The organism is Kribbella steppae (assembly GCF_004342025.1).
GTDB lineage: Bacteria > Actinomycetota > Actinomycetes > Propionibacteriales > Kribbellaceae > Kribbella > Kribbella steppae.
The window spans coordinates 233,569-289,681 of the sequence record NZ_SLWN01000008.1; the positions used below are offsets into that span (position 1 = coordinate 233,569).

At 67.9% G+C, this 56,113-nt stretch carries 58 protein-coding genes, 2 tRNA genes and 2 pseudogenes (1 of these 62 cut by a window edge); 34 read left to right on the forward strand and 28 right to left on the reverse strand.

All coding sequences use genetic code 11. The features are described from left to right. Positions 1-360 precede the first annotated feature (360 nt). From EV652_RS24410 to rpmH, 8 genes and pseudogenes are all read right to left on the reverse strand, one after another. On the reverse strand, positions 361-1,314 hold the full coding sequence (locus EV652_RS24410) for a ParB/RepB/Spo0J family partition protein (protein WP_132211535.1): 954 nt from the start codon (positions 1,312-1,314) through the stop codon (positions 361-363). 285 nt (positions 1,315-1,599) lie between these two features. Next, positions 1,600-2,535 carry a ParA family protein gene (locus tag EV652_RS24415; protein ID WP_199238374.1) on the reverse strand — a complete coding sequence of 312 codons (936 nt, stop codon included), beginning with the start codon at positions 2,533-2,535 and terminating at the stop codon, positions 1,600-1,602. A 683-nt stretch (positions 2,536-3,218) separates the two neighbouring features. Further along, positions 3,219-3,890 (reverse strand): 16S rRNA (guanine(527)-N(7))-methyltransferase RsmG, encoded by a 672-nt coding sequence (gene rsmG / locus EV652_RS24420; RefSeq protein WP_242001965.1) that lies wholly within the window; start codon positions 3,888-3,890, stop codon positions 3,219-3,221. Positions 3,891-4,040: 150 nt separating this feature from the next. Continuing rightward, complete coding sequence (locus EV652_RS24425; RefSeq protein WP_199238375.1) at positions 4,041-4,568, reverse strand: Jag family protein; 528 nt, start codon at positions 4,566-4,568, stop codon at positions 4,041-4,043. Positions 4,569-4,876: 308 nt separating this feature from the next. Continuing rightward, positions 4,877-5,851: pseudogene (gene yidC, locus EV652_RS24430) on the reverse strand (membrane protein insertase YidC); the annotation flags it as partial. A gap of 9 nt (positions 5,852-5,860) precedes the next feature. After that, the gene (yidD, locus tag EV652_RS24435) at positions 5,861-6,157 is read right to left on the reverse strand and encodes a membrane protein insertion efficiency factor YidD (protein WP_242001966.1); all 297 of its coding nucleotides are present in this window, start codon (positions 6,155-6,157) and stop codon (positions 5,861-5,863) included. Positions 6,158-6,168: 11 nt separating this feature from the next. Continuing rightward, positions 6,169-6,516 carry a ribonuclease P protein component gene (gene rnpA / locus EV652_RS24440; protein ID WP_132211538.1) on the reverse strand — a complete coding sequence of 116 codons (348 nt, stop codon included), beginning with the start codon at positions 6,514-6,516 and terminating at the stop codon, positions 6,169-6,171. Between the two features lie 26 nt (positions 6,517-6,542). Further along, positions 6,543-6,680: a 50S ribosomal protein L34 gene (rpmH, locus tag EV652_RS24445; RefSeq protein ID WP_130386492.1), complete on the reverse strand. Its 138-nt coding sequence runs from the start codon at positions 6,678-6,680 to the stop codon at positions 6,543-6,545. 1,300 nt (positions 6,681-7,980) lie between these two features. Here rpmH and dnaA point away from each other — a divergent pair. The 6 genes from dnaA (at position 7,981) to EV652_RS24475 (ending at position 15,285) form a co-directional block, all read left to right on the forward strand. After that, positions 7,981-9,582 (forward strand): chromosomal replication initiator protein DnaA, encoded by a 1,602-nt coding sequence (gene dnaA / locus EV652_RS24450; protein ID WP_132211774.1) that lies wholly within the window; start codon positions 7,981-7,983, stop codon positions 9,580-9,582. A 517-nt stretch (positions 9,583-10,099) separates the two neighbouring features. After that, positions 10,100-11,245, forward strand: coding sequence for a DNA polymerase III subunit beta (gene dnaN / locus EV652_RS24455; RefSeq protein WP_132211539.1), 1,146 nt, complete (start codon positions 10,100-10,102; stop codon positions 11,243-11,245). 27 nt (positions 11,246-11,272) lie between these two features. Beyond that, on the forward strand, positions 11,273-12,190 hold the full coding sequence (gene gnd, locus EV652_RS24460; RefSeq protein WP_132211540.1) for a phosphogluconate dehydrogenase (NAD(+)-dependent, decarboxylating): 918 nt from the start codon (positions 11,273-11,275) through the stop codon (positions 12,188-12,190). A 1-nt stretch (position 12,191) separates the two neighbouring features. Beyond that, the gene (gene recF, locus EV652_RS24465; protein ID WP_132211541.1) at positions 12,192-13,331 is read left to right on the forward strand and encodes a DNA replication/repair protein RecF; all 1,140 of its coding nucleotides are present in this window, start codon (positions 12,192-12,194) and stop codon (positions 13,329-13,331) included. Then, entirely contained in the window at positions 13,324-13,890 is a 567-nt protein-coding gene (locus EV652_RS24470) for a DciA family protein (protein WP_132211542.1), read from the forward strand. The genes recF and EV652_RS24470 overlap by 8 nt, the downstream gene beginning before the upstream one ends. Before the next feature lie 66 nt (positions 13,891-13,956). Next, positions 13,957-15,285 carry a hypothetical protein gene (locus tag EV652_RS24475; RefSeq protein WP_132211543.1) on the forward strand — a complete coding sequence of 443 codons (1,329 nt, stop codon included), beginning with the start codon at positions 13,957-13,959 and terminating at the stop codon, positions 15,283-15,285. 18 nt (positions 15,286-15,303) lie between these two features. Here EV652_RS24475 and EV652_RS24480 read toward each other — a convergent pair whose 3' ends face one another. From EV652_RS24480 to EV652_RS24490, 3 genes are read right to left on the reverse strand one after another with little or no spacing between them, the layout of a single operon-like run. Further along, positions 15,304-15,873: a hypothetical protein gene (locus EV652_RS24480; protein ID WP_132211544.1), complete on the reverse strand. Its 570-nt coding sequence runs from the start codon at positions 15,871-15,873 to the stop codon at positions 15,304-15,306. Further along, positions 15,870-16,472, reverse strand: a complete 603-nt coding sequence (locus tag EV652_RS24485) for a hypothetical protein (protein ID WP_132211545.1) — start codon at positions 16,470-16,472, stop codon at positions 15,870-15,872. The genes EV652_RS24480 and EV652_RS24485 overlap by 4 nt, the downstream gene beginning before the upstream one ends. Then, positions 16,469-17,107, reverse strand: a complete 639-nt coding sequence (locus EV652_RS24490; RefSeq protein WP_132211546.1) for a hypothetical protein — start codon at positions 17,105-17,107, stop codon at positions 16,469-16,471. Before EV652_RS24490 ends, EV652_RS24485 begins: the two co-directional genes overlap by 4 nt. 353 nt (positions 17,108-17,460) lie before the next feature. Here EV652_RS24490 and gyrB point away from each other — a divergent pair, with 353 nt between their 5' ends. The 8 genes from gyrB to EV652_RS24525 all read left to right on the forward strand — a co-directional run bounded on the left by gyrB (position 17,461) and on the right by EV652_RS24525 (position 24,835). Next, on the forward strand, positions 17,461-19,497 hold the full coding sequence (gene gyrB / locus EV652_RS24495) for a DNA topoisomerase (ATP-hydrolyzing) subunit B (RefSeq protein WP_439649079.1): 2,037 nt from the start codon (positions 17,461-17,463) through the stop codon (positions 19,495-19,497). 143 nt (positions 19,498-19,640) lie between these two features. Continuing rightward, the gene (gene gyrA / locus EV652_RS24500; RefSeq protein ID WP_439649085.1) at positions 19,641-22,235 is read left to right on the forward strand and encodes a DNA gyrase subunit A; all 2,595 of its coding nucleotides are present in this window, start codon (positions 19,641-19,643) and stop codon (positions 22,233-22,235) included. A 276-nt stretch (positions 22,236-22,511) separates the two neighbouring features. Then, positions 22,512-23,231, forward strand: a complete 720-nt coding sequence (locus EV652_RS24505; protein ID WP_132211548.1) for a DUF3566 domain-containing protein — start codon at positions 22,512-22,514, stop codon at positions 23,229-23,231. 105 nt (positions 23,232-23,336) lie between these two features. Next, positions 23,337-23,413: transfer RNA gene (locus tag EV652_RS24510), tRNA-Ile, on the forward strand. 33 nt (positions 23,414-23,446) lie between these two features. Continuing rightward, the gene (locus EV652_RS45415) at positions 23,447-23,578 is read left to right on the forward strand and encodes a DLW-39 family protein (RefSeq protein WP_233712472.1); all 132 of its coding nucleotides are present in this window, start codon (positions 23,447-23,449) and stop codon (positions 23,576-23,578) included. Positions 23,579-23,591: 13 nt separating this feature from the next. Then, a tRNA-Ala gene (locus EV652_RS24515) sits at positions 23,592-23,667 on the forward strand. 237 nt (positions 23,668-23,904) lie between these two features. Continuing rightward, complete coding sequence (locus tag EV652_RS44125; protein ID WP_158441234.1) at positions 23,905-24,144, forward strand: HAD family hydrolase; 240 nt, start codon at positions 23,905-23,907, stop codon at positions 24,142-24,144. 166 nt (positions 24,145-24,310) lie between these two features. Beyond that, the gene (locus tag EV652_RS24525; RefSeq protein WP_132211550.1) at positions 24,311-24,835 is read left to right on the forward strand and encodes a GNAT family N-acetyltransferase; all 525 of its coding nucleotides are present in this window, start codon (positions 24,311-24,313) and stop codon (positions 24,833-24,835) included. Here EV652_RS24525 and EV652_RS44695 read toward each other — a convergent pair. The 4 genes from EV652_RS44695 to EV652_RS24545 all read right to left on the reverse strand — a co-directional run bounded on the left by EV652_RS44695 (position 24,810) and on the right by EV652_RS24545 (position 27,242). Continuing rightward, positions 24,810-25,016: a hypothetical protein gene (locus EV652_RS44695; RefSeq protein ID WP_199238378.1), complete on the reverse strand. Its 207-nt coding sequence runs from the start codon at positions 25,014-25,016 to the stop codon at positions 24,810-24,812. The genes EV652_RS24525 and EV652_RS44695 overlap by 26 nt on opposite strands. Before the next feature lie 169 nt (positions 25,017-25,185). Next, positions 25,186-25,650: a DUF6228 family protein gene (locus EV652_RS24535; RefSeq protein WP_132211551.1), complete on the reverse strand. Its 465-nt coding sequence runs from the start codon at positions 25,648-25,650 to the stop codon at positions 25,186-25,188. Between the two features lie 388 nt (positions 25,651-26,038). Next, positions 26,039-26,452 carry a VOC family protein gene (locus tag EV652_RS24540; RefSeq protein WP_132211552.1) on the reverse strand — a complete coding sequence of 138 codons (414 nt, stop codon included), beginning with the start codon at positions 26,450-26,452 and terminating at the stop codon, positions 26,039-26,041. 10 nt (positions 26,453-26,462) lie between these two features. Beyond that, on the reverse strand, positions 26,463-27,242 hold the full coding sequence (locus EV652_RS24545) for a VOC family protein (RefSeq protein ID WP_132211553.1): 780 nt from the start codon (positions 27,240-27,242) through the stop codon (positions 26,463-26,465). A gap of 75 nt (positions 27,243-27,317) precedes the next feature. On the opposite strand from EV652_RS24545, the gene EV652_RS24550 reads away from it, so the two are divergent. The 5 genes from EV652_RS24550 to EV652_RS24570 all read left to right on the forward strand — a co-directional run bounded on the left by EV652_RS24550 (position 27,318) and on the right by EV652_RS24570 (position 31,022). Continuing rightward, entirely contained in the window at positions 27,318-27,734 is a 417-nt protein-coding gene (locus EV652_RS24550; RefSeq protein WP_132211554.1) for a ParB N-terminal domain-containing protein, read from the forward strand. 82 nt (positions 27,735-27,816) lie between these two features. Beyond that, on the forward strand, positions 27,817-28,614 hold the full coding sequence (locus tag EV652_RS24555) for an LLM class flavin-dependent oxidoreductase (RefSeq protein WP_132211555.1): 798 nt from the start codon (positions 27,817-27,819) through the stop codon (positions 28,612-28,614). Positions 28,615-28,678: 64 nt separating this feature from the next. Then, positions 28,679-29,314 (forward strand): SDR family NAD(P)-dependent oxidoreductase, encoded by a 636-nt coding sequence (locus EV652_RS24560; protein WP_132211556.1) that lies wholly within the window; start codon positions 28,679-28,681, stop codon positions 29,312-29,314. Positions 29,315-29,406: 92 nt separating this feature from the next. Continuing rightward, positions 29,407-30,021: an FMN-binding negative transcriptional regulator gene (locus EV652_RS24565; protein ID WP_132211557.1), complete on the forward strand. Its 615-nt coding sequence runs from the start codon at positions 29,407-29,409 to the stop codon at positions 30,019-30,021. 227 nt (positions 30,022-30,248) lie between these two features. Further along, the gene (locus EV652_RS24570) at positions 30,249-31,022 is read left to right on the forward strand and encodes a VanZ family protein (protein ID WP_132211558.1); all 774 of its coding nucleotides are present in this window, start codon (positions 30,249-30,251) and stop codon (positions 31,020-31,022) included. Here EV652_RS24570 and EV652_RS24575 read toward each other — a convergent pair. Further along, positions 30,996-31,601 carry a pentapeptide repeat-containing protein gene (locus tag EV652_RS24575; protein WP_132211559.1) on the reverse strand — a complete coding sequence of 202 codons (606 nt, stop codon included), beginning with the start codon at positions 31,599-31,601 and terminating at the stop codon, positions 30,996-30,998. The genes EV652_RS24570 and EV652_RS24575 overlap by 27 nt on opposite strands. A 148-nt stretch (positions 31,602-31,749) precedes the next feature. On the opposite strand from EV652_RS24575, the gene EV652_RS24580 reads away from it, so the two are divergent. Together EV652_RS24580 and EV652_RS24585 are read left to right on the forward strand one after the other, a co-directional pair. After that, positions 31,750-32,640 carry an NAD-dependent epimerase/dehydratase family protein gene (locus EV652_RS24580; protein WP_242001967.1) on the forward strand — a complete coding sequence of 297 codons (891 nt, stop codon included), beginning with the start codon at positions 31,750-31,752 and terminating at the stop codon, positions 32,638-32,640. Positions 32,641-32,652: 12 nt separating this feature from the next. Next, on the forward strand, positions 32,653-33,411 hold the full coding sequence (locus EV652_RS24585; RefSeq protein ID WP_242001968.1) for a protein phosphatase 2C domain-containing protein: 759 nt from the start codon (positions 32,653-32,655) through the stop codon (positions 33,409-33,411). Here the strand turns inward: EV652_RS24585 and EV652_RS24590 are convergent. From EV652_RS24590 to EV652_RS24600, 3 genes are all read right to left on the reverse strand, one after another. Continuing rightward, complete coding sequence (locus tag EV652_RS24590; protein ID WP_132211560.1) at positions 33,402-34,382, reverse strand: DUF4328 domain-containing protein; 981 nt, start codon at positions 34,380-34,382, stop codon at positions 33,402-33,404. The two genes, EV652_RS24585 and EV652_RS24590, sit on opposite strands and share 10 nt — an antisense overlap. A gap of 79 nt (positions 34,383-34,461) precedes the next feature. Continuing rightward, entirely contained in the window at positions 34,462-36,003 is a 1,542-nt protein-coding gene (locus EV652_RS24595) for a glycerol-3-phosphate dehydrogenase/oxidase (RefSeq protein ID WP_132211561.1), read from the reverse strand. Beyond that, a complete protein-coding gene (locus EV652_RS24600) occupies positions 36,000-36,632 on the reverse strand; it encodes a TetR/AcrR family transcriptional regulator (RefSeq protein WP_132211562.1) in 633 nt (210 codons plus the stop codon). Before EV652_RS24600 ends, EV652_RS24595 begins: the two co-directional genes overlap by 4 nt. Positions 36,633-36,750: 118 nt before the next feature. Between EV652_RS24600 and EV652_RS24605 the strand changes: the two genes are divergently transcribed. From EV652_RS24605 to EV652_RS24615, 3 genes are read left to right on the forward strand one after another with little or no spacing between them, the layout of a single operon-like run. Continuing rightward, positions 36,751-38,316 (forward strand): FAD-binding oxidoreductase, encoded by a 1,566-nt coding sequence (locus EV652_RS24605; protein ID WP_132211563.1) that lies wholly within the window; start codon positions 36,751-36,753, stop codon positions 38,314-38,316. A gap of 23 nt (positions 38,317-38,339) precedes the next feature. Beyond that, positions 38,340-39,059 (forward strand): SDR family NAD(P)-dependent oxidoreductase, encoded by a 720-nt coding sequence (locus EV652_RS24610; protein ID WP_132211564.1) that lies wholly within the window; start codon positions 38,340-38,342, stop codon positions 39,057-39,059. Further along, positions 39,056-40,087 (forward strand): S-adenosylmethionine:tRNA ribosyltransferase-isomerase, encoded by a 1,032-nt coding sequence (locus tag EV652_RS24615; protein WP_132211565.1) that lies wholly within the window; start codon positions 39,056-39,058, stop codon positions 40,085-40,087. Before EV652_RS24610 ends, EV652_RS24615 begins: the two co-directional genes overlap by 4 nt. Positions 40,088-40,542: 455 nt before the next feature. Here EV652_RS24615 and EV652_RS24620 read toward each other — a convergent pair whose 3' ends face one another. Both EV652_RS24620 and EV652_RS24625 read right to left on the reverse strand, forming a co-directional pair. After that, positions 40,543-41,484, reverse strand: coding sequence for an aldo/keto reductase (locus EV652_RS24620; protein ID WP_132211566.1), 942 nt, complete (start codon positions 41,482-41,484; stop codon positions 40,543-40,545). Continuing rightward, positions 41,484-42,086, reverse strand: a complete 603-nt coding sequence (locus EV652_RS24625) for a TetR/AcrR family transcriptional regulator (protein ID WP_242001969.1) — start codon at positions 42,084-42,086, stop codon at positions 41,484-41,486. The genes EV652_RS24620 and EV652_RS24625 overlap by 1 nt, the downstream gene beginning before the upstream one ends. 45 nt (positions 42,087-42,131) lie before the next feature. Between EV652_RS24625 and EV652_RS45420 the strand changes: the two are divergent. Then, positions 42,132-42,254 (forward strand): annotated as a pseudogene (locus EV652_RS45420) (pyridoxamine 5'-phosphate oxidase family protein); the annotation flags it as partial. Positions 42,255-42,406: 152 nt separating this feature from the next. Here the strand turns inward: EV652_RS45420 and EV652_RS24635 are convergent. Both EV652_RS24635 and EV652_RS24640 read right to left on the reverse strand, forming a co-directional pair. After that, on the reverse strand, positions 42,407-43,150 hold the full coding sequence (locus tag EV652_RS24635; protein WP_132211568.1) for a rhomboid family intramembrane serine protease: 744 nt from the start codon (positions 43,148-43,150) through the stop codon (positions 42,407-42,409). 67 nt (positions 43,151-43,217) lie between these two features. Beyond that, complete coding sequence (locus EV652_RS24640; protein ID WP_132211569.1) at positions 43,218-43,760, reverse strand: peptidylprolyl isomerase; 543 nt, start codon at positions 43,758-43,760, stop codon at positions 43,218-43,220. A 296-nt stretch (positions 43,761-44,056) separates the two neighbouring features. Here EV652_RS24640 and EV652_RS24645 point away from each other — a divergent pair, with 296 nt between their 5' ends. Then, positions 44,057-44,863: a hypothetical protein gene (locus tag EV652_RS24645; protein WP_132211570.1), complete on the forward strand. Its 807-nt coding sequence runs from the start codon at positions 44,057-44,059 to the stop codon at positions 44,861-44,863. 137 nt (positions 44,864-45,000) lie between these two features. Here the strand turns inward: EV652_RS24645 and EV652_RS24650 are convergent, their stop codons facing one another. Next, complete coding sequence (locus tag EV652_RS24650; protein WP_242001970.1) at positions 45,001-45,345, reverse strand: hypothetical protein; 345 nt, start codon at positions 45,343-45,345, stop codon at positions 45,001-45,003. 192 nt (positions 45,346-45,537) lie between these two features. Further along, positions 45,538-46,011, reverse strand: a complete 474-nt coding sequence (locus tag EV652_RS24655) for a methylated-DNA--[protein]-cysteine S-methyltransferase (RefSeq protein ID WP_132211571.1) — start codon at positions 46,009-46,011, stop codon at positions 45,538-45,540. A gap of 126 nt (positions 46,012-46,137) precedes the next feature. On the opposite strand from EV652_RS24655, the gene EV652_RS24660 reads away from it, so the two are divergent. The 3 genes from EV652_RS24660 to EV652_RS24670 all read left to right on the forward strand — a co-directional run bounded on the left by EV652_RS24660 (position 46,138) and on the right by EV652_RS24670 (position 50,294). After that, positions 46,138-46,854 carry a DUF4328 domain-containing protein gene (locus tag EV652_RS24660; protein WP_132211572.1) on the forward strand — a complete coding sequence of 239 codons (717 nt, stop codon included), beginning with the start codon at positions 46,138-46,140 and terminating at the stop codon, positions 46,852-46,854. Positions 46,855-47,080: 226 nt separating this feature from the next. Further along, positions 47,081-49,465: a DUF4328 domain-containing protein gene (locus tag EV652_RS24665; RefSeq protein WP_242001997.1), complete on the forward strand. Its 2,385-nt coding sequence runs from the start codon at positions 47,081-47,083 to the stop codon at positions 49,463-49,465. A gap of 13 nt (positions 49,466-49,478) precedes the next feature. Continuing rightward, positions 49,479-50,294: a sugar phosphate isomerase/epimerase family protein gene (locus EV652_RS24670; protein ID WP_132211574.1), complete on the forward strand. Its 816-nt coding sequence runs from the start codon at positions 49,479-49,481 to the stop codon at positions 50,292-50,294. A gap of 3 nt (positions 50,295-50,297) precedes the next feature. On the opposite strand, the gene EV652_RS24675 is transcribed toward EV652_RS24670, so the two are convergent. Continuing rightward, positions 50,298-50,849 carry a TetR/AcrR family transcriptional regulator gene (locus EV652_RS24675; RefSeq protein WP_132211575.1) on the reverse strand — a complete coding sequence of 184 codons (552 nt, stop codon included), beginning with the start codon at positions 50,847-50,849 and terminating at the stop codon, positions 50,298-50,300. Between the two features lie 93 nt (positions 50,850-50,942). On the opposite strand from EV652_RS24675, the gene EV652_RS24680 reads away from it, so the two are divergent. From EV652_RS24680 to EV652_RS46215, 3 genes are all read left to right on the forward strand, one after another. After that, positions 50,943-52,088: an FAD-dependent oxidoreductase gene (locus tag EV652_RS24680; RefSeq protein ID WP_242001971.1), complete on the forward strand. Its 1,146-nt coding sequence runs from the start codon at positions 50,943-50,945 to the stop codon at positions 52,086-52,088. A 26-nt stretch (positions 52,089-52,114) separates the two neighbouring features. Then, positions 52,115-52,237, forward strand: coding sequence for a hypothetical protein (locus tag EV652_RS45845; protein ID WP_255512622.1), 123 nt, complete (start codon positions 52,115-52,117; stop codon positions 52,235-52,237). An 80-nt stretch (positions 52,238-52,317) separates the two neighbouring features. Continuing rightward, positions 52,318-52,527: a M14 family zinc carboxypeptidase gene (locus EV652_RS46215; protein ID WP_369410042.1), complete on the forward strand. Its 210-nt coding sequence runs from the start codon at positions 52,318-52,320 to the stop codon at positions 52,525-52,527. On the opposite strand, the gene EV652_RS24690 is transcribed toward EV652_RS46215, so the two are convergent. Together EV652_RS24690 and EV652_RS24695 are read right to left on the reverse strand one after the other, a co-directional pair. Beyond that, complete coding sequence (locus tag EV652_RS24690; RefSeq protein ID WP_132211576.1) at positions 52,524-53,525, reverse strand: LacI family DNA-binding transcriptional regulator; 1,002 nt, start codon at positions 53,523-53,525, stop codon at positions 52,524-52,526. The genes EV652_RS46215 and EV652_RS24690 overlap by 4 nt on opposite strands. Before the next feature lie 100 nt (positions 53,526-53,625). Further along, complete coding sequence (locus tag EV652_RS24695; RefSeq protein WP_132211577.1) at positions 53,626-54,006, reverse strand: VOC family protein; 381 nt, start codon at positions 54,004-54,006, stop codon at positions 53,626-53,628. 93 nt (positions 54,007-54,099) lie between these two features. Here EV652_RS24695 and arfA point away from each other — a divergent pair, with 93 nt between their 5' ends. Continuing rightward, the gene (gene arfA, locus EV652_RS24700) at positions 54,100-55,605 is read left to right on the forward strand and encodes an arabinosylfuranosidase ArfA (RefSeq protein ID WP_132211578.1); all 1,506 of its coding nucleotides are present in this window, start codon (positions 54,100-54,102) and stop codon (positions 55,603-55,605) included. Beyond that, positions 55,602-56,113, forward strand: partial view of an ABC transporter substrate-binding protein gene (locus tag EV652_RS24705; RefSeq protein ID WP_132211579.1) — the start only. The gene runs 817 nt beyond the window's last position; the window shows 512 of its 1,329 coding nt (coding positions 1-512); it begins with the start codon at positions 55,602-55,604; its stop codon lies beyond the right edge, outside the window. Before arfA ends, EV652_RS24705 begins: the two co-directional genes overlap by 4 nt.

The window sequence follows — 56,113 nt, forward strand, 5'->3', positions numbered from 1 at the left end:
ATCGGGGTCGGGGTGCCGGACGGCCTGCCCACGCTCCGGACGGCCCGCCGCACGCGCCGGTGCGGTTGGGATCGGGGTCGGGGTGCCGGACGGCCTGCCCACGCTCCGGACGGCCCGCCGCACGCGCCGGTGCGGTTGGGATCGGGGTCGGGGTGCCGGACGGCCTACCCACGCTCCGGACGGTGCACCCGCCACACTCCGGGCGGCGACGGCTCGACGCCAGACTCCCGGCGGGTGCTGGCTCCGGCCTCCTGCGTCAGGCGCAACTCTCCGCGGCGGCTGTGCTGGGGGCGGCGTGGCTTGGGGTCCATGCAAGCGGCCCCGAACCGGGAGGGTTCGGGGCCGCTGGGAAGGGCTGGGTTAGGGGGTGGGCTTGTTCGGGTCCATGAGGGTGACGATTCGTTCCAGGTCGTCCAGGGAGGCGAACTCGACAGTGATCTTGCCCTTGGTCTTGCCGAGGTCGACCTTGACTCGGGTTTCGAAGCGGTCGGACAGACGGTCGGCCAGGTCGACGAGGCGCGGGGCGACCGGCTTGTTGCGGCGGCGCTGGGCGGGGGTCGCGTCGTCGGAGTTCATGTCGCCCAGGGCGACGATCTCTTCGACGGTGCGGACCGAAAGGCCCTCGGCGACGATGCGCTGGGCGAGGCGTTCGATCGCGTCGCCGCTCGGCAGGCCGAGGAGTGCTCGGGCGTGCCCCGCGGACAGCACGCCGGCGGCGACTCGGCGCTGGACCGAGGCCGGAAGCTTCAGCAGCCGGAGCGTGTTGGAGATCTGCGGACGCGACCGGCCGATGCGAGTCGCGAGGACTTCCTGCGTGCAGCCGAAGTCGTCGAGCATCTGCTGGTAGGCGGCCGCCTCTTCGAGCGGGTTCAGCTGGCTGCGGTGCAGGTTCTCCAGCAGCGCGTCCCGGAGCATCACGTCGTCCGAGGTGTCGCGCACGATGGCCGGGATCGTGGCCAGCCCGGCCTGCTGGGTCGCGCGCCAACGACGCTCGCCCATCACCAGCTCGTACTTGTCCTGCTCCAGCCGCCGTACGACGATCGGCTGCAGCAGGCCGATCTCCTTCACCGAGTGGACCAGCTCGTCCATCGCGTCCTCGTCGAAGACGGTGCGCGGCTGCTTCGGGTTCGGGGTGATCTTGTCGACCTCGATCTCCGCGAACGACGCCCCCGGCACGGCGGCCAACTCAGGACCCGCCTTGATCGGCGGAGCACCGGGAATCGAACTGGACTTGCTTCCGAGTGTCGTCGTGCTACCGGGAGCGGGCGTGCTGGGGATCAGCGCACCAAGTCCGCGTCCGAGTCGGGTGTTCATCGCGCTCCCTCGAGTTCGACAACCTGCTGAAGTTCTTCCAAGTACTGCTTGTGCCGCCAACCACCGACCCTGCTCGTTTCACGTGAAACGCCGCGCCGACACCTGAACAGCACTAGCTGCCTGAGCAACCGTAACTGGTCACGACCGCCACTTCGACGCACGCCCCGTTTCACGTGAAACGTGGTCGGCGGAGTTTCAGGTGGACCTACCAGACACAGACGTCCACGAGGCCTACATGCAACGCGCCGGCCGAGAGGTACTCGGCCGGCGCGCGGTCGGTTCGGGTCAGGCGTTGTTGCGCATGGCAATCTCACGGGAGGCCTCCAAGTAGGAGAGGGCTCCAGCGGATGCCGGGTCGTACGCCAGCACCGTCTGCCCGTGGCTCGGAGCCTCCGAGATCCGGACCGAGCGCGGTACGGCGGTGCGCAGTACGGCGTCCTGGAAGTGACCACGTACCTCGGCTGCGACCTCACCGGCCAGCTTGGTGCGGGCGTCGTACATGGTGAGGAGGATCGTGGAGACGTCGAGGCCGGGGTTCAGGTGCGACTTCACCATGTCGATGTGGCGGAGCAACTGGGACAGACCCTCGAGTGCGTAGTACTCGCTCTGGATCGGGACCAGTACCTCACGGGCCGCGGTCAGCGCGTTCACGGTGAGGAGGCCGAGCGACGGCGGGCAGTCGATGAAGACGTAGTCGTACTTCTCGCCGGCGGCTTCGGTCTCCTCGAGGTGCGCGTCGAGGGATCGCTTCAGCCGGCTCTCGCGGGCCACGATGCTGACCAGTTCGATCTCGGCACCGGCCAGGTCGATGGTGGCCGGGACGACCTGGATGCCGGGGTGCTCGGCGCATGGCTGGAGCAGTTTGCCCAGCGACTCCCCCTCGATGATCGCCTCGTAGACACCCGGGGTGCCTTCCGAGTGGTCGATCCCCAGCGCGGTCGACGCGTTGCCCTGCGGGTCCAGATCGATCACCAGGATCCGGGCGCCGTACAGCGCAAGGCCGGCGGCGACGTTCACGGTCGTCGTCGTCTTCCCGACGCCACCTTTCTGGTTGGCGACCACGAAGACTCGGGTTTCGGCGGGCAGCGGGAACTCCCGGCCCATCGTGCGTCCTTCATTCACCAGCAGGGTCCGTTCGGTGGCGGCGGCGATCGGAGTCTCGAGAAGTCGTCGCTGAAGCTCGTCCGAGGTGGCCCGCGCGGCGATCTGTGCGGCAGTCATAGCGCCCATTCCGATAGGTGCGGGACTTGGCCCGAAGAGGATGTCAGTGGGGGTCGGGGCGGGTCTGCCCCCAGCTTCGTCCACAGGCCTCTGTGGACGAATTCCCGTGTGCGAGGGCAGTTTCGGGGGGTCGTCATCCACAGGTCGTGGAGACTCGTCGAAGTCATGGTCGGCGTCCACGAGCGACGCCGATTCACCCCGATCACCATCATCTCGCGACTGCTCCGTTTCACGTGAAACGGGTGCCGCGTCGGTGGGTGGGGTGAGGTCCAAACCGGTCACCGCAGCCGCCCGAAGAGCAGAGCTGTCCACCGCAGGCCGGTCATCAGGGGCCGAGGTCGCAGCGGTCGACACCGCTGGGGCGGAGGACTCAGAAGCAGAGTGAGCCGACGGCGCGGAGGGCGCGGGGGCCGGTGCGCTGGGTAGGGCGTTGGACGGCGCGGAAGCCGGGGCGCCGGGGGCACGGGTCGCGTCCGGGACCGGTTCGTGGGTGATGGTCGGCGCAGCAGATGAAGCGGCGGCAGGGGCAGCGGCAGGGGCAGTGGGAGGAGTGTCTGTGGACGGGTCGGAGGTGATCAGGCGGATGGCTGTCTGAGGGTCTGATGGCCAGCCGATGCCCTGCGCTGTCTTCGGCTCACCGGTGCTCTTTTCTGGCCATCCGAGGGCACGACTCACCAACCAGCTCACCTCCCGCGTCTTCCGTGCCGGGATCCCCCTGCAGCACGTCCGGCCACAATACTCACGACAGTCGTCGGCTGGGCCAGTTCATCCACACCGAGTTGATGAATGTGCCAAACCTCGGCCCCGAGGGACTCCAGTTCGTGCTCGGATGCGTCCAGTTCCTCCTCAGCGGACGAACCCTTCATCGCCAGCATCAGTCCCCCTTCGGCACACAACGGCAGGCACCACCCGGCCAGTTTGCCCAACGGAGCAACGGCTCGCGAAGTCACCACGTCGTACGACGCACGCGGAAGATCCTCGGCCCGGGAACGGACGACGGTGGCGTTGCCGAGGTCGAGTTGCTCGACCGCCTCCTGGAGGAAGGTGATGCGCCGGAGCAACGGCTCGACGAGCGACACCTGGAGATCTGGACGGACCAGGGCGAGCACGATCCCGGGCAGGCCGGCGCCGGTACCGATGTCGGCAACCGTCGACTCCTCCGGAATCAACCGCTCGAGGACGGCGCAGTTGAGTAGATGCCGATCCCACAGTCGCGGCACCTCGCGCGGGCCGATCAGGCCGCGCACCGTTCCCTCGGTTGCGAGTAGCTCGGCGTACGCCGCAAGCCGGTCCGCCGCCCGCGGAAAGAGCTTCTCCACGAGCGGCGGCGTTTCACGTGAAACGTGTTCGGTCACAAGCCAACCACTCCCGAGCCCAAGGCTCTGTCAGCCGTCGAAGGTACGGCGTCCCAGCATGGCCGACGCAAGACAAGAACGGGCCCGGCCCTCCGTGCGGAGGATTGCCGGACCCGGCCTCGAAGTGGCGTGGCCATACACAGCATGGGTTCAGGACGGCTGAACCACGACGCGGCGGCGGGGCTCCTCGCCCTCGGACTCACTCGTCAGGCCGGCGGCCGCAACGACGTCGTGGACGACCTTCCGCTCGAAGGGCGTCATCGCGTCGAGGCGCACGGGCTCGCCAGTGGCCTTCGCCTCCTCGACGGCCTTGCGACCGACCTCCTCGAGTTCGGCCTTCCGGTTCGCCCGGTAGTTCGACACGTCCAGCATCAGCCGGGACCGCTCGCCGGTCTCCCGGTACACCGCCAGCCGGGTCAGCTCCTGCAGCGCCTCCAGCACCTTGCCGTTCTCACCGACGAGGTTGTTCAGCTCCGCGCCGACGATCGAGACCGCCGCCCGGTCGCCGTCGATGTCCATGTCGATGTCGCCGTCGAGATCGGCGATGTCCAGCAACTCCTCGAGGTAGTCGGCCGCGATGTCGCTCTCCGCCTCGAGTGCCTTCAGACGCTCGTCCGGGGTGCTCGTCTTGACGTCGGACTGCTCCGCCGCCTCGGTGTTCTGCATGCCGTCGGTCACGGCCAACTCCTTCACAATCTCGAGATCCGCCCCACGGGGACCCAGGTGTACAAGCAGGCAGGGTTACCGGCGCAGGCCGGTCAGCGGGAACCGCCGGGCTTCTTCTGCGCAGCCTTCTTCTGCGCGGCTGACTTCGCCGCGGGCTGGCGCTTCGCCGTCGAACCCTTCTTGCCGGCCGGCTGTTTCTTGGCAGCACCGGCCTGAGTCTTCTTGGCCGCTTCCGGCTTGGCGTTCGAGGACGCCTGACCGTTGCTCGCGGCGGGCTGGTCGTCGGCCGGACCCGTGGTCGCGGGCTGCGGACCGCCGCCCTTGCGGTTACTGCGGGACTGTCGCTTCGGCTGCTGCCGCTGCGCCGGACGACGGTCCGTCACGGTGTCCGTGTCACCCTCGGCGCCCGCCAGGCCCTCGTCGGCGGGCCGGCCGGCGCGCAGGTTGTGCTCGCGCTTGCGGGCCTCCATGGCGTCGTACGCCGGGGTGCCGGGAGCCGGGTTGCGGCGGATCACGTAGAACTGCTGTCCCATCGTCCACACGTTCGAGACGAACCAGTAGATGAGGACACCGATCGGGAAGTTGAAGCCACCGATGAGGAAGAAGATCGGGAAGACGTAGAGCATGATCTTCTGCATCTGCGCGGCCTGGCCCTCGAGGGCCTCCTTCGGCATGTTCTTGCGCATCAACTGGAGTTGCGTGATGAACATCGTCGAGGTCATCAGGATGATCAGGACCATCGCGACGATCTTGACGTTCAGGGCGCCTTCACCGCTGGCCCGCAGGAAGGTCTGCGAGATCTCGGCGCCGAAGATCTTGGCGTGCCGCAGCGACTCGACGTGCGGCTCGATGATGCTGCTGTGAGCCTCACCCTTCGAGGCGCCGTCGAGCACCCGGAACAGCGCGAGGAAGACCGGCGACTGGAGCAGCAGCGGAAGGCACGAGGAGAACGGGTTGGTGCCCGTCTCCTTGTACAGCTTCATCATTTCCTGACCGAGCTTCTCCCGGTCGTGGCCGTACTTCTTCTGCAGCTCCTTCATCTTCGGCTGCAGCAGCTGCATGTTCCGGCTGGAGCGGATCTGCCGCACGAACAGCGGGATCAGCAGGGTCCGGATGACGATGGTCAGACCGGCGATCGACAACGCCCAGGCCCAGCCGCCGTTCGGATCCAGCACCAGGCTCAGCAGCCAGTGCCATCCGACGAGCAGGGCCGAGACGGCCCAGTACAGCGGCGTCATGACGGCGTTGAACAGGTCTACGATCCCGTCCCACAACGCGAGCTGGGGGATGGCCAGAAGAGTCACTCAAGCACCTCGCTGCACGGGCCCGGCGTCGGGTGACGGCCCGGGCTGGTTGGCGGAGATCGAGTCTCCGCTCTGGTTGACATCTTTGGGTGGAACGGGGTCGTAGCCGCCGGGGTTCCACGGGTGGCAGCGGACGAGCCTTCTCGCCGCCAGCCAGCAACCGCGCACCGCACCGTGGCGTTCGACCGCCTCCAGGGCGTACGCCGAACAACTCGGGTAGAACCTGCACACCTGCCCGTACATCGGGCTGACGAAGGTCCGGTAGAGCTTCAGGAAACCGATGATCCCGCTCTTCACGGGATTGATCCTCATCGTGGCCCCAGCAGCCGGCTCAGCGCGCCGTCCACATCCGCGACCAATTCGTCGTACGACGCCGAAGCGGACGACGGCAGGGCTCGGACGACGGTCAGGCTGCCAGCCGGCAGATCAGGGAGCCGCGTGGCCATCACGGCACGCAGACGGCGGTGGACCCGGTTCCGCAGAACCGCGTTGCCCACCGCCTTGTTCACCACGAATCCAATACGAGCGGGCTCGGCCATGGCCTCGTCCCGCCGGAACAGATGGACCACCACCGCGCGCCTGCCTGCCCGCCGTCCGGATCGGACAGCGCGCCGGAAGTCGTCGGACCGGCGCAACCGGTTCGACGCAGGTAACACGGGGTGGTCACCGTCGAGGAGGACGCTCAGGCCGCGAGGCGCTGGCGACCCTTGCCACGGCGGGCGGCGATGATCGCGCGACCCGCACGGGTACGCATCCGAAGACGGAAGCCGTGCTTCTTGTGCCGACGACGGTTGTTCGGCTGGAACGTCCGCTTGCTCACTGGAATGACTCCGGTTACTCGAGATCACAATTGTCGACAAATCCACTGATAGATCTGCCGCTGGTGTAGTCCTGCACACCACTCAAGAACCGATTGTGGTCCCGCAGGGAGCGCAGCACGAAAGGGCCGGCTCAACACCGACTGATCCACGGTACGTGGCCGCCTGTGGACAGGTCAAACCAGTCATCCCCAGGGTTTTCCACAGGCTTGTGGACAGAATAGTCGTCCCACGATCGGTCAGGTGGTCGTCACCGTCGGCTCTCTCAACATGACTACGCTCCGGCGTCTACCCGACACGCCGCAGGTTGCCCCCAATTTTGGGTTCATAGCCTGTGGATGACGGCTTGAAGCAGCGTGGGCGGACTTGTTAGCGTCAGCCCCTCACACCAGAGGTCCCACATCCCGCAAACGGTAACCAACCTGCTCCACCCGTCGTTCACAACTGTGGACAACCGTGTGGACAGTACGGCGACCGACTGCGGACAAGTGCAGCCGCGCCGGACAACCGGCCAAGGAAACGGCCGCACGGTGTCGGGTCTAACGGTCGCGCCGCCCGGGTCACCGGAAACGCGCCGGCCACCGCAGCGATGGAATTCGGGGAGCACGCGTGGTCGAGGACCATTCCGCCAGTGCGGAATTCACAGGAGCTGAGCTCACAGGCGACGGCGCAGCGGAATTCAGGCCGGGGGTCACCCCGGAGCCAGGTCCGGTGCCACGGGCCGAACCCGTCGCCGATCCAACCCCATCACGTCCGAACCTCCCAGCACAGGAGGACCTCGGCTACCCGGCGCCCCGTCTCGACGGGTACCGCTCTGACGGCTATCGCTCCGATCTCGAGCGCGCGGCCACGGGTCTCCCTGGCGCGACGCCCGAGCCGGCCGCGGGTACGCCGTACTTCGGTGCCGCACCGGCGGTCGCCGACAACCTGAGGTACGCCGACGTACAGAACGACAAGTACTCGGTCGACCTCCCTAGGGCAGAGCGCTTCGGCGCTGCGCCGGACCGTCGTCCCGCGAGCGAGAGCGCAGCCGGCTTCGGCAGCGACCGGCAACCCACCTTTGGTGGCGAGCAGCACCAGGCACCTCAATACAACGTTGGCGACCACCAGGCCGCCGGGTACGGCGGCGACCAGCCGGCGGCTCAGTACAGCGGCGCCCCCCAGCCTCCTCAGCACGGCGGTGAGCGCCAGGCGCCGGGGTTCGCGAGTGGGGAACCGGCCGGAGCGGTGCGGAATGAGGGTGATGAGCGTGTGGACAACAGGAGCACTACGGACCAACAGGTGGAAGCGGCCGGACCGGTGATGGATCTCGGTGACGCCTGGACCCGCGTGCTCGCGGGCCTCCCGCCGAACCAACGCGCCTGGCTGACCAACTCGCGGCCGGTCACGCTGCACGAGAGCACCGCCATCGTCGCGGTGCCCGACGACTTCACCCGCGGTCAGCTCGAGACCCGGCTCCGCCCGGACCTCGAACGGATACTGACCGAGAGCTTCGGCCGTGACATCCGGATCGCAGTGACCGTCGACCCGTCGCTCGACCCCGAGCTGCGCGAACAGCAGTCCCAGCAGCAAGCACCGCAGCAGCCGCTTCAACAGTCGCAGCCGCAGCCCGTCGTCCGCGAGCCGCTGCGGACCGACGGCGCGTACCAGCCGACGATCCAGTCCGCGCTGACCGAGCCCGACGCCGGGCAGCAGTACGGTCAGCCCGCCCCGCAGCGCCAGGAGCCAACCCAACACTTCGACCAGCAGACCGGTCACGCGCCTCAGCTCGGTGCACCTCAGCGGCCGTTCGGCCACCCACTCGGCTCGGTCGCACCGCCGCCGAACGGATCGGTCCCGACCCAACCGGCTACCGAAGCACAGGGTGAGGCCCGGCTGAATCCGAAGTACACCTTCGAGACCTTCGTCATCGGCAGCTCGAACCGCTTCGCCCACGCCGCCGCGGTCGCGGTCGCCGAGGCGCCGGGCAAGGCCTACAACCCGCAGCTGATCTACGGCGACTCCGGTCTGGGCAAGACCCACCTGCTGCACGCGATCGGGCACTACGTCCGCAGTCTCTACACCGGGGCCCGGGTTCGGTACGTCTCCAGCGAAGAGTTCACCAACGACTTCATCAACGCGATCCGCGACGACAAGGCGTCCCAGTTCCAGCGCCGGTACCGCGATGTCGACGTCCTGCTGATCGACGACATCCAGTTCCTCGAGGGCAAGATCCAGACCCAGGAGGAGTTCTTCCACACCTTCAACACGCTGCACAACGCGAACAAGCAGATCGTGATCAGCTCCGACCGGGCGCCGAAACGCCTGGAGGCGCTGGAGGACCGGCTGCGGAACCGGTTCGAGTGGGGTCTCATCACCGACATCCAGCCGCCCGACCTGGAGACCCGGATCGCGATCCTGCGGAAGAAGGCGGCCACCGAGCGGCTGACCGCGCCGCCGGAGGTGCTGGAGTTCATTGCCAGCAAGGTGCAGACGAACATCCGTGAGCTCGAGGGCGCACTGATCCGGGTCACCGCGTTCGCCAGCCTGAACCGGCAGCCGGTCGACCTGAGCCTGGCCGAGATCGTGCTGAAGGACCTGATCCCGGAAGGCAGCAAGCCCGAGGTGACGGCGAGCATGATCATGGGCCAGACCGCCTCGTACTTCGGTCTGTCGATCGACGACCTGTGTGGTTCCAGCCGGAGCCGCGTACTGGTGACCGCCCGGCAGATCGCCATGTACCTGTGCCGCGAGCTGACCGATCTGTCGCTGCCGAAGATCGGCCAGCAGTTCGGCGGCCGCGACCACACCACCGTGATGCACGCCGAGCGGAAGATCCGTCAGCTCATGTCGGAGCGGCGCAGCGTGTTCAACCAGGTGACCGAACTGACCAACCGGATCAAGCACCAGGCCAAGCAGCAATGAGCCTCGCGGTCGTGGATCGCGTCGAAGTGCTTTGTACTCCGAGCGCTACGACGCGGTCACACGAACCACACAGGCTGGGGATACGTCTGTGGATAACTGTGGGTATTGCGGTGGACACATCGGTGTGTGCTGTGGATTCGCTGTGGGGACAGAATCCGTCATCACCAGGCGTCCCAAGCCCAAGCGAGATTCGTCCACACACCGTCCCCAGGCCGAAATGGCACCTGACCTGCGAAGTCGTCGCTTTTCCACAGTATCCACCGGTGCTAAGAACCCTATGGAATCTGTAGAGAGTTCCCAGTCCACAAAACGATCGAGCGGCCCAACCTGGGGAAAACCCCACTCTCGCGCCGGCTGGCAGGACCTGTCAGGCTGTCCTCAGAGCACGAGACGCAGACACCAGGAACGACGCCGACGCGACCCGCCCGAAGCGCCACGTCACGCCCGGTTGGCGCACATCACACTTGTCCGTGGCAGGATCTGCCTGGCACACAGCCGAATCAGGAGGCACCCAGCGGTGAAGTTTCGCGTCGAGCGCGACGTACTGGCCGAGTCGGTGGCCTGGGCCGCGCGCAGTTTGCCCAGTCGTCCCAGCGTCCCGATCCTTGCCGGCCTTCTGGTCGAGGCCGAGGACGGGCAGATCACCCTGTCCGGCTTCGACTACGAGACCTCGGTCCGGGTCACCGTGCCCGCGCAGGTGGCCGACAGCGGTAAGTGCCTGATCTCTGGCCGGCTCGTCGCCGACATCTCGAAGAGTCTTCCGAACCAGCCCGTGGACATCGCCGTGGACGGCGCGAAGGCGCAACTGACCTGCGGCAGTTCGCGGTTCACGCTCCAAACGCTTCCCACAGAGGAATATCCGGCTCTGCCGGAGCTTCCGGCCGCGAGCGGGACCGTGAAGGCTGACGTTTTCGCCCAGGCAGTCGCCCAGGTGGTGACCGCGGCTGGTCGCGAGGACACCCTGCCGGTGCTGACCGGCGTCCGGGTCGAGATCGAGGGATCCACGATCTCGCTGCTCGCCACCGACCGCTACCGGCTGGCGATCCGTGAACTCGAGTGGAACCCGCAGTCCCCCGACGCGTCCGCGGCGGCTCTGGTGCCGGCCCGGGTGCTGTCCGAGACCGCGAAGGCGATGACCGGGTCGGACGTGATCGTCTCGCTGGCCGCGCCGGGTACCGGCGACGGCATCGTCGGCTTCGAGGGCGAGGTGTCCGGTGGCAACCGGCGCGCCACCACCCGGCTGCTGGACGGCGAGTTCCCGAAGGTGCGCGGCATCATCCCGACCGACTCGGCGATCGCGACAAGGGTGCGGATCGACACCGCGACGCTGGTCGAGGCGGTGAAGCGGGTCGCCCTGGTCGCGGAGCGGAACGCGCCGGTGCGGTTGACCTTCAGCGAGGACGGCGTGACCCTCGACGCCGGCAGCGGTGACGAGGCGCAAGCATCCGAGTCGATCGAGGCCCGGGTCTTGGGTGATCCGGTTACTGTCGGCTTCAACCCGACGTACCTGCTCGACGGGCTGAACGCGATCGGTACGCCGGTCGCGCACCTGGCCTTCACGCAGGCGACGAAGCCGGCCGAGCTGACCGGTGTGCGGGACTTCGACGGCGACCCGATCAGCGAGTTCCGGTACGTGCTGATGCCGGTCCGCCTGAACAGCTGAAAGCCAACAGAACAAGGGGATTTCACGATGGAGCTCGGCCTTGTCGGTCTCGGCAAGATGGGCGGCAACATGCGCCAGCGGATCCGCAACGCCGGCCATACCGTGGTCGGGTTCGATCACAACCCGGACATCTCCGACGCCAAGGACCTGGCCGACATGGTCGGCAAGCTCACCGCCTCCGACCAGCCGAAGGTCGTCTGGGTGATGGTGCCGGTGCAGGCCATCGATCCGGTCATCACCGAGCTGGCCGAGTTGCTCTCCCCCGGCGACATCGTGATCGACGGCGGCAACAGCCGCTGGACCGATGACACCCGTCGCGGTGCACAGCTCGCCGAGAAGGACATCAAGTTCGTCGACTGCGGTGTCTCCGGCGGTGTCTGGGGTCTCGAGAACGGCTACGCGCTGATGTGCGGCGGCGACAACGACACGATCGCGACGCTGATGCCGATCTTCACCGCGCTCAAGCCCGAGGGTGACTTCGGGTTCGTGCACGCCGGCAAGGTCGGCGCCGGGCACTTCAGCAAGATGGTTCACAACGGCATCGAGTACGCGATCATGCAGGCGTACGCCGAGGGTTTCGAGCTGCTCGAGGCCGCGGACATCGTGGACAACGTGCCGGAGACGTTCGAGTCCTGGCGCGAGGGCACCGTGATCCGGTCCTGGCTGCTGGACCTGATGGTGAACGCCCTCCAGGAAGACACCCACCTGGACAAGATCCGCGGGTACGCCGAGGACTCCGGCGAGGGCCGGTGGACCGTCGAGGCCGCGATCGACCACGCCGTACCGGTGCCGGCCATCGCCGCGTCGCTGTTCGCCCGGTTCGCGTCCCGGCAGGAGGACTCGCCGGCGATGAAGGCGATCGCCGCGATGCGCAACCAGTTCGGCGGGCACGCGGTGAAGGGTGCCGAGGACCCGTCGTACGCCACACCGCCGATCAAGCACTGAGGTGTATGTCACCGCCCTGGGTCTGGTCGACTTCCGGTCCTACCCACAGGCGGAGGTCCAGCTCACCCCGGGCGTGACGGCCTTCGTCGGACCGAACGGCCACGGCAAGACCAACCTGGTCGAGGCGATCCACTACACCGCGACCCTCGGTTCGCACCGGGTGGCGAACGACGCACCGCTGGTGCGAGCCGGTGCCAGCAGAGCGATCGTGCGCACGGAGATCCGTAGCCAGTACGACCGGGACGTGGTCGTCGAGCTGGAAATCAATCCTGGGAAGGCAAATCGGGCCCGGGTGAACCGATCGCCGGTGCCGCGGCCGCGGGAAGTGCTCGGACTGCTCCGCACGGTGCTGTTCGCCCCCGAGGACCTCGCCCTGGTGAAGGGCGATCCGTCCGAACGGCGCCGGTTCCTGGACGAGTTGCTCACCCTCCGGTCGCCGCGGATGGCCGGCGTACGGCAGGACTACGACCGGGTGCTCAAGCAGCGGAACTCGTTGCTGCGCAGCGCGTCGATGGCCCGTCGGCAGAACCGTTCGAGCGCGGCCGAGGGCCAACTGCGCACGTTGGAGGTGTGGAACTCGCACCTCGCCCGGGCCGGGTCCGAACTCCTCGCGACCAGGCTCGAGTTGCTGGAATCCCTTCGCCCGTTGGTTTCCAGCTCGTACGACGCTGTTGCCCGAGGCAAGGGTGATGCGCGGCTGGAGTACAAGTCGTCGATCGCCCTCGAGCCCGGCGTGGTGTCGAGGGACCAGCTGTCCGAGGTGATCCTGAACGCGGTGCAGGAGAAGCGGCAGGACGAGCTGGAGCGCGGGGTGTCGCTGGTCGGTCCGCACCGCGACGACGTCGTACTCGGGCTCGGGGACTTGCCTGCGAAGGGGTATGCGAGTCACGGTGAGTCGTGGTCGTTCGCGCTCGCGCTGCGGCTGGCGTCGTACGAACTGCTCAGAGCGGATGGGGGTGAGCCGGTGCTGATCCTGGACGACGTGTTCGCGGAGCTGGACTCCCAGCGCCGCAACCGGCTGGCCGAGCTGGTCGCTCCGGCCGAGCAGGTGCTGGTGACCGCGGCGGTGGGCGCTGACGTGCCCGCTGAACTCAGTGGAGCGCGCTTCGACGTCGGCGATGGGGCCGTCACCCGTGCCTGAACCCCGGAATTCCTCTGAGAGCGGCTTCGAGAGCGAGGCGGCTCCGGATCGTCCGGGTGAACCTGAGCACGACAAGCAAGGGCTGGACCTGGCGAAATCCCTCGCCGGACGGCTGAAGGGCATGAGCCCGGTCAAGCCGGTCAAGCGACGCAAGCGGCCGCGGATCGACGGCGCGCAGATCAGCAGCGCCCGCCCGGACGACCGGGATCCGCAGAAGCTGACCAACACCCTCGGCCGGCTGATGCGCGACCAGGGCTGGGAGGTCGACGTCGCCGTACACGGCGTGATGGCCCGCTGGCCGTCGATCGTCGGCCCGGAGATGGCCGAGCACTGCAAGCCGGAGAGCTACCAGGACACCGAGCTCACTGTCCGCACCGACTCCACCGCCTGGGCCACGCAGCTCAAGATGCTCGCCCCGGACCTGGTCCGACGCCTCAACGCGGAACTCGGCGACGGCACCGTCACCCGGGTCAACGTGCAAGGCCCGCACGCCCCCAGTTGGCGCAAGGGCCCGCGCACGGTCCGCGGCGGCCGTGGCCCCCGCGACACCTACGGCTGACCAACTCGGCCACGTGGTGAGAGCGAATTGCGAGAGCGACCCGACGCTCCCCTAGGATCGGGCGCGATGCGCACGATCGTCGATGGCTTCCGTGAGATGGTCCACCTGATCGGAGACTCCTTCCGGCTCTGGTGGCGCAACCTGCTGCCCATGACGACCTGGTTCCTGGCCGGGTACGTCGGCTTCAAACTGAGCATGAGCAGCGCGATCTGGCTGGCCGAGCACTCGCACTCCAGCATCGGCGTCGGCGTGTTCGCCACCGGCGTACTGATGCAGATCGCCGCGTACGTCGGGATGATCCGGGCCTGTGCGACGTCGCTGTACCGCTGGCGGGACGCGGCGAGCAACAAGGCGGAGGAGACCTCGGACCCGACCCAGCAGGGCCTGATGGAACTGCTGGCCGTCACCCTGCTGCCGCTGGTCGCGGTGTGGTCGGCCTGGGGGTACCTCGAAGGTCAGGTGTCGCAGCTCACCGTCAGCAACCTGGTGCAGCGCGGCCTGCAGCCAGGCTCCGGGTTCTTCGACCTCGGCGGCGGCGCCTGGCACAAGTACCTGCCGGCGATCGTCATCCTGCTGGTGCTGCGCCGGGTGATCGAGGCGATCGACGACCGCTGGCCGAGCCGGCCGGCCAAGTTCGCCCAGGTCTGGGCCGAGGCGTTCTTCCTGCTGATCACCGTCGTCGTCACGCCGTTCGCGATCGACGACGCCAAGGACTGGTTCCAGGAGCGCAGCTTCTGGTACTGGTCGGTCGACTGGTGGAGCGGCCTGAAGGACTTCTTCGCCGGTATCCACATCCCGATCCCGGCCGGTCTCGAGTTCCTCTGGGGCTTCTTCTGGGAGACCCTCTGGCCGCTGTTCAAGCTCGGCGTCGCCGAGCCGCTGACCTGGCTGGCGATCACCACCGTGGTGTTCGGCCACCGGGTGCTGTCCGGCGGCGGCGTCGTCCGGGGCACCCGGCTGGAGCGCCGGTTCGGCGGTCAGGTCGAGATCGAGGCGCCGAAGAACCGGATCGCCGCGCTCACCAACCAGGCGCCGAACCTGGTGCTCGGCGGGCTGCGGGAGAAGTTCTACCCGACGCTGAACGCGTTCCGGCTGCTGGTGCGGGTCGGGCCGGTGTTCCTGGGCGTGGTGTGCATGGTCTACACGTTCTGGCTGCTCGGGTCCGACTGGGCGTTCGTCGGGATCCAGCGGCTGATCGGCATCCACGGCGAACGCTGGGGGCTGATGAACCACGAGATCGCGGCGCTGATCCGGGACGTGATCTTCGAGTCGCTGCGGATCGCGATCCTGGCGGCCGCCTTCGACCTCTGCATCTCCGTCAGCAGCGAGCGCAGGGCCGAGGCCGCCGCGGCCGAAGCCGAGGCCAAGAAGGCGGAAGCAACAACTCCCGCCTGAGTTTCAGCGGCGGGCGGATCAGGGAGTGATCAGGACCCGGCGGAAGCCCTCGCGGGTCTCGATGCTGACACCGATGACGTGCGGTACGGCTGAGACCGGGACGACGTAGATCTGTGCGACCTGGGCAGGCTTGTCGATCTCGAACTTGACCTTCTCGTCACTGAAACAGCTGGTCGGCAGTTCCCAGTCGGAGGTGCTGGTCGCCGGTGCCCAGACGTTTCCGCGGTCGTCTCGCAGGTTCGCGCTGCAGCTGAAGCCGCCGTCCTTGAGGTAGAGGCCCGGCCGCGGGGTCGCCGTCAGCTTGGCGATCATCAGGATGCTGCCGGCCGGCGCGTTCATCCCGCCGATCTCCTCCTGCTCGTCGTCGACGATCCGCGTGTACGGCTGCAGCGAGTCCAGCTTCCACTCGACGTCGCCGATCGTCACCGGGCCGCCGTTGTCGACCCTCTCGTTGACATTGCCCTGGTTCCAGACCTGCTCCTCGTCGCCGAGGTAGACGCTGGTCAGCAGGTACGCGCTGGTGGCGATCAGTGCCAGCAGCAACGAGATCTGGGCGGCCAGCCGGGCCGCGCGGTTCAGGCCCCTCATGACGACGCCACCCGAACCACCGGGTTCTGCAGCACGTACTGCGCCTCGGCGCCGTCGACGAGCTGCTGTGCGATGTCTTCGCTCGGGATGCCGAGGTCGACTTCGACGTACGAGTTCAGCACGTTGTAGAACATGCTCGGCCGGAGTTGCAGTGTGAGCCCCTTCAGGTCGGTCGGGTTCACCTCGAAGACGACGGCGCCGGTCTTGGCGAAGCCCGCCTCGGGGAAGTCGATACCGGAGTCGGTCAGTCCGCCGATCGGCTCGTACACGGTGCCGCCGTCGGCGACCAGTTTGGCGCCGGTGTTGCTCGGCTTCTGGATGCCTCGGACGGTGTCCCATTCGAGGGCGACGTACACGCCGTTGGTCTCGATCGGCTTGTCGTCGTCGCTGCCGGACTCCTCGAGCACGCCCTTGGCGAACTTCATCCGGGTGATGGTCACCGTCGAGTCGCCGTACTTGAGCGCCTCGCCGATGGTGCCGTGCACGACCTCCAGGTTCTGTTCCTCGAACACCTGCTCCGGTGTGGCGAGCCGGGTCAGGCCGCCGAGCAGGACGAAGAGGACGCCGACGAGGATCGTCGCAGGACGATAGAGCTTCACTTGTCGTCCTCCTCCGTGACGTCGACGACCGCGGGCTTCAGCTGTACGACGGCATCCGGGCGCTCGTTGTGCCAGTACGGATCCTCGTCCGCACCGAGCAGGCCGTTGTCGGACTCGTAGCGCTCACCTTGGACGCCGATCTCGACCAGGTCGGAGGTGAAGTCGGCCGGCACCTTGAACGTGGTGTAACAGTTCTCCGGCGGAAGCCCGTAGACGATGACCCAGTTCAGCTCCCCGCGGCAGTTGGCGCCGTTGGAGTCGACGTAGTCCTGGCCGCCGCCCGGTACGAAGACCAGCAGTTTGCCTTGCAGGGAGTCGCTGGTCTGCTCTTCGCTGTCGATGTTCTTGAGATCGAAGTAGACCCGCAGTTCGGCCTCGGCCTCGCGGTACTCCGACTTCTTCCGGACCCTGATCTCGGCCTTGGTGAAGTTGTACTCCCACTTGCCGGACTCGACGGTCGCGGGCGCGGTCAGCGTCGGAACCGACCGGCCGACCTTCTCCTTCCAGCCGCCGGTGGCCAGGATCACCAGGGCGAGCACGACGACGAGGGCGATCGCGATCAGCCATTTGCGCCGGTGCCGGTGAATCACCCGGTCGGCGATCATGGCGTCGATGACGTCGTCGAGACTTTCCACGGCAGCGATCCTAAGGGTCCGTGGGTGCGCGACGGCCACCTGTCGGCCCGCATCGTGAGTGGTCTGGACCGGTCGGCCGGGTCTCGGTGCTCAGACCGTCGGTCGCGAGATCCTCGGAGGCCGCTGAGCGCCCGTGAGCGCTTTCTGGCCCCCCACCCGCGAGAGGGGACATGGCGACGAGGGAGAAAAGACGCCCTGTCCACAGTTTCAGCCGCCTGGTGGCCGGTTCTACTTCAGTCGACAGGTAAGATGGACGGTGTAGGACGAGCCGCACCTCTATCAATACTGTAGGGGGCGGCTTCCACTGTGCCGCGATGCCTCGTTAACGCGAGGTCCGAGGAGGACAACAGCCGGTGACCGACGAGCCGACCGAGATCGACGCCAACCAGTCCGCCGACCCCATCGGCACCGTCGCAGAAGACGTTGAGATGCCCTCCAACACCGTGGAGCGGGAGTACGACGCGAGCGCGATCCAGGTCCTCGAGGGCCTCGACGCGGTCCGGAAACGGCCGGGTATGTACATCGGGTCGACCGGTGAGCGTGGCCTGCACCACCTGGTCACCGAGGTGGTCGACAACGCGGTGGACGAGGCGATGGCCGGGGTGTGTGACCGGATCGTCGTCACCATGATGCAGGACGGCGGCATCCGGGTCGAAGACAACGGCCGCGGTATCCCGGTCGGCATCGTCGAGTCCGAGGGCAAGCCGGCCGTCACCGTCGTACTGACCGTGCTGCACGCCGGCGGCAAGTTCGGCGGCGGTGGGTACAAGGTGTCCGGCGGTCTGCACGGTGTCGGTGTGTCCGTGGTGAACGCGCTGTCCACCCGGCTGAAGGTCGACGTCAAGCAGAACGGCAAGGAGTACACCCAGTCCTTCAGCATGGGTGTCCCGGACGAGGAGCTGGCCGAGGTCGGCCCGTCCGACGAGCACGGTACGACGATCACCTTCTGGGCGAACCCGGACATCTTCGAGACCACGACGTACTCGTACGAGACGCTGTCCACCCGGTTCCGCGAGATGGCGTTCCTGAACAAGGGCCTGGAGATCGTCATCCGGGACGAGCGGCCGGACCACACCGAGGACGGCAACCCGGTCGAGCAGTCGTTCAAGTACGACAACGGCCTGGTCGACTACGTGAAGTACCTGACCGGCATCCGCGAGACCGTGCACCGCGACGTGATCTCGTTCGAGGCGGCGCAGGGCGAGAACCCGATGAGCCTCGAGGTCGCGCTGCAGTGGAGCGGCTCGTTCCAGGAGTCGGTGCACACCTTCGCGAACGCGATCAACACCCACGAGGGTGGCACCCACGAGGAAGGCTTCCGGGCCGCACTCACCTCGCTGGTCAACTCCTTCGGCGAGGACCAGGGCATGATCAAGAAGAAGGAGGACAGGCTCACCGGTGACGACATCCGGGAGGGCCTGACCGCGATCATCTCGGTCAAGCTGGCCGAGCCGCAGTTCGAGGGCCAGACCAAGACCAAGCTCGGCAACACCGAGGTCAAGGGATTCGTCCAGCGCCTGGTGAACGACAGGTTGGGCGCCTGGTTCGAGCAGAACCCGGCCGAGGGCCGCGAGATCATCCGCAAGGCGACCGCCGCGGCGAGCGCCCGGATCGCGGCCCGCAAGGCCCGCGACCTGGCCCGAAACCGCAAGGGCCTGCTGGGTGGCGGCGGCCTGCCGGGCAAGTTGTCCGACTGCCAGTCGACCAACCCGGAGGAGTGCGAGGTCTACATCGTCGAGGGTGACTCGGCGGGTGGCTCCGCGAAGGGCGGCCGGGACCCGAAGTTCCAGGCCATCCTGCCGATCCGCGGCAAGATCCTGAACGTCGAGAAGGCCCGGATCGACAAGGTCCTGCAGAACAACGAGGTCCAGGCGATCATCTCCGCCCTCGGCACCGGGATCCACGAGGACTTCGACGAGGAGAAGCTCCGGTACCACAAGATCGTGCTGATGGCAGACGCCGACGTCGACGGCCAGCACATCCGGACCCTGCTGCTCACGCTGCTGTTCCGGTTCATGCGGCCGCTGATCGAGCGCGGGCATGTGTACGCGGCCCAACCGCCGCTGTACAAGATCCGCTGGAGCAACGCGACGCACGAGCTCGCCTACACCGAGCGGGAGAAGGACGGTCTGGTCGGGGCCGGCGCCGAGGCCGGCAAGAAGTTGCCGAAGGAGAACGCGATCCAGCGGTACAAGGGTCTGGGTGAGATGAACGCCCAGGAGCTGTGGGAGACGACGATGGACCCGGCCAACCGGGTCCTGCTGCAGATCACCCTGGACGATGCGGTCCGCGCCGACGAGACGTTCCAGACCCTGATGGGCGACGACATCGAGGCCCGCCGGAACTTCATCCAGCGCAACGCCAAGGACGTCCGTTTCCTCGATATCTGACGGATCCGCGGCCCGCTCCCGGGCCGTGCTCCGCCCGCCTCACTTGACCGACGTACTGATTTGAACGGGACGAGCTTTTCATGACCGAGACCCCCACAACGCCGGGCCACGACCGGATCGAGCCCCTCGATCTGCAGACCGAGATGCAGCAGTCGTACCTCGACTATGCGATGGCTGTCATCGTCGGCCGGGCGCTGCCCGAGGTCCGCGACGGCCTGAAGCCGGTGCACCGCCGCATCCTCTATGCGATGTACGACGGCGGTTACCGGCCGGACCGTGGTTTCTCGAAGTGTTCCCGCATCGTCGGTGACGTGATGGGTCAGTACCACCCGCACGGCGACTCGGCGATCTACGACACCTTGGTGCGACTGGCGCAGCCGTGGGTGATGCGGGCGCCGATGATCCAGGGCCAGGGCAACTTCGGGTCGCCGGGTAACGACCCGGCGGCCGCGATGCGGTACACCGAGTGCCGGCTGGCTCCGCTGGCGATGGAGATGGTGCGCGACATCGACCAGGAGACGGTCGACTTCCGCCCCAACTACGACGGTCGCTCGCAGGAGCCGGTGATCCTGCCCGCCCGGTTCCCGAACCTGCTGGTGAACGGCTCCGCCGGTATCGCCGTCGGCATGGCCACCCAGATCCCGCCGCACAACCTGCGCGAGGTCGCCGCGGCCGCGAACTGGTGCCTGGAGAACCCGGAAGCCACCCAGGAGGAGGTCCTGGCCAAGTGCATGGAGCACATCAAGGGCCCGGACTTCCCGAACGGCGCGCTGATCGTCGGCTACAAGGGCATCGATGACGCCTACCGCACCGGGCGTGGCTCGGTCACGATGCGCGCGGTGGTCGACATCGAGGAAGACGCCAAGGGCCGGACCAGCCTGGTCGTCAGCGAACTGCCGTACATGGTCAACCCGGACAACCTGGCCCAGAAGATCGCCGAGCTGGTGAACACCGGCAAGATGACCGGCATCGCCGACATCCGCGACGACACCTCGTCCCGGACCGGCCAGCGCCTGGTGATCGTGCTGAAGCGTGACGCGCAGCCGCGCGTCGTACTGAACAACCTCTACAAGCACACGCAGCTGCAGGACACCTTCGGCTGCAACATGCTGGCCCTGGTCGACGGCGTACCGCGCACGCTCAGCGTGGACCTGTTCATCACGCACTGGATCGACCACCAGATCGAGGTCATCCAGCGCCGGACCCGCTACCGCCTCCGCGAGGCCGAGAAGCAGGCCCACATCTACCGCGGCTACGTGAAGGCGCTGGACGCGCTGGACGAGGTCATCGCGCTGATCCGCCGCAGCCCCGACGTGGACGACGCGCGCCAGGGCCTGATCAGCCTGCTGGACATCGACGAGGTGCAGGCCCAGGCGATCCTGGACATGCAGCTGCGCCGGCTGGCCGCCCTGGAACGCCAGAAGATCATCGACCGGCTGAACGAGCTCGAGGCCGTCATCGCCGACCTCGAGGACATCCTGGCCAGCCCGGAGCGGCAGCGCACCATCGTCAAGGACGAGCTGGCCGAGATCGTCGAGAAGTACGGCGACGACCGCCGTACGACGATCATCGCGGCCGACGGCGACCTGTCCGTCCAGGACCTGGTGCCGGACGAGGACGTCGTCGTCACCATCACCCGCGGCGGCTACGCCAAGCGGACCAAGACCGACCTGTACCGGACGCAGAACCGCGGCGGCAAGGGTGTCCGCGGTGCCCAGCTGCGGGCCGAGGACGAGATCAGCCACTTCTTCGCCACCACGAACCACCACTGGATGCTGTTCTTCACCACCAAGGGCCGGGTCTACCGCGCCAAGGTGTGGCAGCTGCCCGAGTCCGCCCGGGACGCGAAGGGCTCGCACGTGGCCGGCCTGCTCTCGTTCCAGCCGGACGAGGACATCGCCCAGGTTCTGACGCTGCGCGACTACGAGCAGGCCGACTACCTGGTGCTGGCGACCAAGCGAGGCCTGGTCAAGAAGACGGCGCTGACCGACTACGACTCGGCCCGGCAGAGCGGCATCATCGCGGTCAACTTCCGCGAGGACGACGACGAGCTGATCGGCGCCGACCTGGCCACCGCCGAGGACGACCTGCTGCTGGTGTCCCGGAAGGGCCAGTCGATCCGCTTCACTGCGAACGACGAGCAGCTCCGCCCGATGGGCCGGGCCACCTCCGGCGTCACCGGGATGAAGTTCCGCCCCGGCGACGAACTGCTGTCGATGTCGGTGATCCGGGCCGGTTCGGAGGAGGACACCCAGTTCGTCTTCACCGTGACCGACGCCGGGTACGCCAAGCGCAGCCGGGTGTCGGAGTACCGGCAGCAGGGCCGTGGCGGTCTCGGCATCAAGGCGGTCAAGCTGAACGACGAGCGCGGTTCGCTGGTCGGCGCGCTGATCGTGGTCGACGGGGACCAGGTGCTGGCGATCAAGGCCAGCGGCCAGGTCGTCCGCAGCCGGGTGGACTCCGTGCCGGTGAAGGGTCGCGACACGATGGGCGTCCGGTTCGCCGGTGTCGGCGAGTCCGACGCGGTCGTCGCGATCGCCCGGAACACCGATCTGAGCCTGAACGGCAACGGCGACGAATCCAACGGCGACGAAGCGGGTACCTCCGAGAATGCCCAGGATGTGGACGGATCGACAACCGAATCCACCCCTGCGAGCGTCCAGACTGATGACCAGCGTTCGACGGACGTCGACGGCGCGGCTACCGTCGAAGACGACGAAGCCGGCCAGGAGGGGTAACTGATGACCAACCGCGCGAGGCCGACATGGCCCGATGGTGCGGCGGACAATCCCAAGACCCAGCGGCCATCGCCGGGCGGGAACAAGCAGTCCACTCCACCGGCCACCCCGGCCTCCAACGGTCGTTCCAGCGGCAACGGCCAGCAGCGATCAGGCGACTACCGCCCGCAACCGCGGCCTGCTGGAGGCGCTCAGCCCGCTGGGGGTGCGCAGCCTTCGGGCGGTGCGCAGCCTTCGCCGAGGCCGGGTCAGTCCGGTGCGTCGCAGTCCGGGCCGGTGCGGCCGCCTCAGCAGCCGCCGGTTCGGCCGCCTGCTCAGCCGAGCTCGCGCCCGGCCAGTCCTGCTCCGCTCACTCCGAGTACGCCGGGACGCCCTGAGCCGTGGTCGCCGGGTGCTCCGTCCGCTGGTACGGCGGCCGCCGCAGGTGCCTCGTCGTACGGGCTGACCGGGAAGAACTCGGCGAAGTCGACCACCGAGAGCATCGGCGACCGAGTCAGCGCGGCCCGGCAGGCGGTGCTGGACAAGGCCGCCACGGTCAAGACGACGAAGCCGGACAAGCACGAGAAGGCGGAGCACAAGGCAGTCTCCAAGGCCGAGAAGGCGCCGAAGACCTCGAGCCGGCCGCAGACCCGCAAGGCACGGCTGCGGATGTCGCGGATCGACCCGTGGTCGGTGATGAAGACGTCGTTCCTGCTCTCGATCGCGTTCGGCATCGTCACCTGGGTCGCGGTGTTCATCGTCTGGTCCGCGATCGGTGCGGCCGGTGTGTTCGACAACATCAACAACACCGTCACCGAGGTGCTGGGTACGCCGGCGGCCGAGCCGTTCCGGATCGAGAACTACATCAACACCGGCAAGGTGATGGGTTTCACCACGCTGCTGGCCTGCGCGGACGTGCTCATCATCACCGCACTGGCAACACTCGGATCGTTCCTCTACAACATCGCCGCCACGCTGCTCGGCGGCCTGGAAGTCACACTGGCATCGGAGGACTGACAGCTTGTCCGGTCTCCGGTCGGGCCCGGTGAGGGCCTGGCCGGAACCGGTTTGGGAGTAGGGCACCGAGTGCGGTAATCTCTCCCGGGTTCGACCCCGCATTGCGGGCCTATAGCTCAGACGGTTAGAGCGCTGCCCTGATAAGGCAGAGGTCACTGGTTCAAGTCCAGTTAGGCCCACCATCACGATCGCGAACCCCGATCCGAGGAGTCCCGGTGCTGAAGAAGATCCTGCTGGTGCTGGTAGCCAGCATCGGTGGATACTTCGCGTACAAGAAGACCCAGCAGTCCCGCGCCGAGAAGGACCTCTGGGCCGAGGCCGTCGACCCGGTCACCCCGGGCCGCTGACCAAATCCCCCACGGGGGCGTAGCTCAACTGGCAGAGCACTGCCTTTGCAAGGCAGGGGTTAGGGGTTCAAGTCCCCTCGTCTCCACCAACAAAGGCCGGTCCCCCCAGGGCGACCGGCCTTTCGCGTGCACATGTGGTCGACCCACGCGTCCGCTACGCCCGCTCCTCCGGCCGGCCGCTCCCACCCACCCACCCTGCTGCGCGCCAGGGCACTGATTGCGTGCTCCTTCGTCGCCCGAGCTCGACGACCCCGTGCCGTCGCCTGCACCTGACCCGTGAGAAACCGTGGTCAGGGACGGCCCGCCGGCGGCCTCCTGCCATCCGAGTGCACTCGAAGCCGAGCCCTCACCTGATCGAGAAGGCCGCCGAGACCCTCCCGGTGGAGCCTGACGCCTGCACCCTGATCGGCGACCAGACCAACGACATGCAGGAAGCCCGCGCGATCGGAGCTGCAAGCATCGGCTACGCCAACAAGCCCGGCAAGGCCGACGACCTGTCCGCCACCAGTGCCGATGCCGTCATCGCCCACATCCACGAACTCACCGAGGCGATCCGCGCCAACTAGGGCGGTCGGCACCAGCTCCGCGGGCCGTGATCCGCCAATAGATCCGCGACATATGTCCGCCAGCTGATTTGCGACAGGCTAGAAGCCCTGGCGACCAGCTGGGACGCCGGCCAACGCACGCACATGCCGGTGACAGGACGTCTTGCCTCTATGAAAAGGTGAGGATATGGCTTCCCCGCTGATCCGTTCGGCAAGACAGTCGGAGCTCGATGACTTGGCCCTGCTCGAGGTCCAGGCTGGCGAGCGCTTCCACTCGGTTGGCATGTCAGATGTGGCCGACCATGTCCCCGATCAGCAGGCCCTGAGTCGGAGTCAGCGGCAAGGGCTGATATGGGTTGCCGAGGAAGACGGGAAGATCGCCGGCTACATCGTGGCACGAGTGCTGGACGGTAATGCCCATATAGAGCAGGTATCGGTAGCTCCCACTCACGCTCGGCGGGGCATCGGCCGCCGGCTCATATCGCACCTCGAGATGTGGGGCAGGCACAACGATCGGCCGGCGACGACCCTGACGACGTTTCGCGATGTGCCGTGGAACGGCCCCTACTACCGGAAACTTGGGTACCGAGAGCTACACGGCGCGGAGATCGGACGCGAGCTGGCAGCCGCGATGCAACACGAAGCGTCGCTGCCCGGAATAGATGCTTCTCGTCGCTGCGCGATGATCAAGTACAACGGCGACGTTTCTTGACGTTCGTCGTCAGGTGCCGCCGATGGTCGCTATCCCCACGTGCATCCTCAACTGCCGCAATCCGTGCTTTGACCGTCGCGACGTCGTCGTAGTAGTTCGTGTCAAGAAAGGCGAGAACGCGGCAACGCAACCAGCGTGTCTCATCCGCCGAGGCGTAGTCGCGCACGATCCACTCCGTCATGCCGACCATCCTCTCCAGGTCCTTCAGGTATAGCTCACCGTTGCTCAGTTGGGCTTGGTTCTCCACGACTGTGACGAACCCTGTGGATACATCGACGTACGTCGGGCCGGCGCGGCCAGCTCGCCGACCTCGTCCGCTCAGCCGATGTGCGTGCCCTACGGGAAGGAGTTCAGATTGCGAAGAACGCCGACAGTTCGCGAGCAAGGGCTGACATCTCGGCACCAGGCTCGACCTCGACGACAACCGAGGCCCTCCACTTGTCGTAGATGCTGGGCGTGAGCCACCAGAGGAGGTCGACGTGTCCGCGTGTGGTCCACGTGGCCTCAACGCAGAGGTCATGATCCACGTTCTCCCAGGTGCGGGTGCCGTCCCAGCCGCGGAAGTCCTCGGCCAGATACTCAATGAACGCAGGCAATCCGCTACCAGCGGTGTCGAGACTCAGTACCAACGCCTCTGCTGTCAGCCCGTTGCCCGACAGACGGACTGTGTACTCGACGATGTCATCCGCTGCCACGTAGGGATCCGAGGGGTCGCGATAGCGGAACCGTTGGGATGCGAACTCGATCCGCGCCTCTCGATCCCCGTCGCTCCATCGCAGAGTGACCGTCGAGCCGTCCTCAGACACGTAGAGCATGGCGCGATGATCGCACGGGTCTCAGATCAAACGCGCGCTCATGCCGCGGTCCGCGCGGTCATGCCGATGACAACCATCAGCTGACACACGACTGTCAAGCATCACCCGGCACAGGACACCAGCTCCGCGGGCTCTCTGCCGAGTTTGGCTTTATGGATCAAGGCGCGCCCTCGGAGCGCGGACCGGACTGCGGGCGGCGCGCTGGGGCGCCGTCCGCGCCGGTCCAACGAACGGAACCGCTTCCTGTGACTATGCGATCCCGGGGGGCAGGAGTGGCGGCGCGGTGTCACGACACGAGCTCGTCGATCACGATGCCTTCGCGCGCGAGGGTTTCCCGCATCCAGCGCCGTATCAGCTCGTTCGCGTCAACCTAGGCAGTGAGCCCGGGTCAACCTAGGCAGAGGCAGAAGGGGTGGCCTTCCGGGTCGATCATGACGCGGTGTTCGGTGGGCCGTGGTTGGACGGCGGCGAGGGTGGCGCCGCATTCGATCGCCCAGGCGACCGCGGCGTCCAGGTCGTCGACGCCGACGTCGAGGTGCATGGTCGAGGTCTGCTCGCCTTCGACGGCCGGCCATTGTGGTCGGCGGTAGTTAGTCTCGTAGTCGAAGTTCAACGCTGGTTCGGCGACACCCTCTGGTGGGCAGACCAGCGCATAGCCGGCCTCGGGTGGCTCTCCCGGCCGTGGTTCCTCCTCCCGGATGTAGGGCCAGTTGAGCAGCTTGGAGTAGAACCTGCCCAGCTCTCGGGGCCGGGCGGCCATGATCGTGAGCGCCCCGACCCGGATCCGCGGTGGACTGTCCATCAGAGCTCCATCACAGGCAGAAGGGATGGCCGGCCGGGTCGGCGTAGCACTGGGACGTGACCTCGTTGGGTGGCATGTGAATGGCTCCAAGTCGTTCGGCTCGGTGGATCGCGGCCTGGGCGCCGTCCGGGAAGCGGTAGTCGATGTGCAGTTGCGCCGGGTACGCCGGGTCGGGGAATCGCGTGGCCCGGAACTGGGCGTGCTGGAACGCGAGGTTCGGCAGATCGTCGTCATCGTCCAGGTCGAGTTCGACCCAGGCGGGTGAGTCCTCGAGCCGCTTCTGCACACCGAGGAAGCCTTCGTAGAAGCCGGCCAGCGAGCGCGGGCTGTAGCAGTCGAACACCACCCGCTGCAGCTCCGGCCTGTCCACCGTGCCGGGGTACAGACAAAACGGGTGCCCGACGGGATCGGCGTACGTCCGGAAGTCGCCCTGATCCCGCAGCAGTGTTGCACCTCTGCTCAGCACGAGCTCGCCGGCCGCTTCGGCATCCGGTACGACGATGTCGAAGTGCAGCTGCTGTGGATACTCCGGATCGGGCCAGCGTGGCGGACGGTCGTCCGACCAGCCGTCCAACCCGATGCCGAGCCGGAGCTTGCTGCCGCCGTCGGTCGACTTTCCCGCGATGTAGTCGGCGTCCGGGGGCCGCCGTTGCAGGCAGAGGTTTCCGTACGGCTCGTACAGCTGCAGCTCGAGCAGGTCCCGATAGAACTCGGCCATCGCCCGAGACCGATCCTCTGGACATCCGATGTAGATCGTCATCGCGTCGCTGTCCCGAAGCAGATGCACCACTGCAGCCTCCAGCCTTAAAGGCACCAGGGCGATCTATCGTTCACCTCAGGTATCGAGGCTGTCTAGGACGTATGTATGCGCCGTGAGCCGTTCCCGCTGCTGAGCGAGCTGCCGCCAGAGCTGAAGAACGTCATTCTCGATTTCCACTGGGACGTGGCGTTGCTGCACAGGCTGGAGCTTCCGGTCGTTGAGTTGCGGGTCGCGGAGTTGGCCTGGCAGTTGCGGTTGCCGTTCTGGGCGTGGGACGGGCGGCCGTTCCAGGTCACTCCGCTGGAGGTGGCCGCCGAACCCGAGGTCTACGCGGAGCAGTACGCCCGGACGATGGCGGCGGACCTGCGCTATCCGCTGGACGTCGTACGACGACCCGACGGCCGCATCACCATCCTCGACGGGGTCCATCGCCTCCTCCGGGCACACCTCGACAGGCTGGAGTCTGTTCGCGCGCGCGTTCTCGAATGGGAGGAACTCGACGCGATTGCTGTGCGCCGTTGACGGGTGGGTGAAGGCCAGCAGCCGGCCAGAATCGGTCGTCTGCAGAGGAACAACTCGTCCGGCAGTCGTGTTGGGGCTGGGTATGACGGTTGAGATCGGGGTGATTCTTCCGACGTCGACGCCTGATCCGGGGCAGCCGATCTTGGGAGATGTCCGCGACAGTGCACGGTTCGCCGAGGAGGTCGGGCTGGATTCGGTCTGGTCGACCGATCATCTGATCGCGAGTGCGCCGATGCTGGAGAGCTCGGTGGTGCTGGCGACCGCGGCGGCGGTGACGGAGCGGATCACGGTCGGGTTCAACGTGATGCTGCTGGCGTTGCGGCCGGTCGCGTGGGCGGCGAAGCAGGTGAACACGCTGCAGTTCGTGTCCGGCAACCGGCTCGTGCTCGGTGTCGGCACCGGCAACCCTGCCCACGGCGACATCGGCTGGCGTGCCGCCGGTGTGTCGTTCGCGGACCGCGGTCGGTTGACCGACGAGGCGCTCGCCGTCCTTCCGGATCTGATCGCCGGCAAGCCGACGATCCTCGACGACGGTGTGGAGGCGACGCTCTCCCCGGGCTCCGAAGTTCCCCCGATCGTTGTCGCAGGCAACGGGAAGGCGGCCTTCCGGCGGGCGGCCAGGTACGGCGACGGCTGGGCGACGATCGCGATGTCGCCCAACGAGGTCAAGGCGAGCCTCGAGCAGATCAACCAGCAGCACGACCGGCCGGCGCTCAAGGCAACGGTCGTCGCGCCGCAACTGGACACTGATCCGCAGCGCGCCGCCGAGCAACTGACGGCCTACGAAGAGGCGGGCACGGCCCGTGTGATCCTGCCGCCCTCCGGCGACTGGCGCCGCGACTACGAAAACGCAGCCAGACTCCGCGCCACCCAGTCCTAGCCACTCAATGCCCCCCCGCAGGTGACTTGACTCTGACATTGGTGTGAGGCTTTACGGTCTGGGCATGTCAGGAGCTGTGATTGTCGGGGCCGGGCCGGGGATTGGCGCGGCCGTGGCCAGGAGGTTTGCGCGGGCCGGGCTGGGTGTCGGGCTGATCGCGCGGTCGGAGTCGACGGTGAAGGCGGTGGCGGACGGGATCACCGGTGACGTCCTCGCGCTGACTGCGGACAGTACGGACGAGGTCGGTCTGCGGGCCGAGCTCGACCGGGTGGTCGAGGAGTACGGCGTACCGGATGTGGTGGTCTACAACGCGGCGATCATCCAGCCGGATGCGGTCGGGGACCTGACCGCTCAGCAGCACCTGGACGCGTGGGCGGTGAACGTCGTCGGTGCGATCACCACTGCGGCGCACGTCGTACCCGCGATGGCTGAGCGTGGCAGTGGATCGTTCATCGTCACCGGTGGGATGCCCGAGCCGAAGCCCGACTACGCCAGTCTGTCGCTGGGCAAGGCCGGCGTACGGACGCTGGTGACCCTGCTGGACCAGCAGTACAGCGCTTCGGGCGTCCACGCGGCCAGTGTCACCGTCGGCGGTGCGGTCGCTCCCGGTACGGCGTACGACCCTGACGACATCGCCGAGCACTACTGGCGACTCCACGCCCAGCCGCGCGACCAGTGGGAGCACGAGCGCAGCTTCTGAGTGGACTGACGAAGCCTGTGTGGATTGGACCTGTCGGGCGAGGGTGCATCCGGGCGAGACTTGTTGCTGTTCGCAACTGACGAGGATCGCCGATGTATGTTCCCGCGCACTTCGCCGCCGATGACGAGGCGGTCCACGAACTGCTGGCCCACCACGGGGCCGCCGACCTGGTGACGATGACGCCCGACGGGCTGGTGGCGACCCTGCTGCCGTTCGTCTACGACCGTTCGAGGAACGTCCTGCTCGGGCACTTCGCCCGCAACAACGAGCACTGGCGGCAGACCGTCATCGGGGACGCGCTGGTGATCATGCGCGGTCCGGACTCGTACATCTCGCCGGCCTGGTACGCATCCAAACGCGAGCACGGCCGGGTCGTGCCGACGTGGAACTACCTGACCGCGCACGTCCACGGGACGATGACCGTGCACGACGACCCGGCCTGGGTCGGGGACGTCGTACGGCGCCTGTCGGATCACCACGAAGCCGGTCGGGCGGAGCCGTGGTCGGTGGACGACGCGCCGGAGAAGTTCGTGGCCGGGCAGTTGCGCGCGATCGTCGGGGTGGAGATCGCGATCACGCGGGTCGAGGCGAAGTTCAAACTCAGCCAGAACCGACCGGACGCCGACATCGACGGGGTGATCGACGGCCTCCGCGCGTACGGCGACGATCGGAGCGCGGACGCGGTCGCCCAGCACCGGCGCCAGTGATCCCAAGGGCCGCGGACCGGGGCACCCGATGCAAATGATCGTTGCCCTGAGCACTCGTCTTCAGTGACAGTTTGTGCACGGAATGTCACGGAGAGTTTGCGGGTGCGTGCAGATGTCCGGACAAGCCTGGCGAGCGCGGGACCGGTCAGCAGATCGTCGTTGTCAGGAAGCGACATCGACGACGAAGACATCGAGTCAGCCGGTCGACCACGGGAGGCTCCGGACGCGTGCTCGAGACCTATCGCGGCATCCCACATCTGCTGGACACCTGGCTCGTCCTGAGCGGAATGGCCCTACCGATCGCCATCTCGTCGCTACGGCAGCCGGGTGACCTGGTCCCCCGACTGGCGGCGTTCTGCCTGCCCGGCGCGTTCGCGCTGGTGCTGGCGGCCACGCTCAGCCCCACCGCGCTCCAGATCGGCCAGATCGGCCAGTGCGGCACCTACCTGACCACCACCGGCGGGCTGAACTCGATCCAGGGTCTGCTCAACGTCCTGCTGTTCGTCCCGGCCGCCGGAATGCTCACGCTGGCCAGCGGCCGCCCGGTCGACGGGATCGCCGCCGGAGTCGGGATGTCCTCGGCGGTCGAGGCGATCCAGGCGCTGATCCCGCAGCTCGGGCGGTCCTGCCAGCTGCACGACCTGATCGCGAACACCCTCGGCGCCTTCGCCGGCGTCGGGTTGGCCGCCGGTCTGCAGCTGCTGACCCGCGGGCGTCGCCTGGTGGTGACCGGCCCGTACGTCGTCGAGCACGGGGCGATGCTCGTCGTACGCGGTCGGTCCCCGGCCCGCCACCGCCGCGGCGAGCTGGTCGCGCGGCCGCTACCGGTCACGAAACCGGCGAACGGACTCCGTCAGATCGCCCCGGGCACGGTGAGATTCTCACGGAGCGGAAACGAAGTTATCCGGATAGTTATCCACAGGTTGTGGATGAAACGGGGGATGCCGACACGACTACTCGGAGATATCCACAGGTCAGGGCCTGACATCCAGGCCCAGTGACGTGGCGATGACCATCGCCTGGGTGACGTCGACCCGGGCGTCCTTCAGTTCGACCGTGAGTGGATCGAGGGTGGAGAGGTCGGAGCCACGGAGGTCGGCGGCGGTGAAGTCGGCGCGTTGGAGGGACGCGCCGGACAGATCGAGATCGCGCAGCACCGCCTTGGCCGCCCGGACGCCGGTGAGGTCCGCCTCGCGGAGCTTCAGACCGGTCAGCTCGGTGCCTCGCAGGTCCGCGCCCGCGAGGCCGGTGAACGACCAGTCGCCGCCGGACACCTTCATCAGGTTGTAAGTGCAGTCGTCGAAGAAACTGCCGACCAGCTTGCACCGGGTGAACGTGGTGTCGAAGAAGGAGCACCGGACGAAGGTGCAGTTCACGAACGCGGCGTCGGTGTGCGTGGAGGCGTTGAACCGGACGCCGCGGAAGGTGCACTCCTCGAAGACCCCGCCGCGGTTCTCCACCTCGGTCAGGTCGGAGTCGATGAACAGCACCTTGCTGTAGGTCTCGCCCGACGGGTCCGCGTCGTCCCAGTCGCGGATCGTCGACTCGGTCGGCGTCGCCGGTCGCCCCTGTGCTGCCATCGGTCTCCCCTGTCGCTCAGGTGTCCTGAGCTGCCCACCCTGTCACGCCGTACCGACACGGTGCCGTAGGGCGCAGGTTGGTGCATTTGTGATCGTGACGACGGACAACCTTCGGCGGACCGACAACTACGGGCCGCACGATGGAGGAGTGACCGGAACTGAGCGGGTGATGGTGTTCGGCGCGGGAGGCTTCCTCGGCGCCAGGATCTGCGCACTGCTCGCCGACCGCGGGGTGGAGTACCGCGGTCTGAGCCGGAGCCGGGGTGAGCCGTACCGGTTGTGCGACCTGGCCGCCATGCATCCGTACGCGCTGGACACCCAGATCGGCATGTACAAACAGACCGTCATCATCAACGCGGCCGGCGCCACGCTGGGCGACGCGGCCACATTGGTCCGGGCCAACGTGATCGCCGTCGAGGCCCTGCTGGCCTCGACCCACGACAACGCCAGCCACGCGCGCTTCGTCCAACTCGGTTCGGCAGCCGAGTACGGCGGTGCGCCGCAGGGAACCAGCCAGGACGAACAGACCGAACCCTTCCCGGCCGGACCGTACGGCATCACCAAGCTGGCCGGCTCGGAACTGGTCCTCCGCGCCCAGCGCAACGGCGCCGACGCGGTCGTCCTGCGCGTCTTCGACGTGATCGGCCCCGACGCACCCGAGAGCACGCTGACCGGCCGGGTCATCCGTGACCTCCGGTCGAGGCACACGGTCGAGGCCGGTTCGCTCGACGTCTGGCGGGACTTCGTCGACGTACGGGATGTCGCCGAGGCGGTCCTGGCGGTGGCGCTCGCCGACACCAAGCTGCCTGCGGTTCTGAACGTCGGGACCGGGCGGGCGAGTCTGGCCAGGGACGTCGCCGGTCAGCTGTTCGAGCTGAGCGGTCAGCCGGCCAGGATCGTCGAAGAGGCTCAACCGGACACCGTGCCCGGCGCGACCTGGCAGCAGGCCGACACAGCGCTGATCGGCAAGACGCTCGGCTGGTCCCCGAAGATCTCCCTCGAACAGTCCCTCGCCGACAGTTGGGCCGCCCGCGGGTAGGAGACTGGGTGCGTGGAGATCCGCTCGATCAGTCAGCCCGCGCCCGACCGGCGACCGCCCGCAGTGAACGAGGACCTCGTGCTCAGCGGGCCCGACTTCGTCTTCGTCCTCGACGGAGCCACTGCTGGGAAGGGCCTCGACTCCGGTTGCCGGCACACGGTCGCCTGGCTGGTCCAGCGGCTCGGCCGCGAGCTCGCACTGCCGCTCCTGACCGGCTCGACCGCTCCACTCGCGGATCTGCTGGCCGACGCGATCGCCGCAGTCGGCACCGAGCACGCCGACACGTGTGACCTCACCAACCCGGACAGCCCGTCCTCCACCGTCGCGATGATCCGGGTGGGATCGGACAGCGTCGAGCACCTCGTCCTCGCCGACTCGCCGATCGTGATGAGATCACCGGCAGGTGCGGTGTCGGTGCACAGCGACGATCGGATCGACCTGCTGCCCGAGTACACCTTCGAGGCGGTCCGCCGGCTGCGCAACCAGCCAGGCGGATTCTGGGTGGCGAGCACCGAACCCAAGGCGGCGTACGAGGCGGTCAGGGGTACGACGGATCGCGCGGAGGTCGAGTTGGTCGCCCTACTGTCCGATGGCGCCGCGCGGTATGTCGAGCACTACGGACACAGCTGGGACGAACTGCTCGACGTGCTCACCGCGGACGGCCCGCGCGAACTCGTCGACCGGGTCTGGGCGTACGACGAGGCCGCGCACCCCGACAGCTTCCTCGGGAAGCGGTACGACGACGCCACCGCCGTACTCGCCTATCTCTGATCCGGACCGTACGACGGGAACGTCGGGCCCGGGTTGTTGTACCGGGGTGCGTACTGCGGTGGCTCGGGTGGTGGTGCCACGGCAGCGGCCGGCGGTGTCGTCGCCTGGTCGTGTTGCCACCGGGTGACTCGGAGAAGCAGCAGGGAGGCGGTGACGCCGGCCGCGATCAGCAGCAGGGTCGCCACGGTGAAGCCGATGTTGACCGCCAGCGCGACCCGGACCATGAAGTCCTGCAGGTCGTAGATGTCGACGTAGTCGCCGGTCGCGTCCGCGGTGTCGGCCGCGTCGACCAGGCGGACGATCCAGACGATGAAGGCGAGGAACGCGAGCACGCCGCCGCCGACCAGGATCACCCAGAACCCGGTCCACGTCGCCCACCAGCCGTACAGCAGCGTCCGGACCGGACCGTGTCTGGCCGCACCCGGTTGCTCCGGCGGCTCGCTCGCGGCCGTCACGTCTTGCACGATCTGCAGCGGGTACCAGAACTGCAGGATCGGAACGAACCACGATCCGACGATCCAGCCGGTTCCATGCCGATGCGGCTGCCCGTCCTGAACGATCGGCCGGGGTGCCAGCGGCGACCTGAGGAACTCGGTGTTCTCCCGCGCCTGCCACAGCCAGATCAGGAACGCGATCGCCGTCCCCATCAGCAGGTAGCTGACCAGGTTGAGCAGCGGTCCGGTGCCCGCGATCGACCCGACGGCCCGGTCGACCTCCTCCTCGGAGAGCAGCCCGTACACGAACCGCTTGACCTCGTCGTACGAGCTCCACATCAGCGCGGACTGGACCACCGCGGCGACCGCGGTCAGCCCCATCAGCACGATGCTGACCAGCGCGATCTTCCGCAACGGCCGGTACCGCGGCGGCACCGGCTGGTAAGGCACCGGCTGATACGGACCCGGCCGATGCGGCACCGGATACGGCTGCCGGAACGGCTGTGGGCCACCAGGTCCCGGGTACGGCTGCGTCACCTCTTTCACCCCCTAGCAGCCAAGTTATCCCAGCCCTGGGAGCGTTCAACCTGTTATCCACAGGTGAAAGCTGCAACCCTCACACGCCGGCGAAGGCTTCACGGACCGCGGGCAGCGCCAGCGAACGATCCGCCGCCGACAACCCGATCCGCGTCCGCCGGTCCAGTACGTCGTCCTCCGTCAGCGCCCCTTCGTGCCGGACGGCGAACCGCAGCTCGGCGTACGTCGTCCGCAACCCCGGCGCGATCGGCTCCAGCAACGACGGCGGCCCCGCGATCACGTCCGGCGCCTCCACGCCGTACCGCTGCACGAACCGCGACGGCGCCCGCACAGCCGCCAACTGCCCCCGATCCGCCGCCCCGACGAGCGGGATCCGGTGCGTCAGGCATGGTCGGCGTACCTCCAGAGCGGACTGCTGCAGCGCCGTGTCGAGCGCATCCTGCGCCATCCGCCGGTACGTCGTCAGCTTCCCGCCCACGATCGTCACCAGCCCGTCCGGGCTCGTGATCACCGCGTGCCGCCGGGAGATGTCGGTGGTCTTGTGCTCACCCTTGCGATGGCCGGTGTCGAGCAGCGGCCGCAGACCGGCGTACGTCCCGAGCAGATCGGACCGGGTCAACGGCACCTGAACGGCCGTGCTGATGGTCGAGAGCAGGTAGTCGATCTCGGCATCGGTCGCATGCGGTACGTCGCTCACCGGACCAGGCGCCTCTTCGTCGGTCAGCCCGACGTACACCCGGTCGTCCGGTGCGGGGATCGCCATCACCACGCGCCGCAGCTCCCCCGGCACCGGCACGGTCAGTACGGCGGACAATCCGCCGAAGGCCGACTGCGGCAGCACCAGATGCGTCCCGCGGCTCGGCCGGAGTTTGATTCCCGAGGCCACCTGATCAGCCCAGATCCCGGCCGCGTTGATCACCACCGAAGCGTCGACCTGCAGCCGCTGCCCGGTCAGTTGGTCGACCAGTACGGCGCCTCGCCCGGTGACCTCGGTGGCTGCGACGCGGGTCAGCACACGAGCGCCGTACAGCGCCGCGGTCCGCGCGATCGCGACCACCAACCGGGCGTCGTCGTACAGCTGCCCGTCCCAGGTCAGGAAGCCGCCGCGCATCCCCTCCGGACGCAGCGTCGGCGCGTACCGGAGGATCTCGGCCGAGCTGACCCGGCGGGAGTGTGGCAGGTAGTCGTCGCTGGTCCGCGCGAACGTGCGCAGGACGTCGCCGCCGAGGAACGCGCCCCGCAGCAACGCGGCCTGCGCGTAGCGTGCCTGCGGCAACCACGGAGCGATCTGCGGCACCGGATGGACCAGGTGTGGCGCCGTCGTCTTCATCAGGATGCCGCGTTCGACCGCACTCTCGTACGCGATGCCGACGTGACCGGAGATGAGGTAGCGCAGCCCGCCGTGCACCAGCTTGGAGCTCCACCGGCTGGTGCCGAAGGCCAGGTCGTGCTTCTCCACCAGGGCAACGGTCAGGCCCCGGGCGGCCGCGTCCAGGGCAACGCCGGCGCCGGTGACCCCGCCGCCGATGACCAGGACGTCGATCTTGCCGACCGTGTCCAGCCACTCCAGCTCGCGGGTCCGGCGGGCCGCGTTCAGGCTGGCGTTGCCCACGCTGATCATGGCGTCAGGTATCTGGTGAGCATCACCCGCAGCTCCTCGTCGAGCTTCGGATACTCGGCAGGCGTTCCCATCACCGGGCCGGACACCGCCGAGGCCAGTGAGACGAGGATGATCTGCCGGGCCAGCCAGACCGGGTCACCGTCCCGGATCGAACCGTCGCCCTGACCCGCCTTGATGCCCTCCTCGACCAGCGCGAGATGCGCGACCGTGCTGCTGCCGCGGCGCTCGAGCAGGTACGGCGTGAGGAACTCCGGATCGAGCTCGATGATCTTCCGCATCAACGGGTGCACCCGGGTCGTCGCGACCACCTCGACCACGCCCTCGACCAGCCGGGAGCGCCCGTCCACCGCGTCCGGCTGGAACGCGGACATCAACGCCGTGGTCCACTCCCGGGTCATCAGTGCGGCGACCACCGCCTGCACGTTCGGCCAGCGCCGGTAGAGGGTCGCGCGGGACACCTCCGCGTGCCGGGCGATATCGGCCATCGTCATCCGGCGCATCCCGATCGCGAGCAGCAACTCATAGGCCGCGTCCAGGATCCGCTCCTCGCCGATGGCGTTCGCGGGCGTGGGACGCGTGCTGGTCTCGGGCCCTGTTTCCTGCGCGGACTCGCTGCTACGCTGAGACATCACACGTCAGAGTGTATCAGCGACTTTGGCGTCCGGGAACTGTCCGCGGGAGGTGAGAGCCAGGGGGTCTCACCTCCCACGGACGCTACCTCTCCAGACCAGCGATCGGGAGCCCAGAATGACCGAGTCGGACCTGTCGGTGGTGCATCTCACGCCGGGCCGCTGGGGCGATCCCGCGCACCCGGTCGAGCTACCCGCCGCGGCTGTCGGCGCGCTGCAGCATCTCGGCGTACGACGACCTGCCACAGGTCCGGTGGACCCGGTGGATCGGCCCGGGCTGACCGACGAGCAGCTCGGCTTCCTGACCGAGGTGGTCGGCGCCGACCACGTGAAGACCGACCTCGAGACGCGGTGGGGACACACCCGCGGCTACTCGACTCCAGACCTGCTCAGGCATCGGGCAGGTGACACGACCGACATGCCTGACGCTGTGGTCTACCCCGGTTCGCACGCCGAGGTGCAGGCCTTGCTGGCCGCCTGCTCGTCGCATCACCTGGCCGTGGTCCCCTACTCGGGAGGTACGTCGGTCGTCGGCGGCCTCGCCGCGGAACGGCGCTTCATCACGGTCGACGTGCAACGGCTCGATCAGTTGGTGGCGATCGACGAGGTCTCGCGGACGGCGACGTTGCAGGCCGGCGTACGCGGTCCGGCGGCCGAGGCGTTGCTGGCGGAGCGCGGGTACACGCTCGGGCATTTTCCCCAGTCTTATGAGGGTGCCTCGATCGGTGGGTACGCCGCCGCGCGGTCGAGCGGGCAGTCGTCGGCCGGCTATGGGCGGTTCGATCAGATGGTGGTCGGGCTGACGCTGGCGACGCCGCGCGGGACGATCGAGACGGGACGCGCGCCGATGTCCGCGGCCGGCCCGGATCTGCGGCAGTTGGTGCTCGGGTCCGAAGGCGCGTTCGGGATCATCACGTCGGTCGTCGTCCGGATCCGGCCGCGGCCGGCCGAGCGGCACTTCGAGGGCTGGCGGTTCGAGGACTTCTCGTCCGGGCTGACCGCGATCCGGCGGCTGGCCCAGAACGGTCCGCTGCCGACGGTGCTGCGGTTGTCCGACGAGGCCGAGACCGCGGTGAACCTGGCCGACCCGGACGTGTTGGGTGGCGGATCGGGCGGCGTACTGGCGATCGTCGGTTTCGACGGGCCGTACAACGCGAAGACGGCTGACGTGCTGACCGCGACGGGTGGACAGAACCTGGGTGAAGGTCCCGGAGAGCTGTGGCGGGTCGGGCGGTATCGAGCGCCGTACCTGCGGGATCCCTTGCTCGACGAGGGTGCGTTGGTCGAGACGCTGGAGACGGCCGGCTTCTGGTCGAAACTGCCGCAGTTGAAGGCTGCGGTGACAGAGGCTGTGGTGAAGTCACTCACCGACCAGGGCACGCCACCTCTTGTTCTCTGCCACGTCTCGCACGTCTACGAGACCGGCGCATCCCTGTACTTCACCGCGATCTGCGCCCAGACGGACGATCCGGTCGCCCAGTGGCGTATGGCGAAAGCCGCGGCCAGTGCAGCGATCGCGGCGGCGGGCGGGACGATCAGCCACCATCACGGTGTCGGCACCGACCACCGGGATGCCTACGCGGCGGAGATCGGTCCACTCGCTGTCGAGGCCTTGCAGGCGGTCAAGAAGGCACTCGACCCCGACGGCGTGATGAATCCAGGGATCCTCTTGACCTCAAGTTAACTTGAAGTTGGACAGTGACGGGCATGACTCCTGAATCCTCCAACCGTCCTGTCGCTCTCATCACCGGTGCGTCCGCCGGGCTCGGGCTGGCGCTCGCCCACGGGTTGGCCGATCGCGGCTGGACGCTGGTGATCGACGCCCGCGGCGCCGACGCACTCAAGGACGCGGCCGACGCACTCGCCGGCCGCACCGATGTGGTCCCGCTCGCCGGCGACGTCACCGACCCCGAGCACCGCGCGGACCTGCTGGACGCCGTGACTGAGCTCGGCCGCCTCGACCTCCTGGTGAACAACGCGAGCTACCTCGGCCCGAGTCCGCTGCAGCCGCTGGGCGTGGCCGACCTGGACGAGCTGCGACGCGTCTACGAAGTCGATGTGGTCGCACCGATCGCTCTCACCCAGGCACTGCTCCCAGAACTCACCACAGCATCCGGTGTGGTCCTCAATATCAGCTCCGACGCCGCAGTCGAGGCGTACGAAGGCTGGGGTGGCTACGGCTCCGCCAAGGCTGCTCTGGATCACGCAACCGCAGTACTGGCCGCCGAACACCCGTCGCTCGCCGTCTACGCCGTCGACCCCGGTGACCTTCGTACGGCGATGCACCAGGCGGCGTTCCCCGGTGAGGACATCTCGGACCGGCCGGAGCCGTCGACCGTCGTACCGGCGTTCCTGCAACTGCTGGACAGCCGCCCCAAGAGCGGTCGGTACCGTGCGGCGGAGTTCGCGCCGGCGGTGACGTCGTGAGGGTGCACCCCCACACGAGGTTCGTCCTGCCCGACTCGCTGAACGCCACCGAACCACCTGAGGCTAGAGGGCTGTCGCGCGATCAGGTGAAGCTGCTGGTCGCGGAGGGGTCGACCACCACGCACACCCGCTTCGACCGGATCGGTGAGCACCTGCGACCTGGAGACCTGCTGCTGGTGAACACGTCCGGCACCATGCCCGCTGCAGTAGACGGCTCGTGGATCACCGGCTCCGGTGTGGCACCTGTCGTCGTCCACTTCTCCACCGCACTCGACGACGGCACCTGGGTCGTCGAACTGCGCAATGGTGGTTCACCGATGTTCGGCGGTACGACGGGCGACCAAGTGGAGCTGCCTGAAGGCGTGCTGACGCTGCTGGCGCCGTACCAGTCGGACTCGAACCGACTGTGGCGAGCCAAGCCGCCAGTGTCTGACGTGCTGGGCTATCTGCAGCGTCACGGTCGGCCGATCACCTACAAGTACGTCGGCCGGCGTTGGCCGCTCGCGTCGTACCAGACCGTCTTCGCACGCGAGCCGGGTAGCGCGGAGATGCCCAGTGCGGCGCGACCGTTCAGCTTCGAGCTGGTGAGTCATCTCGCGTCGCAGGGCGTTCTGATCGCGCCGATCATGCTGCACTGCGGTGTGTCCTCACTGGAGAGCCACGAACCACCCTTGCCCGAGCGGTACGACGTACCGGCGCACACGGCTCGGTTGGTGAACTGGGTGAAGGCCAACGGCGGTCGGGTGATCGCAGTGGGCACGACCGCTGTGCGAGCCGTCGAGTCAGCTGTCGCGGCGGACGGCTCAGTCACTGCGTCTCACGGCTGGACCGACCTTGTCCTCGGCCCGGACCGCCCGGTCCGCGTCGTCGACGGCCTCATCACCGGCATGCACGCCCCGGAGGCCTCCCACCTGCTGCTGCTCGAGTCCGTCGTCGGTGGTGACACTGTCCAACGTGCCTACGACGCCGCTCTGCACGAGGGCTACCTCTGGCACGAGTTCGGCGACAGCTGCCTGCTGCTGCGATAGGTTCCCGATGTCAAAAGTGGCACTCGGTGCGACTCAGTGCTCTCTGTGACAGTCAATACACTCAGTGCATGACGACCGAAGGTCTTCGGGCCCGCGCCCGGGGCGCCGGCGCTAGGAAGACACCGGCCACCGCTGCGGTGGATCAGCCCTGGTCCGCGGGCTCGAGGTGGTCAGACGGCTTCGGATCGCTCGCCGGCTCCGCGGTCGCCTCTGCAAGTGCGGTGAGGTCACCTGGCGGGACGGTTGTCCGGTGGTCTTCGTTTCCGGGGCGGGCCCGTTTGTCGATCGCGCGCGGGCTCACCGCGTCCACCCCACAGGCACACAGAAGATCATCCTGAATGTCCTTACATCTCCAGGTCCCCCGTCGGGACGTCACTCGATTAGACGAGCGGCCGGTACCCGATGTCATGCGTTGACTCAAACCGATCGGAAATTGTGGCCTAGGCCGATTAGTTTCAGATTGAACGGCCCTCGATCCGGTCCGGGTCGAGCAGATCCGGCGTGATGAAGTCGTGCGGGAAGCCGAGGGTGAATCCGGTCGCCGCGTCGAGCCGACGTACGGCGTCGTCCGGCAGAGCGAGCTCGATCGCGGCGAGGTTGTCCGCCAGTTGCTCCGGCGAACTCGCACCGGCCAGCGGATGGACCGCCCGCGAATGCACCCGCGTCCACGCCAGCGCCACCTGGGCCGGCGTGGCATCGAGCTCGGTGGCGACCTCGTGTACGACGGTCAGCACGGCGCGCTCGTGGTCGTTGCCGGCCGTCTCCACCGGTTTCGTGAGCTTGCCGTGGGCAAGAGGTGCCCAGGCGGCCACGGTCATGCCGAACGCCTCGGCCATCGGCAGCAGCTCCCGCTCGATATCGCGCTGGAGCAGGCTGTACGGCACCTGCAGGCCGGCGAATCCGGACCAGTCCCGCCACTCGGCCAGGGTGTTGCCGCGAGCAACGAGCCAGGCCGGCGCGTCGGAGATCCCGGCGTACAGGATCTTCCCTGCCCGGACCGCGTCGTCGAGGGCGCGCAACGTCTCCTCGATCGGGGTGTGCCGCTCCCAGTAGTGCACCCAGTAGATGTCGAGGTAGTCGGTCCCCAGCCGGCGCAGGCTGGACTCGAGCGCGAGCCGGAGGTTCTTCCGGTGGTTGCCGGTGGCATTGATGTCGGTCTTGTCCCGGGGCAGCGTGTACTTCGACGCGAGGACGAACCGGTCCCGCCGGCCGGACAGTATCTCCCCGAGGATGTCCTCGCTCGCGCCGTACGCGTCGGCGGTGTCGATCATGTTTCCGCCCGCCTCGGCGTATCGGTCGACGATCGGCCGGGCCTGCTGGACGGACCGGAACCGCATCGCGCCGAGGAAGAGTTCGGAGACGCGCAGGCCGGTGGGGCCGAACAGTCGATAGCGCATCAGCCGGCGTACCCGTGCAGGAAGGCGTGGACGCCGGTGGTGATGGCGTCCTTGATCTCGTCGGGGGTCATGGATCCTCCTCGGTAGGACGGGTTGGCTCCGGAGATGAGCAGGGAGAAGTGCAGGGCGGCGCGCATCGGGTCGTCGATCCGCAGCAGCCCGTCCGCGGCGAACGCGGCCAGCCGGTCGGCGAGAGCCCGCCGTACGGCGATCGGCCCGGCCTCCTGCCAGGCGTCGATCGCCTCCTGTGGGATGTGGCCGGCCTCGGCGTTCACCTGGCGCACCAGCGCGGAGTGCTCGGCGTAGTCCGGCATCGGCGTACGCCAGGCGATCCCGAACGCGACCAAGTCGGCCTCGAGGTCGGTGACCTCGGTCAGCTGTGCCTCGATGATCGCGAGTTGCGCGGCCGCGACCTTCGTCGTGCTCTCCTGGATCACCGCGCGGAACAGTCCGGCCTTGTCGCCGAAGTGGTTGTACAGCGTCCGGGTGGAGACCCCGGCCGCCGCGGCGATCACGTCGATACTCGCCCGCGCGTAACCGTCCCGGGCGAACACGGTCAGCGCGCCGGCCAGCACCTCCTGCCGTTTTCCTGCCCGTGGCACCGGACCTCCTGGCGTAGTTACAACGATCGTTGTACTTTAGCGTACATGGCATTCACCGATGAAGAGCTCGGCTATCTGAAATCACAACCGCTGGCCCGGCTGGCAACGGTCGGCCCGGACGGGCAACCGGACGTCGTCCCGGTTGGCTTCGAGTACGACGGCACGTACTTCTACGTCGGCGGGGTCGACCCCGCCAACACCCGCAAGGTCCGCAACGTCCGCGCCGGCCACGACCAGTTGGAGTTGGCACCTGGACGGCCGCCCCGCCACCCACGACGAGGACAGCTTCGCCCCGACCCGGACTGTGCACGCCGGCTGACTCAGGTGCGGGCTGCCTTCTTGCGGCGGCGCTTGGTGTCTTGGACGAAGACCCAGGCGACGGCCGCGCCGGTGACGAAACCGCCGAGGTGGCCCTGCCAGGAGATGTTCGGGATCAGGAACGAGATGACGGCGGTGGCCGCGACGTAGCCGAGGATCCAGGTGACGTCCATGCCGCGGGCCCGGCTGATCACCAGCAGCCCGCCGACCAGGCCGAGGACGGCACCGGAGGCACCGAGGGTCGCCGACACCGGCGACGACAAGAACCAGACCGCGACGCTGCCGCCGAGTGCGGACAGCAGGTAGAGGGTCAGGAACCTGAGCCGGCCGAGCATCTGCTCCAGCGGCGGACCGAGCTGGTAGAGCATGAACAGGTTCGCGAGGATGTGGAAGATCTGCAGGTGGGTGAAGGCCGAGGTGAACAACCGCCACGGCTCGGAGTCCACCAGCACCGGGACCAGCACCAGGTCGTTCACGAGCCGGCTGCTGCCTGTGCGCACCGCGATGAACACCAGCACGTTGATCGCCAGCAGAACCATCGTGACGACCTGCGGGTTGCCGCGCTGGATTCCGCCGAAAGACGTCCGGGTCCGCGGCACCGACTTCACGCCCTCGTTGAAGCAGCTCGGGCACTGGAAGCCGACCGAGGCACTCTTCATGCAGGACGGGCAGATCGGCCGGTCGCAGCGCTGACAGCGCACCCCGGCGGGCCGATCCGGGTGCCGGTAGCAGACGGTCTCGGTCACGGAGGGCGGGTCCTTCCCCGATGAGAGAGAACGCGGGCCGGGCACCTGCCCGGCCCGCGACGAAGAATCAGGCGTTCTTGCGCTCGATGACGACGTTGTTGATCACGATCGCGTCGATCGGCCGGTCGCCCGGAGCGGTCTTGGCGGTCGCGATCGCGTCCACGACCTTCTTCGACTCGTCGTCGGCGACCTCACCGAAGATGGTGTGCTTGCGGTTCAGGTGCGGGGTCGGCACCACGGTGACGAAGAACTGCGAGCCGTTGGTGCCGCGGCCGAACTGGATGCCGGCGTTCGCCATCGCCAGCAGGTACGGGCGGTCGAACGTCAGCTCGGGGTGGATCTCGTCGTCGAAGGCGTAGCCCGGCGAACCGGTGCCGGTGCCGAGCGGGCAGCCGCCCTGGATCATGAAGCCGTCGATCACCCGGTGGAAGGTCAGACCGTCGTAGAACTTGGCGGTGCTGGGCTGACCGGTCTGCGGGTCGGTCCACTCCTTGGTGCCCTCGGCCAGTCCGACGAAGTTGCTCACCGTCTTCGGCGCGTGGTTGGGGAACAGCCTGATGACGACGTCACCCTTCGTCGTCTGCAGGGTCGCGTACAGCTCTTCGGCCACGGGTGTTCACTCCTCATCGATTACGGCTTACTCGCTTCGATCCTGTCACGCCGGGCCAAGTCGTCCAGCATCGACCGGCCGGGATGGTTGCGCGGGAGCGGTGCTGGGCACTGGGCGGGGAGGCGATGGATCGATACAAGCGCGCCAGTCGGGAGCCGGGACACGGGTTTGTCGGCTGGGTACGTCGTACGATGCAAACGAGGCCGGATTTGTCCAGAAAGTCGTACCAGTAGCGTCCATACCGCCGATGGGCCAGATGGCTGCCCACCGAGGCGGGCGGCACCGAGGAGGGAACCGTGGGTTTGTCGAAGTCCAAGGGCCGGGTCGAGACCACGAAAGGCCGGGTCCGGCCACTGGCCGAGTCCGCGTCGGAGAAGATCGGGCCGGCTGTGGGCACCGCACGGGAGAAGGTGTCGCCGTACGCCGAGAAGGCCGTCGAGCGCGGCGCCCACTATGCCAATGTGGCGGTCGAGAAGGCCGGTCCGGTGATCGACGACGCGCTGGCCAAGGTCGGCCCGGCCACTGAGCAGGCCGCCGAGAAGGCGCGCGAGCGGTTCAACGACGACGTGCTGCCGAAGGTGACCGCCGCACTGGCGTCGCTGGCGGCCGCCGCCGAGCCGGTCGTCGAGGAGACCTCACGCCGGGGCAAGGCCACCAAGGCCGCGCTCAAGGGTGAGATCGACGTGCCGAAGAAGAAGAGCCACAAGCTCCGCAAGGTCGTCCTGTTCCTGGGCTTCGGTGCCCTGGCCGCGGCGGCCGTGAAGAAGTTGCTGACCCCGCCGGAGCCGGCCTGGCAGTCGACCCCGACCAGCGGCCGCGACTACAGCTCCGCCCCGGCCGGTACGACGTCCCGCCCGGCGGCGACCGAGACCAAGCCCGACACCAAGCCCGATACGAAGCCGGACACGAAGCCGGAGCCGGCGTCGTCGAACGGTAAGACCGACGCCCCGAAGGCGGAGTCGGCGAAGACCGATGCGGAGTCGGCGAAGGCCGATGCCAAGCAGGACGGCGCCGACACCGAGGTGAACGCGACGGCCTACGGCACCGCGAAGAAGAGTACGACCGCCAGGAAGTCGAGCAGCCCGAAGCCGTCCGACTCCTGACCTGACCACCGCAACGGCGAAGGCCGCGATCCCTGGACTGGGGTTCGCGGCCTTCGTTTGTGCTGCGTTCTTTAGGTGATGGCGTCGCCTTGCGCGTACGGCGCCTGACCGGGGCGGCGGGGTGGGGCCGTAGCGCTTCAGTTCGGGTTCGGCTCGGGGATCTCACCGTCGTGGTCGTCGTCACCGTCGTGGTGCGGCTTGGCGATGGTGTAGCGGCCGGCCGACAACAGTTGAGTGGCGTAGCGGTGCGTGATGCAGGGGTAGGTGCCGCCGCAGTGCTGGCAGACGGCATCGTTGCGGTGCAGCCAGGGGAGGATGCCGAACCGCTTGACCCAGGTCAGCGGCTCGCGGTCGGGGGCGTGCAGTTTCAGGGCCGAGCGGGCGGCACTCTGGATCTCGGGTGCGGACCAGTCCTCGGCGCTCTTGTCCATCAGTGCGCTCAGGTCGGGGTGGAGGTGTGCGGTCGAGCGGGCTTTATTCATCTATGTGTCTTCCGGGGCAGGGTGGGGGTGCGGGCCGATCGTCCTGACTGAAGCGTCCGCTTCAAACGTGACGATCCGATCGCTGTTAGCGACCTTAGTCGCCCAGTAGCCCACGCCGCGCTTTCGCACGCGTCGCCCGGTGTCAGATCTTCGTCAGGTTTCACAGCGTGCTGACGGGGACACCTTTTCGCTTCAGGTCCACAGCGTCTCGAGCGTGATCCGGGCCTCGAGTTCGAGGAGGTGGCGTTTGAGCGGGATGCCGCCACCGAAGCCGACCATCTTGCCGCCTGCGCCGACGACCCGGTGACAGGGCACCACGACGGCGATCGGGTTCCGGTTGCAGGCGACACCGACAGCCCGGGCGGCGCCCGCGTCCCCGACGATCTTGGCGACCTCGCCGTACGTCTGCATCTCGCCGTACGGGATCCGGCTCAGCTGGGCCCAGACCGCACGCTCGAACTCGGAGCCGCCGCGGACCGACAGTGGGACGGTGAACTCCTTCAGTTCGCCGGCGAAGTAGGCCTTCAACTGCTCCTGCGTCTCGGTCAGCAGCGGGTCCTGCTCCAGGTGCTGGTCGACCCGGCCGAAGTTCAGCCGGCACAGTCCGGCGTCGTCCACAGCCAGGGACAAGTCACCGATGGGTGAGTCGATCACGGACCAGCGCATACCCCTATCCTCGCGCCCGCCATGGACAGTTTCTCGCGGTTTCGCGACACCAACCGAGGCCGACACCAACTGCCCCACCACCTGTTGTCCTCGCCTGGTCACGCGGTGTTGTGCTATTTCTGACACATGCCGACCCAGCCGCCGCTGGACCGCTGGTTCAGCTCCGAGCGAGGAATGGGCCTGACCGCATCGATCCTGGTCGGGGTCGTCACCGTGACCACCTGGGCGACCGCCTGGTCCGATTGGTACTCGTACCAGACCGTCAAGAAGTACGCCGACGACCAGGACCACTTGGCCGAGGCCGACCTGATCTCCGGCTCACTCGGCATCGGCGCCGCGCTGGCGTTGCTCGCGGCCGCGGTGGTGTTCATCGTCTGGTTGTGGCGGGTCCGGTGGAACGCGGAGATGTTCTGCCGCGGCGAGCACCGGTTCACCCGCGGCTGGGTGCTCGGCAGCTGGATCTGCCCGGTGGTGAACCTCTGGTACCCCAAGCAGGTCGTCGACGACATCGTCGCCGCCAGCGATCCGCGGACACCGCCGCAGACGCCGACCCTGCGCGACATCCCGGGCACCCGGCTGGTCTGGGCCTGGTGGCTGACCTGGGTCGCCGGCCTGGTGTCGGGCAACGTGGTGCAACGCGGCATCCTGGTCGCCGCGACCGAGCCGGGTCAGCTGCGGACGAACGTCGTACTGTCCACGATCTCCGCGCTGTTCACCACCGCGGCCGCCGTCCTGGCGGTGATCCTGATCGAGCGGATCGACGAGCTGCAGACGAAGCGGGCCTGGGTGCCGTGGTGGGACGTGGATCAGTCGCAGCCCGGATTCCAACCTCCTGCGAGGTAAACCAATCCGTCACGGACTGTCTCATCGGTCGTTACAAGAGGTGATGGGCGTACGAAAAGAACACGTTAAGTCGACACCCTCCGTGCTGGACCCGACTCCACACGGGTACTTACTTCGTGGTATCAATGTGGCTCGGTCATGCGGGGGCAGGATTTGGCCGAAACGCCGAACAGACGGAGTTCCAGCAACGCGAGGGACGCGAGACGTGAGCCACCCGCAGCCAGCAGTGTTGACTGCTGTCCAAGACCATGAAGAAGAGTGGCAACCACACGCAGCTGAGGAGTTCCAGCAGGTCGGGACGGTCGGAAAGATCGCCATCGGACTGCTCGGAGCGTCGACGCTCACCCATCTGCTCTCCACCTGGTCCGACTGGAACACCTATTCGGTCGTCAACAGCTACCTCGGCGGGATGCCGAACGTCGATGACGCGGACCTGAACCGCGCCGACGCCATCGCCAAGGTCACCGCCGTCCCGAACGTCGTCATCTCGGTCGCCGCCGCTGTGGTCTTCGTCATCTGGCTCTGGCGGGCCCGGGTCAACTCCGAGGTCTTCTGCCAGGCCGACCATCGCCGCAGCCATGGCTGGGTGCTGGCCAGTTGGTTCTGCCCCGGCCCCAACCTCTGGTACCCGAAGCAGATTGTCGACGACGTCTGGCTGGCCAGCGATCCGAAGACCCCGGTGTACGCCGACGACCTGCGCCGATTCAGGACTCCCGCCCTCACCTCCGTGTGGTGGGTGGCCTGGGTCGGCGCTCTCGCGTTCGACGTCGTGGTCCGCCGGTTCCTGATGTGGATGGACGCGACCGTCGGGTCGCTGCGCGGTATCGCCCTCGCCGGTTCGGCGTCCCTGGTGCTGACCGCCGCCTCGGCGGTCGCCGCGACACTCGTGATCCGCAAGATCAACGCGATGCAGACCAGCCGCGAGTGGATTCCGTGGTGGGACCAGAGCGGGCCGAAGCTCACCGCCGTTCCGTCGTACGAGGTCCACCAGGTTCCGTCGTACGCCAACGACGACACCGACGAGCAGGCCGCGATCAGCGAGCCGATCGCCGCGCCCGTACGGCAGTTGGAGCGTCAGCCGGAGCTGCAGATGGCCGGTGGCGGTCCGGCTCCGAGCCCGTTCGCTTCGGCACCGGCCGCCGGTGCCGGCTTCCCGGGTGACGGCGCAGCCGCCGGCGGGTTCCCCGGCGGTGGCAGCCCGTTCGGCGCCGGCCAGGCGCCCGTGGCGTTCGGCGGAGCACCCGCCGGCTTCGGTGGCGCACCCGCCGCCTTCGGTGGTGACAGCCCCGTCGAGGAGCCGCCGAAGTGGAGCCCGTTCGCACCGGTCGTGGAGAGCTGGCAGGACGACAAGGACAACGGCCCCTCGACCGAGCAGTTCGACGCCGTCGCCGCATGGCAGGAAGAGAAGCAGCCGGTCGAGGAGGGCACCAGCTACGAGAAGACGAGCTGGAGCGACTACCTCGGCTCCGGGAACGACGACCTGCTGTCGACCCAGGCCCCGTCGTCGAGCAACTGGCTGGACGAGACGCCGCCGCTGACCGTCGTCGAGCCAGAGCCGTACTCCTACCAGCCGTCCCAGCCGGCCGCCCCGTACCAGCCGTCCCAGCCGGCCGCCCCGTACCAGCCGTCCCAGCCGGCCGCCCCGTACCAGCCGTCGCAGCCGGCCGCCTCCTATCAGCCGACCCAGCCGGCCGCCTCGTACCAACCGTCCCAGCCCGCCGCCGAGGCGCCGTCCTGGGCGAGCAGCTACTCCGAGTCCTACTCCTACGAGACCCCCGACTACCTGACCTCGGCGCCCACCCCCGCGGAGGTCGAACCCGCACCCGAGCCTGAGCCCGCGCCCGTTGCGCGCGCTGGCCGCCGGGCCGCTCGGGTCGCGGTGGACAGCCCTTCGGCGATCCAGCCGGTGGTCTCCTCGCAGGCGGCGTCGGAGCACACGGCGTCGGAGCACACGGTGTACGCACCGTCGGAGCACACCGTGTATGCGCCGACCGAGCACACGACGCCGTCGTCGCCGGTGTCGGCGTCGTCCGGCTACTACGAGCCGGCTCCGGTCATCCCGCAGCAGGACGACTTCCTGACGCCGTCGAAGCCGCTGCCGACGGTCCCGTCGTACGGCCCGGAGCCGTCGTACACCGACAACAGCTACTCGTCGGAGCCGACGTACAGCTCGTACGAAGACTCGTCCTCGAGCTACCAGCCGTCGTACGACTCCAGCCCGGAGTACACGTCGTACGGGCAGTCGGACCACTCGAGCACCGCGAACTACGAGTCCACGGACTACAGCTACGGCAGCTCGACCTCCTCCTCCTCGGAGTACAACTACGACTCGACGTCGTACGACTCCTACAGCCCGACCTCCTACAGCGGGTCGGAGTACAACAGCGTCGAGCCGACGTACGAGAGCTACAGCCCGAACTACGCGACCGAGTCCTACAGCCCCTCCGCCGACTACAGCAGCAACAACAGCTACTACTCGCCGGAAGAGCCGCAGCAGCAGCCGGAGTACCAGCAGCAGGCGCCGTACAGCTACGAGCAGCAGCAGGCTCCGGAGCAGGGTGACCAGACCAACACCACACCGCGCACTCACCCGCGTCGGCGCTGGGTCTGATCGAATAGGACCTATGAGCCTCGCCTTTTCCACGCTCGGCTGCCCCGGAGCGTCCCTCGACCATGTCCTGGAACTTGCCAAAGGCAACGATATCTCCGGCCTGGAACTGCGGGCCGCGGACGACGAGTTCACCAACACCGGCCTGACCGCGGCACAGCGGCGTGAGCTGCGAACCCGGATCGAGGACGCCGGTCTGGAGGTCCTTGCCGTCAGCAGCTACGTCAAGCTCTGCGCCGTCGAGGAGCAACCGCTCGAGGCCCACCTCGAGCTCGCCGCCGACCTCGGCGCCCGCGGCGTCCGCGTCTTCCCCGGCGACCCTGACCCGGACACGGGCATGGGCGCCGGCACCGGTACCGGCACAGCCACGGACCCGGGTACGACGGAGGGGCCTAGCGCCGGTGAGATCCGGGCTCTCGACCGGGTCACGACCGCCCCCAGGGATGTCCACATCCTGTTGGAAACCCATGACTCGCACTCGGCCGGCCGGAAGATGGCCGCGCTCTGCACCCTGCTCGACACCGACGTCCCCGGCCACAACGCCAAGGTCGTCTGGGACAGCGCGCACACCTGGAGCCACGGCGAGACCCCGGCGGAGGCCTTCGAGCTGCTGAAGCCCTGGATCGAGTTCGTCCAGATCAAGGAGACGGACTCCCGGCAGAAGTACCGCCCGGTCGCCATCGGCACTGGCGACTACCCGATCCAGGACCTGCTCGAGACGCTCAAGGGCACCGACTACCCGCTCTCCCTCGAGTGGGAGCTCAAGTGGCACCCGCACCTCCCGCCGCTGGAGGAGACGCTGCCGGCCGCTCGTGCCTGGGCTACGGCCTGAGCTTCAGGGCAGCGGCGCGGTGAGATACCGGGTCAGGGTCGGGCCGAGCCAGGCGACGACGTCGTCATGCGAGAGCGTCGCGACAGGTCCGATCTCGAGGATGTAGCGGCACAGCGCCAGCCCGAGCGCCTGACTGGCGACCAAGCCGGCCCGGACGGCCGGCGCGTCGACCGCGAGTTCCCGCAGCGTCGGTCCGAGCTGTGCGGCGAACAGTTGCCGCATCCGCTCGGCCGCAGTCTCGTTGGTGACCGCTGCCCGCAGGAGCGCCCGCAGCGTGTCGTCCCCCTCCCACCGGGTCAGGAAGTGCCGGATCAGCGCCTCCCCCAACTGCTCCCGAGGTACGCCGCTGAGGTCGGGCAACCGCAGATCGAACTCGGCCGCCGCGGCGAACAACTTCTCCTTGTTGCCGTAGTACCGCATCACCATCGCCGGGTCGATCGCCGCGTCCGCCGCGATTGCCCGGATCGTGGCCCGCTCGTACCCGTCCGCGCCGAACCGCTCCCGGGCTGCCGCGAGGATCGCCGCCCGGGTCCGATCGGACTTCCGTTCTGCCATGCCCAGAGCATATGCCAACACTTGTTGACTTTTCATCCTGGCCTGCCTACAGTAAAAGTCAACAACCGTTGATAAATCTGAGAAGGGGGAGCGATGATGACTCCGAAGCAGGCAGATGTCGTGGTGGTGGGTGCGGGTCCGGTCGGGCTCGCGGTGGCGGTCGGGCTACGGCTGCACGGACACTCCGTGGCGGTGGTCGACAAGCAGGCCGAGGGGTCGAACACCTCGCGGGCTTCCGTCATCCACGCCCGGACGCTGGAGATGCTCGATCGGATCGGCGTCACCAAGCGCCTGGTCGAGCTCGGCCTGGAGTTGCAGGACTTCGCGATCCGCGACGGCGACCGCCGGCTCGTCCCGGTCAGCTTCCGCGACCTGCCCACCGACTACCCGTTCACGCTGATGATTCCGCAGTGGCAGACCGAGCAGATCCTGCTCGAGCGGCTCGAGGAGCTCGGCGGGACAGTGCTGCGCCCGTACGCCGCTACCGGCCTGACCCAGTCCGCGGACGGCGCCGAGGTGACGCTGGACAGCGGTGACGTGATCAAGGCGCAGTACGTCGTGGCCGCCGACGGTATGAACAGCACGATCCGGGAGCTCGCCGGGCTGAAGATGCCGGGCAACACCTTGCAGCTGTCGTTCAGCCTGGTGGACGTCCGGGCCGAAGGGTTGCCGGCGGAGGAGGTCTCACTGTCGTTCGCGACCGCAGGGCTGCTGGTGATCGCGCCGCTGCCGGACGGATCGTTCCGGTTGGTCGCGTCGGTGGACAAGGCGCCCGAGGATCCGGATGTCGCGTACGCCCAGCGGTTGCTCACGGCGCGCGGGCCGAAGAAGAACTCGCCGAAGGTGACCGAGGTGATCTGGGGGTCGCGGTTCCGGATCCACGAGCGGGTCGCGGACACCTATCGCGACGGTCGTGTGCTGTTGGCCGGCGACGCCGCGCACACCCACAGCCCGGCCGGCGGCCAGGGCATGAACCTGGGTCTGCGTGACGCGATCACTCTGGCCGACGCGCTGTCCACAGCGCTGAACCAGGGCAACGAGTCGGAGCTCGACACCTACGCGACCAACAGTCGCGCCGAGGCCATCCGCGTGGTTGGGCTCGCTCACCGGCTGACCCGCCTCGCGAATGTGCCGCGACCGGTCCGCCCGCTGCGCAACGCCGTACTCGGACTCGCCGGCAAGCTGCGGAAGACACAGGGCGGGCTGGCCAAGCAACTGGCCGCCATCCCGGAGCGCTAAGTCCGGGCCGGGTTACACCGACCTGGTTGCCTACGGCAACAGCGACCTCCGGCTGCTACGGCTGGCCGGGGTTCAGCTGGTCGGTGATCGAGGACGACCTGGCCGGCGCCGACCGTGAGCGGGAGAAGGCCGACGCCGAGTACGCCTGAGCCGTCGCCTCGAAGAAGGTCGCCGCCACCTTGCCCAGTGGGCGTACGGCGTACCGGCAGCTGCCGACTACAACAACGACCTGGCCAGTCTCGCGCAGCAGTATCCGACCAAGGCGAAGCTGTTCACGCTGAAGGAGACCTCGCTGGAGAACCGGACGATCCGCGGCCTCGAGATCAGCCGAGACGTCAACACCAGCGACGGCAAGCCGGTGTTCCTGATGGTCGGACTGCACCATGCAAGGGAGTGGCCGTCGGGTGAACTGACCATCGGTTGCAAGGCCGCGTTCTAACCGGCCGTCGACTCCCGGATCTCCAACGTGTACGGGACGCTGAGGTCGCGACGAGCGGCCTCAGCGTTCCCGGAGATGCGCTCGAGCAACAGGTCGACCGCGTTCTCGGCCAGCCACTCCTTGTCCGGTGAGATCGTGGTCAGCGAGGGCGAGTGGAAGCGGCCGTCCTCGATGTCGTCGAAGCCCACCACTGCGACGTCGTCCGGCACCGACAACCCGGCATCGGCCAGCGTCCGCAATGCACCCAAGGCGAGCAGATCGTTGAAGCAGAACACGGCATCCGGCGGCTCGGGCAACGCCAGCAACTCCCGCATCGAGGCCGCGCCGTCCGGTCGGTGGTATCCCGTCCCGGCCAGCTCCAGCGCAGGATCATGCGGCAGACCGGCCGCTTTCAGAGCCTTCCGATAGCCCTTCCGTCGTACGGCGCCAGTGCCCGCGCCACCGCCGACACCGATGGCGGCGATCCGGCGTCTGCCGATCGAGATGAGGTGCGTCGTCGCGTCGAAGGACGCTTTGACCGAGTCGACCGCGACGTGGTCGAAGGTGCCGGCGGCGGGCCGTTCGCCCAGTAGGAGCAGGGGTTTCGCCGTACCGGCTGAGTCGATCTTCGTCGGTGCGGTGGTGATCGGCGAGAAGATGATGCCGTCGATCAGTTGCCCGCGCATCCCATCCAGGACCAGCTTCTCGGCCGCGGACTCGCCCTCGGTCTGGTCGATCAGCACGGTGATGCCACGCTTCTTCGCGGCCCGGCTGATCGCGGCGCCGAGCTCGGCGAAGTACGGCGAGGCCATCTCCGGGATGGCGAGTGCGATGAAGTCCGACCGGCCCTTGCGTAGCGAACGGGCGCTCACGTTCGGCCGGTAGTCCAGCGCCGCGATCGCCGCCTCGACCTTCGCCCGGGTCTGCGAGGTGATGTGTGGATAGTCGTTGATGACGTTCGACACCGTCTTCACCGACACACCGGCGCGCGCCGCCACATCACTCAGCCTGGTCGTCATCCGTACCTCCGTCTCACCTAGTGTCCCGTAAGCGATGTGGCTTGACGCTATCGGCGCCCAGGCACGCACCTGGACACCGCTATCGTTCAAGCCACATCGCTTACGGGACACTCGCGTTTCCTGAGTGTGCCACGGCCGGCACGAAACAGAACTCGTTGCCTTCCGGATCGGACAGCACGGTCCAGTGCGGCAGCTCCCGGACGACGGACGCGCCGGCCTTGAGCAGCGACCTGAGGGCGCCGTCCTCGCCGGTGACGTCGAGGTGAATCCGGCCTACCGGCTTGAGCTCGGCGGCCGGCGTGATCCAGACGTGGAACCCGTCGCGAGCCCCGAGCAGGACGGACTCGTCCTCGTCCAGGGAGTGCGAGGCCAGCGCCTTGACGTCGTCCGGGTGCACGGGCAGGCCGGTGGCCAGGCTCCAGAACGGCGCGAGCAGGTAGGGGTCGTGACAGTGGATCACGACGGACTGGATTCTCGGCATGTCCACCAGTGTGCGGGCGGCGAGCCCTTTACAGGTGATGTCAATCGTTGTAGAACTTCACGTTAAACGTTGTAAAGGCCGCCGGGAGGCTTCGTGGCACGGCTTGTGGTGGACCCTGCGTTCGTCGTCGGGGCGCTCGACCGGCGGTTGTTCGGCTCGTTCGTCGAGCACATGGGACGCTGCGTCTACACCGGCATCTACGAACCCGGGCACGCGACGGCCGATCCGGACGGCTTCCGTCAGGACGTACTGGAGCTGGTCCGCGAGCTCGGGGTCACCACGATCCGCTACCCCGGCGGCAACTTCGTCTCCAACTACGACTGGGAGGACGGCGTCGGGCCGAAGGAGCAGCGGCCGCGCCGCCTGGACCTGGCCTGGCGGGCGATCGAGCCGAACCAGTTCGGCACCGACGAGTTCGTCGCCTGGTCGCGCAAGGCGGAGGTCGAGCCGATCTGGGCGGTGAACCTCGGCACCCGCGGCATCAAGGAAGCCGTCGAGCTGCTCGAGTACTGCAACCTCCCGGCCGGCATGGAGCTGCCCGACCGCCGGGTGGCCAACGGGACCGCGGAGCCGCACGACATCAGGGTGTGGTGCCTTGGCAACGAAATGGACGGCCCTTGGCAGATCGGCCACAAAACGGCTGAGGAGTACGCCCGGCTGGCCGAGGAGACAGCGAACGCTATGCGCCGGGTCGACCCCGGTCTCGAGCTGGTCGCCTGCGGTTCGAGCAACGCCGGGATGGCGACCTTCGGCGAGTGGGAGCGGGTCGTCCTCGAGCGCACCTACGACCTGGTCGACCACATCAGCCTGCACGCGTACTACGAACCGAAGAACGGCGACCAGGCGAGCTTCCTGGCCGCGTCCGAGGAGATGGACCGGTTCATCAGCTCCGTCGTCGCGACCGCCGACCACGTGAAGGCGCTCAAGCGCAGCGACAAGGAGATGAGCTTGTCGTTCGACGAGTGGAACGTCTGGTACCAGCAGCACTTCCCCGGTGAGCTCGGTCTCGACATCCGCGAGGTCGGCCCACTGATCGAGGACACCTACACCGTCGACGACGCGGTGGTGGTCGGCAGCCTGCTGATCACCCTGCTCCGGCACGCCGACCGGGTCAAGATCGCTTGCCTCGCGCAACTGGTCAACGTGATCGGCCCGATCCGGACCGAACCGGACGGCCGGGCCTGGCGGCAGACCATCTTCCATCCGTTCGCCCTGACCGCGAAGTACGCCGGACCGACCGTCCTGCGGACCGCGGTGACCGGCGGTCCGGACGTGGACACCGCCGCGTTCGGCCGCATCCCCGCGCTGTGGAGCACAGCGACGTACGACGAAAGCACCGGCGAACTGTCCGTGTTCGTCGTGAATCGGAGCGAGACGGACAAGGTCGATCTCGAGGTTCCGTTGGCGCCTGGGTACCGGGTGGTCGAACACCTGGCTCTCCACGACGACGACCGGGCCGCGGTGAACACCGTCGACAACCCGGACCGGGTGGTGCCCCGGCCCGTCGACGACACCGGAATCGTCAACGGCAGCTGCACCGCCACGTTGCCCCCGGCCTCGTGGCACCTGATTCGCCTCTCCCCTGGAGGAACACCATGAACACCATCAGCCGACGCCTTGTTCTGGGCGGTATCGGTGCGGCCGGTGCGGCCGGCATCCTGGCCGGTTGCGGCGAAGGCTCGGCCGGTAAGCCCGGCGCCGCGCCCGCGACCGGCGACGGCGGCGCGAAGGGGTACGACGGCCCGAACGTCGAACTCGACTTCTGGAACGGCTTCACCGGCGGTGACGGCCCGTACATGCGGAAACTGGTCGACCAGTTCAACTCCGAGAACGCCAACATCAAGGTCAAGATGACCGTGATGCAGTGGGCCGACTACTACACCAAGCTGCCCACCGCGGTCGGCAGCGGGCGTGGTCCCGCGGTCGCGATCATGCACGTCGACTCGCTCGCCACGAACGCCGCCCGGAACGTGATCGAGCCGCTCGACGACGTCGCCAAAGCGCTCGAGCTCAAGCAGGAGGACTTCTCCGAGGTGGTGTGGAAGGCCGGGGAGTTCAACGGCAAGCGCTACGGCATTCCGCTGGACGTGCACCCCTTGGGCTTCTT

Excerpts from the sequence above, each read along its gene's own strand:
- EV652_RS24650 (WP_242001970.1), bottom strand. The coding sequence starts at position 45,345 with ATGAATAAAGCCCGCTCGACCGCACACCTCCACCCCGACCTGAGCGCA.
- EV652_RS24655 (WP_132211571.1), bottom strand. The coding sequence starts at position 46,011 with ATGCGCTGGTCCGTGATCGACTCACCCATCGGTGACTTGTCCCTGGCT.
- EV652_RS44695 (WP_199238378.1), bottom strand. The coding sequence starts at position 25,016 with ATGACGGAGTGGATCGTGCGCGACTACGCCTCGGCGGATGAGACACGC.
- dnaA (WP_132211774.1), top strand. The coding sequence starts at position 7,981 with ATGGATCTCGGTGACGCCTGGACCCGCGTGCTCGCGGGCCTCCCGCCG.
- EV652_RS24660 (WP_132211572.1), top strand. The coding sequence starts at position 46,138 with ATGCCGACCCAGCCGCCGCTGGACCGCTGGTTCAGCTCCGAGCGAGGA.
- EV652_RS24550 (WP_132211554.1), top strand. The coding sequence starts at position 27,318 with ATGCGCCGTGAGCCGTTCCCGCTGCTGAGCGAGCTGCCGCCAGAGCTG.
- EV652_RS24690 (WP_132211576.1), bottom strand. The coding sequence starts at position 53,525 with ATGACGACCAGGCTGAGTGATGTGGCGGCGCGCGCCGGTGTGTCGGTG.
- EV652_RS24605 (WP_132211563.1), top strand. The coding sequence starts at position 36,751 with ATGACCGAGTCGGACCTGTCGGTGGTGCATCTCACGCCGGGCCGCTGG.
- EV652_RS24680 (WP_242001971.1), top strand. The coding sequence starts at position 50,943 with ATGATGACTCCGAAGCAGGCAGATGTCGTGGTGGTGGGTGCGGGTCCG.
- EV652_RS24565 (WP_132211557.1), top strand. The coding sequence starts at position 29,407 with ATGTATGTTCCCGCGCACTTCGCCGCCGATGACGAGGCGGTCCACGAA.
- EV652_RS24415 (WP_199238374.1), bottom strand. The coding sequence starts at position 2,535 with ATGACTGCCGCACAGATCGCCGCGCGGGCCACCTCGGACGAGCTTCAG.
- EV652_RS24600 (WP_132211562.1), bottom strand. The coding sequence starts at position 36,632 with ATGTCTCAGCGTAGCAGCGAGTCCGCGCAGGAAACAGGGCCCGAGACC.
- EV652_RS24475 (WP_132211543.1), top strand. The coding sequence starts at position 13,957 with ATGCGCACGATCGTCGATGGCTTCCGTGAGATGGTCCACCTGATCGGA.
- gyrA (WP_439649085.1), top strand. The coding sequence starts at position 19,641 with ATGCAGCAGTCGTACCTCGACTATGCGATGGCTGTCATCGTCGGCCGG.
- EV652_RS24695 (WP_132211577.1), bottom strand. The coding sequence starts at position 54,006 with ATGCCGAGAATCCAGTCCGTCGTGATCCACTGTCACGACCCCTACCTG.
- EV652_RS24535 (WP_132211551.1), bottom strand. The coding sequence starts at position 25,650 with ATGCTCTACGTGTCTGAGGACGGCTCGACGGTCACTCTGCGATGGAGC.
- EV652_RS24410 (WP_132211535.1), bottom strand. The coding sequence starts at position 1,314 with ATGAACACCCGACTCGGACGCGGACTTGGTGCGCTGATCCCCAGCACG.
- EV652_RS24595 (WP_132211561.1), bottom strand. The coding sequence starts at position 36,003 with ATGATCAGCGTGGGCAACGCCAGCCTGAACGCGGCCCGCCGGACCCGC.
- EV652_RS24525 (WP_132211550.1), top strand. The coding sequence starts at position 24,311 with ATGGCTTCCCCGCTGATCCGTTCGGCAAGACAGTCGGAGCTCGATGAC.
- gnd (WP_132211540.1), top strand. The coding sequence starts at position 11,273 with ATGGAGCTCGGCCTTGTCGGTCTCGGCAAGATGGGCGGCAACATGCGC.
- EV652_RS24555 (WP_132211555.1), top strand. The coding sequence starts at position 27,817 with ATGACGGTTGAGATCGGGGTGATTCTTCCGACGTCGACGCCTGATCCG.
- EV652_RS24675 (WP_132211575.1), bottom strand. The coding sequence starts at position 50,849 with ATGGCAGAACGGAAGTCCGATCGGACCCGGGCGGCGATCCTCGCGGCA.
- EV652_RS24610 (WP_132211564.1), top strand. The coding sequence starts at position 38,340 with ATGACTCCTGAATCCTCCAACCGTCCTGTCGCTCTCATCACCGGTGCG.
- EV652_RS24620 (WP_132211566.1), bottom strand. The coding sequence starts at position 41,484 with ATGCGCTATCGACTGTTCGGCCCCACCGGCCTGCGCGTCTCCGAACTC.
- EV652_RS24670 (WP_132211574.1), top strand. The coding sequence starts at position 49,479 with ATGAGCCTCGCCTTTTCCACGCTCGGCTGCCCCGGAGCGTCCCTCGAC.
- EV652_RS24540 (WP_132211552.1), bottom strand. The coding sequence starts at position 26,452 with ATGGACAGTCCACCGCGGATCCGGGTCGGGGCGCTCACGATCATGGCC.
- EV652_RS24575 (WP_132211559.1), bottom strand. The coding sequence starts at position 31,601 with ATGGCAGCACAGGGGCGACCGGCGACGCCGACCGAGTCGACGATCCGC.
- EV652_RS24480 (WP_132211544.1), bottom strand. The coding sequence starts at position 15,873 with ATGAGGGGCCTGAACCGCGCGGCCCGGCTGGCCGCCCAGATCTCGTTG.
- EV652_RS24560 (WP_132211556.1), top strand. The coding sequence starts at position 28,679 with ATGTCAGGAGCTGTGATTGTCGGGGCCGGGCCGGGGATTGGCGCGGCC.